This is a genomic window from Prosthecobacter sp., assembly GCF_044378005.1.
Classification (GTDB): domain Bacteria; phylum Verrucomicrobiota; class Verrucomicrobiia; order Verrucomicrobiales; family Verrucomicrobiaceae; genus Prosthecobacter.
The window spans coordinates 1-47,182 of record NZ_JBILYB010000036.1 but is presented as its reverse complement, the minus strand read 5'-3'; the positions used below and the strand labels follow the sequence as shown (position 1 = coordinate 47,182).

The window sequence follows — 47,182 nt, the reverse complement described above, 5'->3', positions numbered from 1 at the left end:
ATGCCCCACGTCTGGCGGAACCCTGAAAGGGTTCCGCACCGGCTTCGCGCGCTGGACGACCTTCATCACAAGCAGGTGCGGAACCGCGTTGCGGTTCCCCTCTGACAACGCACTGCTGCCGCCCTTTTCCAGGGTAGCGGCTTCGCCGCAACCCTTCGCTATGATACGGAAGGCCCTTGGCCTTCTCAGGAAGCCTGAGGCCGCGCCAGCGCTCTCCCTCGCCTCGGCACAGCGTGACGAAACATCGACGGCTCCAATCCGGGGAGAGGGGATCACCGGCATCTTCTGTCCGGCGGCCACGATGCTTCTTCTCGCCCTGCTGATGAGTTTGGGCTCTGCCCAGGCGCAGGTGCCCTCCGAGGAGATGCTGAAGCAACTCCGCGAGCGTGTGCTGGAAGCTCGACCTCTCAAAGCTCAGCGCGCTGAGATCCCACAAGTGCGACTGAAGCTGGCCGGGCATCGACTCGAAATGAAAGTGGAGATCCATGCCAGTGAACTCGTGGCCGTGCCGTTGCCCGGCAAGCTGCCCGCTTGGAGCCCGGTGAGTGTCGGCGATGCCGTAACGATGCGTCATGAAGGTTATCTCTGGGTGCTCGCCACGCCCGGTGTGCAGACGGTGAAGGTCGCCGGTATCATCCCACCCGGCGCGGAGTGGCAGTGGAGCTTCCTTTTGAAACCACGACAGGTGCAGATCGACGCCGCAGGCTGGACAGTCACGGGCATGAAGCCGAATGGCGTGCCCGAGGATCAGGTCTTTTTTGTGGAGCAGAACCGCACCGCCAGTGCCGAGGCGGCTTATGATCAGAAGGACTTTTTCCCCGTCGTGCGCATCGAGCGTGAACTGGAGCTCGGCCTCATCTGGCAGGCCCGCACACGCGTGAAGCGACTCTCGCCCACGGGCAAAGCCATCTCACTCAGCGTGCCGCTGCTGGCAGGCGAGCGGGTGATGAGTGCAGGCATGAATGCCGACAAAGGTCGCATCGAGGTGCGCTTCGGTGCTGGAGAGGAAGAGGTGGGCTGGGAGAGCGAACTCGCGCCTGTGCCCGAACTAAGTTTGCTGGCCGAAGCAAGCGAGAGTTGGGTGGAGCACTGGACGCTCACCGCCTCGCCAGTCTGGAATGTTCATCACGATGGGCTGGCCCCAGTCTATGAAGCGCGGCAGACGCAGCTCGTGCCGACTTGGACCCCATGGCCCGGTGAAACGGTAAAGCTCACCGTCTCGCGTCCCGAAGCCGTGCAGGGAGCCACCACCACCGTGCATCGAGCCCGCCAAAACACCCGCCTCGGAGATCGCCAGCACAGCACAGAACTCACGCTCCAGGTGCAGGCCAGTTTGGGCGAGGACTTCCGCATCGACCTACCCGCCGATGCTGCCATCACCACCCTGCGCGTGCGCGGTCAGGAGCTGCCCGTGCGTCGTGAAGGCAGCGCGGTGATCATTCCCGTGCGGCCTGGAGATCAACAGATCGACTTGGAGTGGAAGACACCCAGCGCGCTTGCTTTCAAAATGCCCACCGATGCCATCACGCTGCCCGTCATGGCCTCCAACATCACCACCACCGTCGATATGCCCGCCTCCCGCTGGCTGCTGATGGCCAGCGGACCGATGCGTGGCCCGGCGGTCAGGTTCTGGGGCCTCGCGCTCTCCGCCGCTCTGCTTGGTTGGCTACTGGCAAAGGTGAAGATCTCCCCGCTGCGGGGTCATGAGTGGGCGCTTCTGCTGCTCGGCTTTATGCAGTTGCCACTCTTCATCGGCGCGGCGGTGGTGCTGTGGTTCTTTGCCCTCGCTTGGCGTGGCTCCGCAGGCTCAGCGATCAAAGTGCCCGCGCTTTTCAACGTCCTTCAAATCCTCCTCGCCTTCGCCTCCGTGATCGCGCTGCTGTGCATGTTGGCCGTGGTGCATGAGGGACTGCTCGGAAAGCCCGAGATGTTCGTCACCGGCTACGGCTCCACCACAAGTCACCTGCAATGGTTCCAAGATCGCACCGCCGATGGCCTGCTGCCACGTCCAGTCGTGATCTCCGTTTCGATCTGGGTTTACCGCGCCCTGATGCTCGGCTGGGCACTCTGGCTGGCCGCCCGCGTTCTCCGCTGGCTGCCTTGGGGTGCGAAGCAGCTCAGTGCGGGAGGTTTGTGGAAAATGGGCGAGCCGAAGAAACCCGCAGCGCCTCCGCCTCTGCCGAAGAGTCCCGCCTGAGGCATCTACCTCACGTTACTAGCTTGGGTGCATTCGAACCCGAAGGGTTCACAGCCTGTAGCCGGTCAGTCGATCTCGTGTCAGCGAGATCGACCACCGGACCGCAGTGCGAATGATTCACCCGTGTGAAGGCATCCCGGCAGGGATGCAAGCCACGTCGCCGCATTCAAGAGCCCTCGATCATCACTGCTGCGCGACTCGTTCCACCTCACGCAAACAAATGCGTCAGCGGCTGCCCCTTATCGGCGACGGTAAATGGTCGCTTGCTCGGCGAGTAGATCACCTGATCCAACGGCAGGCCGAGGGCATAGCCGATGGTGGCATTGATGTCGGGCGGGGAGACCTTGCCATCCACGGGAGCGGCCCCGGCTTTGTCGGTGGAGCCCCATTTCATACCGCCTTTGATGCCGCCGCCAATGAGCACGGAACTAAAGACGGGGTAATGATCGCGACCCTGGTTCTGATTGATCTTCGGCGTGCGGCCGAACTCGGACGAGACGACGATCATGGTGCTGGCGAGCAGGCCACGGGCTTCGAGATCCTGCACGAACGCACTGACGGCGGTATCGAAGGTCTCGCAAAGGCGCGGTGTGTTGATGAAGTTCGCTGTGTGCGTGTCCCAGCTTCCGAAGGCGACTTCGACGAAGCGCACGCCGTGCTCGACAAGGCGACGAGCGAGCAGGCAGCCCTGACCGAAGGTTTCCTTGCCATAGCTCTGGCGCACGGCTTCGGACTCCTTCGTGAGGTCAAAGGCCACAAGGTCATCGCTCTTCATGAGCTTCACGGCGTCGTCATACATGTCGCTGTAGGCCTTCACATTGCGCGTGTCCCACTCGGCCGTGAATTCGGCATCCAGCACGCCCGCGAGATCGCGACGCGTGGCGAAGCGCTCCTCGGTCACGCCTTTCGGGATGCGCACATTTTGCAGACCAGCCTCAGGATTGTTCACCATGAGCGGACCATGCTTCTTGGCAAAGAAGCCCGCGCCCGGATGGCGGCTGTCATTGCCGATATACACATAGGGCGGCAGCGCGGGATTGCCCGCGCCTTGATAAAAGCTCAGCCAAGCTCCCATGCCCGGATGCTTGATCGTGCTGCGCAGGCCGAAGCTCGTGTGCATGAAGTAGTTCGCCTGCTCATGCGCCGCGGTGTTCGTGGCCACGGCATTGAGCACGCAGGCGTGATGCATCTGTTTCGCCATCCGCGGCAGGTATTCGCTGACCTGCACGCCATCGGCGCTCGTCTTGATCGCCTTCGTCGGCCCAGAGACTTCTTTGTTTTCCGGCTTCGGATCCCAGGTGTCGAGATGGCTCTGACCACCGGTCATGTAGAGAAAGATCACATTGCGCGCCGTCGGAACCTGCTTGGCCGTAGCCGCCCCTTCACCCGCCGCAAAGGCCTTGCCGGAGAAGAGATGCTCACCCGCAGGCATCAGGCCGACACCAAGCATGGTCTTTGCCGTATTCGCCATGAAACGGCGACGATCGAGTTCGCAGCGGAGGAAGGGGGATGGATTGGTATTCATGGGAATGGGGGCGGTTGAATGGATAGCCGTTGACCCAGGGTCTTCAGCCTTGGCTCGCCGACAACCAACGCGTCCTCCGCAAGCCACATGTCGCACTGCCCCGCCTTTGCCAAACCGCACCCAACCAACGACAAGATCGGCACAAGTATCCAGATCGGCGTGAGAATGCGCGGAATGGATGCCAACCGTTGAGGATTCAGCCCTTCGTGATCGTTTCGTCCAAGTTCAGCAGGGCGGAGGTCACGGCCATCCATGCTTTTTCCTCACCGCCTGGCTTGACCTGCTGATCATATAGCGCACGCAGCACAGCGATCTCCCCGGCACGCGGCGGACGTGAGAGCGCGAGGCGCACGGCATGGGTGATCCGCGCCTCGACATCACTCGACGGGGCCTCTTTGACCAGCCGCTGGGCAAAGGCGCGCGCGGCTTCGACATAGACGGGGTCGTTCAGGAGGGTGAGTGCCTGGAGCGGTGTGTTGGAGCGGGAGCGCCTCACCACACAGGCGGTGCGGGCGCTGGCGTCGAAGTTCACGAAGCTGGGATACGGGGAGCCGCGCTTCAGCACGACGTAGAGGCCGCGGCGATACTGCTCGCTGCCGGGACTGACGACGTAGCTGTACTGCTGGCCGCCGACTTTGGCCCAGAGGCCATCGGGCTGCGGCGGGCGGATGGGGGCTCCGCCTTGCTTTAAATCAATCAGGCCCGCGATGGCGAGGGCGTTGTCGCGGATCATCTCGGCATCGAGGCGATGGCGTGGGCCACGCCAGAGGAGCTGGTTCTCGGGATCTTGTGCCGCACCTGCGCCGCCTGCGTTGCTGGTTTGGCGGTAGGTGCGGGAGGTGACGATGAGCTTCAAGACATGCTTCATGTCCCAGCCGCGCTCCATGAATTCCACGGCCAGCCAGTCGAGCAGCTCAGGATGCGTCGGTGGGATGCCTTTGATGCCGAAGTCCTCGACCGTGGCCACGATGCCGCGCCCGAAGATCTCCGCCCACCAGCGGTTCACGGTCACTCGTGCCGTCAGGGGATTGTCGCGACTCACCAGCCATTTTGCCAGGCCGAGGCGGTTCGGTGTGGCATCGGCTTTCGATTCGATGATCTCCGGCGTGCCGGGCTTCACGGGCTCGCCGTGATCAGTATAAACGCCGCGCTTGAAGATGGCCGTCATTCTGGGTTTGGGCAGCTCGCGCATGACCTCGGTGGTGGCGGGCTTCAGGTCGGCGAGCTGCTTTTTCAAGGAAGCGAGCTGGCGCTCCTGCTTGGTGAGCTTTGGGGAGGCAGCTTCAGGCTCATCAGTCTTGGGTAGAGAGGCAAGCACATCTCCCTGGAAAGCGGAGACGCGCAGCCGTCCGATCACTCGTCCGCCGCCATACTGCTGCACGAGTTTCAGCTTCAAACGTGAACCAGGTGAGCTGGCGAGAGGCTTTGCCAAAGTCAGCGCGGCCCAATGGCTCTGGCCAAAGCGTGGCATGATGGCCCAGCCGGTTTTTGGATCAGTGTCGGCGAGGCCAGCGACGGGGAAATTCGACTGCGAGAAGCTGGCATGAGCCGAACCAAAGGTGAGCTTCGTCTCTGATGCCTCTTTGGCAGAGGTCACCGAAGCTTCGAGATGCTGGAGCACGATGTTCGGCCTGCCTGCGACGCCACGACCTGGTCCTTTGCCGGGGAGGGAATCATCGCTCAATGCCTCGACCAGCAAGCCCGTGATGCTGCCGGCGGGCAGATCATACTCGATCTCATAGACATCTTTGTCGGGACCTTCGCCGATGAAGAGCAGGCTCTGATCTGGCTGAAGCTCCGTCTCCGCTCCGCTCTCGATGTCCACCGCCACGGGCTTCAGCGCGATGGAACCGGTCTCGGGCTTCTGCGCCAACGGGGCGGTCGCGCGACTCTTTTCCAGCGCGGCGATCTGCTGCTGCAACTGCTGCCTTTTCTCGGCCAGCGTCGCATCCGGTAGAGGCGCGGGGACGCCGTCAAACTTGATGCTGCCCGGTGTCTTCGGGTTCGCACGCTCGGCTTCCTTCACCGTGTTGTTAAAGTAGGCCAGCAGGCGGTAGTAGTCCTTCTGGGAGAAGGGATCGTATTTGTGGTTATGGCATTGGGCGCACTCCAGCGTGCTGCCGAGCCAGACAGCTCCGGTGGTGTTCACGCGGTCGATCACTTGATTGATGCGGCTTTCCTCGGGCTCGGTGCCCGCCTCCACATTTGTCGGCGTGCAGCGGTGGAAGCCGGTGGCGACGATCTGCTCCGGCGTGGCATTCGGCAGCAGATCACCGGCGACTTGCTCGATGGTGAATTGATCGAACTTCATGTTCGCATTTAGCGCATTGACCACCCAGTCGCGGAAGCCCCAGATCTCTCGCAGGTCATCGCGCTGAAAGCCGTGCGAGTCGGCGTAGCGCGCCACGTCCAGCCAGGGCCTGGCCCAGCGCACGCCGAACTCCTTCGAGGCGAGCAGTCGATCCGTCGCTGCCGACACGGCTTTGTCGGCATCTTGCGCGTGAGCTTTCACAAAGGTTTCCACCTCGGCGATAGCGGGCGGCAGTCCGGTGAGATCCAGCGAGAGCCGACGATACAGCACGGCAGGATCGGCCTCGGGCGAGTGCGGGATGTCCGCCTTCTCCAGTCGCGCGGCGATGAAGCGATCCACCGGATGCTTGGCCCACGCGGCCTCTTTGACCTCTGGCAAAGCTGGCCGCTGCGGTGGGATGTAGCTCCAGTGCCTGCCAGCCTGGATCGAGTCCGGCCACACGGCACCGCTCTCCATCCAGGTCTTCAAAGTGCGCACTTCCACCGCGCTCAGCGGTGTGCCGCGTTTGGGCATGGCTTCCTTGTCGGAGCGCGGGAGTGCGACACGGCGGAGGATCTCCGCGTGATCTGCTTTTTCAAAAGCGGCCCGCTCGTGCAGACGCATCTCGCCTTTGGCCACCTCGGCTCCGTGACACTCGAAGCAGGCACGCTGGAGCACGGGATAGACCTCTTTGGCGAAGTCCACCGGCGCTCCCATGAGCATGGGCGCGGAGAGAGACAGGCTGATGATGACGAAACGCATGGCCCGTGAACGCCCCGCCAGAGCGCCACCTTTCCTGAGGCATCACTTCCCTTCGACGACGATGGGCGTGGGCACGATCTCCGCCGCGATGCCGCGCAGGTGGAGATCGAAGAACTGCTTCACGCGCTCGTCGAGGATCGGGCTTCTGAAGCCGTGGCCACCGTTCGTCATCTCCTGGAGCAGGGAGGGGACACCCGCCTTCTGAAGCGCGGCATGGATCTCCTGCGCCTGCGCAAAGGGGACGAGCGGGTCCTTGGTGCCATGGGCGGTAAAAAAGGCCGCATCACCCTTCGAGACATGCGTCACGGGCGAGGCTTCTTTGGCGGCCGCCTCCTTCTCCGGCACGGGTCCGCCGAGCAGCAATGCTTCAGGGTAATCCCCGCCCTTTGTGCGATCCACCGTGCTCGGCTGCCGGACCATGGAGAGGAAGTTCTCGGGGCCGAAGAAGTTCATCACGCAGGTGACGCTGCTGTTCTGATCGAGGTGCTTGCCCAGCGTGCCTTCGAGCTCCTTCACATCGCCACTGGTGCCCAGGAAGGACACGAGATGCCCGCCAGCGGAGGTGCCCCAGACGCCGATCTTGCTGGCATCGAGATTGTATTCCTTCGCATGGGCTTTGATCCAGCGGATGGCGGCCTTGCAGTCGTGGATCTGCGCGGGCCACTGCGCTTCGTCCGTCAGGCGGTAGCCGATGCTGGCTCCAGCGTATTCGCCACTCTCGACAAAACGGCCCACATTGCCGATGCCGCCGTTCTTGTCCCCCCCCGCCAGCCGCCGCCGTGGATGAAGACGATCACCGGCAGTGGTTGGTCACCCTTGCGCGACTTCGGCAGGAAGAGGTCGAGCTTCTGGCGTGGATTGTCCGTCTCGGCGTAGGGCAGATCGCGCAGGGCCTCGACACCGGGAGGCAGCGGGCGGGTTTGAGCACCTTTCTTCGCCTGCTGCTGGCTGCGATTCACCACCGCCAGATGTTCTTCCTTGGAGATGCTGCCGTCATTGTTCGTATCAGCGCGGGCGAAGCCTTCGCGGAAGCGCTCGGGCAACTCCGTGCGGCTGAGTTTGCCATCCTTGTCCACGTCCATCACCTCGAACTGACGCAGGCTACGATTGACGGCAGGAGGCGCTGTTTGCTGCGCTGGGGCAGAGGCGAAAGGCAGACCGAGGGCGAGAAGGAGGAGGCGTTTGTTCATGGTGCGCGCCCTGAAACCTGACATGGCAGGGGAAAGTTGCATCTCCTGATGATGCAGCGAGCTGGCATCCCGCCGTCCCCGTGTCTCTGTGTCGCCCCTGCCCCGCCGGGCGACTCCTGGAGATGGAGCCTCGGCGAAGGTCCCCTCCATGGGCAGATCACCCCATGGTGGATTTCAGCATACCCGCTCCAGTGAGCGGTGATGAATATCCCCCGCTCCAACCCAGACTGTGTCGCCCTCAGTCTGCCCCTGATGAATAGAGCTCCGCTTTTCCAACGAGCTTCCCTCCTGCTCCTGGCTGCCGCCACGCTGCTCCTGCCCCTGAATGCCCGGGCGGTCCCCATCGACACGATCAAACCCACCCTGGTCAACACGACCCCCAGTGCCGCGACGACCTCGATTCAAGGCAGCCCGGGAGGCACGTACCAAGTGACCGGCAAGGCCAAGGACAACATCGGCGTGGCCCGTGTGGATGTCTCTCTCAACGGTGGCGCTCCCGCGTCCGCCACTCTGACCACTCCCGGAGCGCTCAGCACGACCTTTGCCTTCGCCCTGCACCCACTCGGAGGCTACAACACCCTCCGCGTGCAGTCCTTTGATGCGGCGGGCAATGCCTCCCTCCTCATCACGCGCAACTTCACCTATGTGGTGAAGGTGGCTTTGACCGTGAACATCTCCGGTCCCGGCACCGTCACTGGCAAGCTGGCTGGCGCGGCTTATCAGGTCGGCAAGAGCTACGTCCTCACCGGCGTGCCCACCGGCCCCGGCGCGACGAATATCTTCAACGGCTGGACGGGCACGGGCCTCAGCACCCCTGCCACCGCCCTGCCGAGGCTCGCCTTCCTGTTCACCGACGCATGGCCCTGAATCCCGTCTTCAATGTGTCATTCATGGTAAATCCATTCACACCCGCCGTGGTCGGCAACTTCAACGGTCTCATCAAGGCCAGTGCCCAGCCCGCGAGCAATGAGAACACCGGCTTCATCCACCTGCTGGTGGCCACCACCGGCGGCTTCACCGGCACCTTCAAAATCGACCGCCTGACCCTCCCGCTCGCGGGGAGGTTTGACAACAGCGGCCATGCCGTCTTTGGCACCTCGCTCGCCAGCACCGTCACCGTCGCCCGGGCCGGGAAGTCTAGCCTGATCCTCAGTGCCGTGACGCTCGATCTCGCCCCCAACGGCACGCATCAGATCACCGGATCGCTCGGTGCCCAGGGGCGCGATGCCGCGCTTCCCTGGTCCACCTTCGCAGCGGACCGCGCCGCCTTCAGCACCCTGCACCCCGTGCCGACCTCTTACACGGCGAACAAAGGATACTACACCGTGGTGATCCCCGCCAAGGCCCAGGACAACGGACTCATCGCCGCCAATTACCCGCAGGGCGATGGCATCGGTGCGATCTCCGTGACGCCCGCTGGCCTGGTGACCTTCACCGGCAAGCTGGCTGACAACACCGCCGTCACCGCGAGCGCGCCCCTGAGTGCCGCACTCACCAGCCCTCTGTTCGCCCAGATTTACCTCTCGAAAGCCGGCTCCTTCGGCGGCCTCATCGCCCTTGATGACACCCAGCCTAGCCATGACCTCATCGGCACGGGCTTCCTCTGGTTCAAGCCCTACATGAGCGGCCAATACTACCCCTACGGCTGGCCTGAGGGCGTGAGCACGAGCCCGGTCGGTGCCAAGTACCGCGCCGTGCCCGGCACTGCTGTGCTGCCCGGACTGTCTGTCGTCGAACGCACCATCCACAATGCTTTGCTGACCTTTCGGCTCGGCGGGCTCACCTCCGAGGTGAAGAAGCCGCTGCATATCTCCCCGCTGAACGCGGTGACCCGCTTCGGCATTCCGGCGGATGCCAGCTACTCGATGACCCTCACCGCCGCCACGGGCAAGTTTGCCGGCACCTTCACCCACACGGACGGCAGCAAGCCCGCCTACAGTGGCGTGATTTTGCAGAAAGGCACCCTCTCCGGCGGCTACGGCTACTTCCTCGCACCGACCCTGAAGGTGATCGGCGGAGGCCTCTCCGGCCACGTCAGCCTGAAGCCCTCCGTAGGTCCAGCCCCGGTGAATCTCCGCTCGGCGGGCAGCTTTGTCATCCTAACGAAAACAGGTGTCACCAATGTGCCCACCTCCGCCATCACGGGTGACGTCGGCGCCAGCCCCATCACCGGAGCCGCGATCGGCCTGGAGTGCGCGGAGGTCACCGGAACCATCTACACCGTGGATGCCGCCGGTCCTGCCTGCCGTATCGAAGATCCTGTGAAGCTGACCACCGCCATCGGCGACATGCAGCTCGCCTACAACGACGCCTCTGAGCGCACGCTGCCAGACTACACCGAACTCGGAGCGGGCGACATCAGCGGCATGACGCTGACCCCGGGCCTCTATAAATGGAGCAGCTCCGTGGGCATCACCACGGGAGTGACCCTCACCGGCGGCTCGGAGGACGTGTGGATCTTCCAGGTCGCCGCCGATCTCAACGTGGAGAGCGGTGCCATCATGACGCTGGCCGGTGGAGCGCAGGCGAAGAATATCTTCTGGCAGGTGGCAGGCCAGGCCACACTGAAGACGTCGGCCCAGTTCAAAGGCATCATCCTTTGCCAGACCCTGATCGCCATGCAGACGGGCGCGAAGCTCAATGGCCGGGCCATGGCCCAGACCGCCGTGACCCTGGAGCAGAACACCGTCACCCAGCCGTAAGCGAAGTTAGTCAGCCTGGAAGCAGGAACAGCGCATCAAGGGACCTCCCCTTGATGCGCTTTTTTATAGCTGGGGCTGATACCCGCCAGCACGCCTCTTCACCTGCCAGCCTGTTGGTAGGGTTTGACCCTATTGGTAGCGGGCAGTGGGAAGCCGGAGTGTACAAGCGTCAATCTCAATCCCACCTCATCACCTATCTAACAGCATGAACACACCCGACCCACGAATTGCAGTCACCTTTGGAATACGATACTCATTATGGCGGGCGGGCAGTTGGGGACTGGGACTCATAGTTGGGGGCATGCTACTGGCAGCGCCAGTGCAGGCCCAGACACTGGGGGCGGCAGGGACGTTCTCGGTACTGGGGGGCTCCACGGTGACCAACACGGGGGCGACGATCCTCATCGGTGACCTGGGAGTGAATCCGGGATCAGCGATCGTCGGCTTCCCACCAGGGAGTGTGACCGGGACATCTACACGGGAGCAGATGCGCCAGGGATCGCGGCTCATGCGGCCACGGTGACAGCCTACAATGTCATCGCGGGACTGCCGGTGGGTACGAACCTGACGGGCCAGGACCTGGGCGGCATGACGCTAACGCCGGGGGTGTACACCTTCAACTCCTCCGCCCAACTGACGGGCAACCTGTTCCTCGACCCGCAGGGGAATCCCAACGCGGCCTTCCATTTCCAGATCGGCAGCACGCTGACCACGTCGGATTTCTCGGCGCTCACTGTCATCGGGGGGCTGCAACTGCCGAATGTCTTCTGGCAGGTGGGCAGCTCGGCCACGCTGGGGATCGGCTCGGCCTTTGGCGGCAACATTCTGGCGCAGACCAGCATCACCATGACCACTGGCTCCGGCCTCTCGAACGGTAGGGCGCTGGCGATTGATGGCGCTGTGACCTTGGACACCAGCAACATCAACAATGGCGGGCTGGCTATCCCACCCGTCGGAGGCCCCACCGGCACCTACTGGAAGGGCGGCATCGACAACAAGTGGTCGCTGATGAACTGGTCCCCGGACATCACCGGCGCGGTGAACCAGAACATCCCGGTGGCGGGGGCGAATGTGATCTTCTCCGTGACAGGCGTGGCTCCGGCCAATCAGAACACGCTGCTGGACCAGAACCAGAGCATCGACAGCCTGACGATCAATGACAGCGCGGCCGTGAGCATCTCCGGGCCGAACACCCTGACGATTTCTGGTTCGGGACTGGTGACGGGCATCCGGGTCAACAATGGCGCGGGATTGGTCACCATCGGCAGCAGCCTGGTCCTGGGTGGCACCTCCCAGACGATCAGCGTGAGCAACAGCGCAGGCATGGTGATCAGCGGCGTGGTCGGCGGCACCATCGGCCTGACGAAGGACGGGCTGAAACAGCTCACCCTGACGGGAGAGAACCTTTACACCGGCCCAACGAACATCAATGCAGGCACTCTGCAGGTGGGCAATGGCCTCACGGGTTCCATTCAGCCCAGCTCACTGATCACGGTGGCCCCAGGAGCCAATTTGCTCATCAGTCTGGTGAACGGCGGCGTGTGGAGTAATGCGGTGGTGAACAACGGCCAGGTCAGTTGGATCGCCCCAGGGAGCAACACCCAGGCACCAGGGAGCGTGATCAGTGGCGCAGGCAGCATGGTGATCACCAGCCCCGGCACCACTCTGCTGCGCGGCATGAACACCTTCAGTGGCGGGACCACGATCGACACGCCCGGCACGGTCCTCGTGGGCAATCCCTCCGGCAGTAACTCCACCGCCTTTGGCACCGGCACGCTGGACATCCAGCAGGGCATCGTGGACACGCAGGCAGCGCAGATCCTGAGGATCATGACCGGCGGTTATGTGCAGAGCGGGGGGGAGATCCGCATGCACTTGCAGGGCTCCACTCCGGGCACCTACACGCAGTTCGATGTCACGGGGACCACCACCCTGACGGGCGGCACGGTGTTCGTGTATGATGACAGTGGCGTCTATGTGCCCAGCGGGATAGCGATTGGCAATCCAACCGGTGACATGCAGACGATCATCCAGGCCACGGGCCTCAGGACCGGCCAGTTCCCCTCCAATGCCCCCTTCTCCAGGTTCTTCAATGCACGGTTCAACCAAAACTTTCTCTATCACCAGGGCGACACGCTGCTTTACCCGACCATCACCTACGACACCACCAACACCTACATCACCTGGGTCCAGGACTCCTATGCTTCGGTGCCCGGCCTGACGCCCAACCAAATCGCCACCGCTGGCGGCCTGGATGGCTTCCAATTCCTGAATCAAGGCAATGACGCCATCACTTACCTCAACGGCCAGCCAATCGCCCGGCTGCCAGGCCTCTATGACCTGATCGCACCGGATGAGCTGACCGCCATCTTCCAGATGGGCTTCCATGCGGCTGAGATCCAGGCGACCAGTCTCCAACAGCACCTCCAGCAGGTGCGTGACAGCGCCCGCCGCAACAGCAGTGACAGATCGGAGCCCGCGACCTCGGGCCCGACAAGCTGCAGTGGCAAGGGCGTGGTGGAGACCGCTCCCGCCCCCACCGAGACCTATGAGAGACGCTGGAACTTCTTCATGGAAGGCCTGGGCGGCGGCGCCAATGTGAGCACCACCTACAATGCGAGTGGCTATGACTTCAACACCATCGGTGCCATGATGGGCGCAGACTACCTGGTGAACGACCACTTCGCCTTTGGCGTCATGGGTGGTTATACCAGCACGAACGCCGGCCTCATCAATGGAGGCAGCATTGAGGCCGACAGCTTCCGTGGCGCGCTTTTTGCCACCGTGTTTGGCGGCGGCTTCTACCTCGATGGGCAGACCGGCCTGGCCTACAACTCCTACGACACCGATCGCGCCGCCCTGCTGGGCCGCGCCACCGGCAGCACGGATGGCCTGGAGTTCAGCTCCCTGATCAACGGCGGCTACGACCACCACATCGGCGACCTCACCCTGGGGATCTTCTCTTCCCTCGCCTACACACGCGTGAACTTTGACGGCTTTACGGAAACGGGATCACTCACGCCCCTGCGCTACCCCGATCAGAGTCAGGAGTCTCTGCGGTCGAACCTCGGTGTCAGGATCAGTTACTCGCAGCCCATCGGCCGCATGAGACTCACCCCACAAGCGCGCATTTCCTGGCAGCATGAGTTCCTCGACAGCACGCAGGGTATCGACTCCAGCTTCGCCGCTGGTCCCGGCCCGGTCTTCACCGTCCATGGACCTGAGATGGGTCGCGACAGTCTCCGCCTGCACGCCGGTCTGCACCTCCAGATCACGCCCGCTGTCGGTGCCTACATTTTCTATGGCAACCAGTTCGGACGCACGAACTACAACTCACACAACCTGACGTTAGGTGTAAACATCAGCTTCTAGCCTGCCTATTGCCGAAAACGAGATGGCGGCGTGTGCGGCGAGGAGTGACTGACCTCGCAGAACACACCCCGCCATCGTCCTGTCTGAGCGGTCCCTAAACCAGCGGGCTACTCCTTGAGCTTCGAGATCAGATACTCGTTCGTGGTCTTGGCCTTCACGTCAGTCACGCCGGGATAGAATAGCTCCGCGGTGACGCCATTGGCCTTGCAATGCTCCTGAAGCTTCACGCCGAAATTGGCGGTGTGGGTGGGGTCCTTTTGCTCCTGGCCGAGGGCCGGGGGCGCGCTGAAGTAAAGATAGACCGGCGGGTCATCCGAGGAAACGAGGGCGTAGGGCGAGTACTCGGCGATCCATGGCAGGATCTTTTCCCGCGCGGCCAGGAAGGCCTCGAAGGTGGGGCGCTCCTTGCCGGGAAGGAAGGCATGGCCACCGTACTTGCTGTTCGGCGTCCATTCTTTCATCTGCTGGGGATCAAGCGTGGTCTGTGCGCCATTCACGGCGGCGCAGTAGAGGCGGGTGGACTCGCGGGCGATGGGGTTTTCACTCTTCGGGTCGGCCATGTCAGGATGGAAGGCCAGCCAGAGGCTGCTGCAAGCCCCGGCGGAACCACCACTGGCTCCGATGCGTGTCTTGTCGATGTTCCACTCCGCCGCTCTGCTGCGCACGGTCTGCAAGGCGAGCGCGGCATCATGCAGCGGGGCCTTCACCGGCGGCAGCACTTCCTGCGCCTGGGAGATGTAGCGGTAATTGATGGAGACGACGGAGATGCCCTCCTTCAGGAACGGCTCGACAGCGATGCCCTTCTTGTCGCCACCCATCCAGCCGCCGCCATGGATGTAGAAGAGAAGCGGAGTTGGTTTGTCCGACTTTGCCTGCCAGAAGTCGAAGACGTTTCGCTCAGCGGGGCCGTAGCGCACATCGGCTGCGGTAGGTGTGGGGTTCTTTGGATAGATAGTGATCTTCTTTGGAGCCGCGGCTTTTTTGGCCGGGGCCTCCGCCTTCTTCGTTGGGGCATCTGCTGCAAAGGCCAGGCCCGTGAGCAGGAGGAGGGAAAGGGTGAGTTTCATGGGCCCATGTGTACGCAGGGCGAGCCCTCCATCTGGCTCGAATGCTGACAGAAATCCGCCCCTCAGGTGCAGCACGGGCAGGGCTGCACCCAGTGACCGGGGGAGACTTCCTTCAGCGTGAGGTCCATGCCCACGCTCTGCTCCCACTGCGGATGCCTCATGCGATGCCCGAAGGCACAGCCCGCAGGCGGGTTAATCGGCGAAGGCACATCGCCTTGCAGGAGCTGGCGTTTGCGACGCTTCGCTGGATCAGGCACGGGAATGGCATCGAGCAAGGCCTTGGTGTAGGCGTGGCGGGGGTGGTGATAAAGCTCCTCCGCTGGGGCGAGCTCGACGATCTTGCCGAGATACATCACGGCGACGCGGTCGCTCATGTGCTTCACGACACTGAGTCCGTGCGCGATGAAGAGGTAGCTCAGGCCCATCTCGCGCTGGAGATCGAGCAGGAGATTCAGCACCTGGCTTTGCACGGAGACATCGAGCGCGGAGACGGGCTCGTCACAGATGATGAGCTTCGGCTTCAAAGCGATGGCTCGCGCGATGCCGATGCGCTGCCGCTGGCCGCCGCTGAACTCGAAAGGGAACCGATCTGTCGCACTCGCGGACAGGCCGACCTTGTCGAGCAGGTCGAGCACCCACTTCCGGCGCTCTTCCTTGGTGCCCATCTTTTGCACGATGAAGGGCTCCTCCAAGATATCCCTCACCGTGTGGCGCGGGTTGAGCGACTCGGCGGGATCTTGGAAGATCATCTGCACATGTCGCCGCATGGGCCGCAGCGCGCCGATGCCCGCGTGAGTGATGTCCTGACCATCGAACTCGATCCTGCCGCTGGTGGGCTTCAGCAGACGCACGATGGCCTTGCCAAGTGTGGTCTTCCCACAGCCGGACTCGCCCACGAGGCCGAGGGTTTCACCTTCCCCAAGCGTGAAGCTCACACCATCGACCGCTTTGCACGAAGCAACAGAGCGCCGAAGCACACCGCCCCGAACGGGGAAGTGCTGCTGGAGGTTTTGGACGGTAAGGAGGCTCATGCGACGCAGATGGGGCAGTGCTCGACGAAATGGTTCGGTGCGATCTCGATGAAGGGCTGGCGGTTGGTCAGATGCGCTTGGCTGTGCTCACGCCCCGAGCGCTCGGCGAAGCGGCAGCCGGGCTTGAAGTCAGCGATGCCGGGGACATTGCCGGGGATGGCTTTCAGCAGCGTCTTAGGCTTGCTGTCGAGGCGCGGGATGCTTTCCAAAAGCCCCTGGGTGTAGGCATGGCGCGGCTTGGCGAAGAGATCGAAGACACTGGCCTGCTCAACGATGCGTCCAGCATACATGACGGCGACTTCATCGCACACTTCGGCGATGACGCCGAGGTCGTGGGTTATGAGGATGACGCTCATGCCCATCTCCTTTTGCAGGTCGGCGATGAGCTCCAGGATCTGCGCCTGCACGGTGACATCGAGCGCGGTAGTCGGCTCGTCGGCGATGAGGAGCTTAGGTTTGTTGATGAGCGCCATGGCGATCATCATTCGCTGTCTCATGCCGCCGCTGAGCTGATGCGGATACTCGTTGAGGCGCTGCTCCGGTGCAGGAATGCGCACCTTCTTCATCATGTCGATGCTGCGAGCGAGCACCTCGGCCTTGCTGCATTCGGTATGGAGCAGGATGGCCTCCGCGAGTTGTCTGCCGACAGTCTGCACGGGGTTCAGCGCGGTCATGGGCTCCTGGAAGATCATGGAGATGTCGTTGCCGCGAATCTTCTGCATCTCATCGAGCGGCAGCGTCACCAGATCACGTCCCTCAAAGCGGATGCTGCCGCCGAGGATTTTCCCGTGAGGCTGAGGCAGCAATCGTGTGATGGAGAAAGCCGTGACGCTCTTGCCGCAACCAGACTCACCGACAATGCCGAGCGTCTTGCCGCTAGGCACATCGAAGCTGATGCCATCAACGGCGGTCATGCGCCCCGCGTCCGTATCGAACGCCGTGACGAGATTTTCGACCTGGAGGATGGGGCTGCTCATTGCTTGGCTTTGTAGGCGTCGAAGACACGCAGGGTTTCACCAAAGTCACGCCCGGTGCGGATGGCTTCCTTCGTCTCACGTTTCACATCCTCGTCGATCCAGAACATGTGAGCATCCATCGGCTCGCGGCTTTTGCGCGCATTGCCCTTCTCAGGCCACTGCACCCAGCGCCAGGTCATGTAGCGGTAAAATGGCGACTCCCAGGCCGGGATGGTGCAGGCGCGGTCTTCGATCAGCTTGGCGAGCTGCCAGGAGAGACGCTGCACTTCTTCCTCGGTCTTCGCTTTGCGATGCTGATCAATGAGCGGATCGAGCGCGGGATCGGCGGTCTGCGTCATGTTGTTGGTGTCGGTGACGATCTCGCGCTTGCCGTCCTTGCCGATCTTGAAGGCGTTGGCGCTGTGGTAGTCGTCCCAGAAGCGCGGGTAAGGCGGCTGCGCGCCGAATCCGGCAAAGCCCATCTCGTGGTTCTTCTGGTCGAGCTTCTTGTACATCTGCGTGGAGTCGAGCCCTTCGACATTGATCTCCAATCCCGCCTTTTTGGCCTCTTCCTTCAAGCGCAGCATGATCGGCGTGATGGTGCCGGAGTTGAAGGTGGTGAGCGTGAAGGAAAGCTTTTTGCCCTCCGCATTTTGCAGGATGCCGTTCGGTCCGGCCTTGGTAAAGCCAGCCTTCGCGAAGTACTCGCGAGCTTTCACTGGATCGTAGGGCCGTGCGCGGAGATCGGGATTGGTGAACTTGCCGAAGCCTGACACCGTGCTGTTCATGCGGGTCTTGTCGCCACGGAAGTCCACATCAATCACCTTCTGAAAGTTCATCGCGTAGCTGATGCCGAGGCGCACGTCGAGGTTGTCGAGCAGCGGCTTGCTTTCGTTGATGCGGATGCCCCAGGTGACCTGTGGGTACTCATTGTAAAACATGTGCCGCTCGATGTAACCCTTGTAGATCTCGGGGACTTCCGCCTTGTCATACCAATAGCGCGGCAGGCCAGCGAGATAGTAGTCAAACTGGCCCTGACGGAACATCTCGAAGGCCTTGTCCTGACTGGCGATGATCTTGTATTCCAGGAAGTCGCAATTGAAGATGTAGCGGTAGTGCTTCAGATCACGCGCCCACCAGTCCTTCACTCGGCTAAGCGTGATGGAGCGTCCGCGCTTCATCAAAGCGGGGTCGATGACATAAGCCCCGGTCACCGGGCAGATGCGCCACTGATAGCGTGCTGGGAAATCCGGTCCGAGTTCACGGTAGAAGTGTCGCGGGCTGGGCGGAATCATCGCATACCAGACGGGGTCTGGCTTTGGCTCCGGAATCGTGATCGAGAAGGTGCGGTCATCGAACTTGGTGATCCCCGCATACTCCTTCGTGTACCAGTCATTGTACCAAGGATCCTTCAGGTGCGTGCTGGTCATGACGAAGAAGGTCATGAAGAAGTCCTCCACCTCGACAGGCTGTCCGTCAGAGTAGGTCAGCTTGTCCTGGAGGCGGAAATAGACGGTCTTACGATCTTCGGAGACGGCCCACTCCTTCGCCAAGCCGGGAATCCACACATCCTCATCGGGATGCCGCGTGATGAGGCTGATCTCGATGTTGTCATGATGCTCGCCTCGGAAGGTGTTGCTGGCATCAGGACCGACTTTGCGGAATGTCGGCGGGAAAGTGGGATGCCAGTCGTGGAAGGTACCGCCTTTCTTCGCACGCGGATCGCCGAACTCTGGCACATCGGCGGCGTTCTCCCATTTCAGACTCGCTGGAAGGTCGGCTGGCGTCTTCCACTGGAAGAAGTCCGGCTTCGACTTCCAGTAAGCCGTCACCTCCTCGGTGTTGTCGTACGGCGGGAAGCGGGTGTCGTCTGAGTCGGAACAAGAAACAAGCAGGACGGCACAGCTGATGAGAGCAGCTTTGCGAGCGAATGAAATCATGTGCCCAGTGCTCATCGGTAGGTCGTGAATTTCTTTGGATCAAAGGCTTCGCGTATGGCTTCACCCACGAAGGTGACGAGCACGAGCACGGTGGTCATCGCGACAAAGGCGCTGCTGACGATCCAGGGGTAATTGAAGTCTTCGGTGCCCTCGTGCAGCAGGCGGCCCCAGCTGGGTTCTTCCGGCGGCAGACCGAACCCGAGGTAATCCAACGCGGCCAGTGAGGTGATGATCGCCGAGACCTCAAAGGGCGCGAGCGTCACCAAGATGGCGATGCTGTTTGGCAGGATGTGTTTGAAGATGATGCGACCCGTGCTGGCACCGAGAAGCCGCGCGGAGGCGACATAATCACGCGCTTTTTCCTTCATGGCCGCCGTACGGATGTAGATCGTCGTGCCCATCCAACTGAACAGCGAGATGATGACCACCAGCAGGAACAGGTTCGGACTGACGATCGAGCTGACGATCATGACGATGAACAGAAACGGCAGCACCGACCAAATCTCGATCAACCTCATGCCAACGAGATCCAGCACGCCACCGAAGTAGCCGAGCAAACCACCCGCCGCGACACCGACGACGAAAACGAAAGTCACAAACAGGATCGAAGCGATGATCGCCTGCTGCCAGCCGCCGTAGAGGATGGCGAGCACATCTCCACCCATCGAAGTCGTGCCGAGGAAATGCCGATGCGCCCACGATGGCGGTGATGGCGGGTAAACCACCGTCAGCATAGTTTCAGAGGCTTGAGACTCCAGCGCCGCGGCTTTGCCTTCGGTGAAGTCTTTATAGGCGGTGCGGCTGCCTTTGTCGAAGGTGGCTTTCTCCACCTGCTCGTTGTTCGCATCCCAGCCGAGCATCTCGCCCTGCTTCAAACCATGACGGAAGACCCACTCCTGGCGTTTCTGCTGCGGCTTGTCGCGAAACAGCGTGTAAGCGCGGCCATCGAAAGGTTTGGTTTCACTCGCCCGATAAGCCACGCCATCACGCAGCACGACCTCCTCGATGGTCTCCGGCGTGTCGAGCTTCGGATCATACGGCACGATGGGCATGAGCACCCAGTTCGCAGACTTGGACTCGCGAAACTGACGCTGCAGCTCGCGGTAATCCGTCTCCGACTCGTCTTTGAGTCCGAAGGTGGTCGCAGGCTTCACGTCGGTCACGAACGGGAAGTAGAACTTGCCCTCATAGCGAACGACGAGTGCGCGTTTGCCCACGATCAGAGTGTCGAGTGATCCCACGCCCACCAGTGCTAGCAAAACCAGGAAGGAGGCATGCCCGCGCTTGATCTCACGGAAGCGGCGGAACTGTTTCAAAGTCAACGGACTCCAATGCCACTGCGTTTGCCCACGCCAGAGCAACCAACCACCCGTGATCGCAAAGCCTGCGAGCAAAATCCATCCCAGCCAAGCACCACCAAGAAACGAGACCTTGAACACCGGCACGGACAACGACAGCCCGCGAAACAGCGCGCTGAGCGCTGCATAGACGAGGAGGGTGATGCCAGTGGTGCGGGGGGACATGGGTTATTCGAAGCGAATGCGTGGGTCGGTCAGAGCGACGAAGAAGTCAGACAAGATGTTGCCCACCATGAGCAGGACGACCTGGATGACGAGAATGCCCATCACGAGCGGGTAATCGCGATCCAGCACGCTGTAGTAGCCGAGCAGACCGAAGCCGTTAATCTCGAAGATCAGCTCTATGAGCGTCGAGCCAGCCACGAAGATCGAGACGATGTGCCCCAGCGTGGTCGCCAGCGGGATGAGAGAGTTCCGCAGCGCATGGACGAGCACCGCGCGCTTGAAGCCCGCGCCCTTCGCCACTGCCGTGCGGACGTAGTCGGCGGCAAGGTTGTCCATGAGGTTGTTTTTCACCAACATCGTCATGAAGGCGAAGCTGCCGACCATGTAGCAGATCAGCGGCAGCACGGCGTGATGCACCACGTCCCAGGCTTTGCCACCAACGGTGAGCGAGGCGAAGTTTTCACTCACGAAACCGCCAGTGGGGAACCAGTTCAGTCGCGCCGCGAGATACACCACCAGCACGCTCGCCAGCACGAAACCGGGGATGGAGTAGCCCACGAAGATGAGGATCGAGCTGGCATTGTCGATCACCGTGCGGTGCTTGATGGCCTTTAAAATGCCTAGTGGGATGCAGACGAGGTAGCTGATGATGAAGGTGACCAGGCCGTAGAAGATCGAGACCGGCATGCGCTCGCGGATCATGTCCCAGACATATTCGTTGTAGCGTGTCGAGATGCCGAGATTGCCTTGCAGCAAGCCGTCGAACTTCGGGCGGAAGACCTGCACGCGCTCTTTTTCCTTCTCCTCGCGAGTTTGCCACTCTTTCAGGCCGCTGGCATCATCGGCGGACAGCTTGCCATCGCGAGTCACTTTGGCCTGGGTGATTCGGTAGGCGTTGTTGGGCTTCCATTGATCGCGCGGCAGCAGCTCTTGCAGCGTCACAGGCATCGCTTGCTTGTCCTTCGCGAACTTGACGAACTGCTTGTCACCTTCCTTTGGCAGGATGCCCAGCCAGGCGAGGTAGGCCGGGAAGAAGGGCCGGTCGAAACCATAGTAGGCGGCCATCTCCTCCTTCTGCTCCTCACTGAGCGAGGCACCCGCGTCCTTCATGCCTCGGTCCCCTTGCTGAGCCGCAGCCTGTCGTAGCGCGGCCTCCAGAGGCCCTCCTGGCGTCACCCGAGTGATGAAAAACACCACCATCGTCGCCCCGATCAGTGTCGGAAGAATGAGCAGGAAGCGTCGGATGAAGTAGTCGCGCATGAGGCGGTGGCAGGGAGAACGGGACTCTCAGACATACGCAGCAAAGACACAAGGATTTGTGAGTATTTTTGCCATGACTGGTTTCAGTTTGTGATTGACCCGCGCTCTTGGTCTGGCTAACACTTGAACGATAAGTTTAACACCACACGTAATGGAAAACCGTGCTGACGAATATTTTTCGTTCATTAATTTGGATTGGGATTCGCCATTGTATCCCATCATCGCAATCCTCGTGCTTATCAGCCTTGTTTGGTGGGTGATAACTCAAGTGGCAAAAGGCGAGCGTGAGAGAATCGCGAAACTTCCTCCAAGCGAACGATTCTCAGTCGCTCAATTTCATGTTTTAGGTTGTGGAGTCATCTACTATGGAAAAAGAGATTTCAGATTTGAGCGTGACACTGGACGCAACAGTTTCATCACGACGGCCTGGGTCATCCTTTTCAAAATTCCCCTGATACCGCTCAACAGTGTTCGAATGGAAGTAGAATCACACCCACAAGGTTATCCATTCGTAAAAGAGCGACTGAAGATATACGACAAAACCAAGCCAAACTCGAAGCAAGTTATCGGAACTTACATGATTATTGTTTTGGAAGCGTTGCTAATCTGCACTGCCTGGATAATTCTTGCTAACGACATCGAAGCTTTCGGTCGGCCGATCTCAAAAGAAGTAACTTTTTACGCCTGTTTGTTTATCTTCGCTCTCCCAGCTTTAATCGTCTGGGCACTCAGGTATTTGGCAGAATCCAAAGTGGATCATGCTGTACATAATCGCCGATGATCATCTTTCTCATCCGGGCTGAGCACTATCGCAGCCGGCTCGGCAAGGGATTCGGACGACGCCCCGCATCAGGATTGATGGGATAGCGACAGCACGTCTTTTACCTCCAATCCACTCCATAAACGCCGCCGCTTTCTTCAGCAGGGAGCCTGGGCTTGGATCGATCAGGGCGATCTTCAGCAAACCAGTGGTTGTTGGCGAAGCTGAAGGTCTCGGGTGCGGTGTTGGCTCCGATGTTGATCTCGATCTGCACCTGGGCGCGGCGGAAGAGGATCTTGTTGTCGGTGATCCTGACGTTGCGGCAGGGTGAAAAGCGCTCGCTAGTGGTTTCCTGGAGGATTCGGAAGATCCACTTCTCAGGGTAAAGGATGGTGTTGCGCGTGAAGAGGGCTCCATCGACTCCGACAAAGGCGGCAGCGCATGAGCTACCTTCGATGATGCAGTCCTGGACGGTGAGGTCTTTGCCTTCATACGCGGCAGTCGGCGGGCGGAAGAAGTCGAGCCCGGTGGAGCCGCCGACATTCACGGGACGCTCGCCGGCGTTTTTGAAGTGGCATTTTTCCACTTTGACCTCGCTGGTGCCACCTTTGAGCTGAATGGCGGCGCTGGCGGTGAAGCCGGGTTTGCCGGTGAAGTTGGAACCGATGATCTTTGACTTGTGACAGCCGACAAAGTCGATCCCCTGCCCTCCCCAGCCGGTGATGGTGCAGTCGCGGATGGTGAGTTCATCGAGACCAGAACACTTGATGGCGTCGTGATTGCCGGTGGGGCCGATGTCGCTGATGTCGAGATGATCGAGGGTGACGCCTTTCACCGAACTCGTTCGTTGTCCGCCGTCGTCGATGTTCAGGCCGTTTGTGCTTTGGCCGCTGATTTTCAGATGGCGGAGCGTGAGTCGCTGGCAGCGGGAGAATTGGAGGGCGCTGGCACCGCCTTTGAAATGCGGCGGCTGCTTGGGATCGAGGGCTTCGAGAGTGAGGTCGTCGATGCCGATGATATGGTGCCCGCCGGGATAGTCGCCGGGGGCGAGTTTTAAGACAGTGCCGGGCTTGAGATCTCGAAACGCGGACTTGAGTGCCGCGGCGTCTTTGATCTCAATGCTCGCTGCCTGGGCACTGATGATAAGACTGAGACTGAGGATGAGTTGGCGCATGATGCCTGTAAACGTCTCCCGGGGCTTCAGTTCACGAGTGAAAGCGATCTTTCCACTCGGGTCGAGGGATCAGACAGGCATCTTTTTTGCCGAAGAAGCGGTAGCGATTCGCAGCGACGAAGGTGTAGGCGAGGTCGCGCAGAGGACGGGGGATAAATTTAAAAATGGCAAGCCAAGAGAGGCGTCCCCCCATGAGCGCGGCGAGCTGGAGAGCCGCATCGCTTTTGGCAAAGCTGCCCTCGGGTGTGATGAGGATCATGCTGTGCGGCTCGGCAGGATCGAAGCCTCGCTCGCGATAGAGCTTTGACCCGAGCTCAGACTGGATGGAGCAGAAGTGGACGATGCCACGCAGATCATGAGCGAGGACCCATTGGACGCTGTTGTCGCAGAGATTGCAGACGCCGTCGAAGAGGAGGAGATGGGTCCAGGCGGATTCAGTCGGCATTGTCACTGGAGGTCGTAGAGGTGGTGGAAAACATCCAGAATAGATACGCCACGAGAAGCAGTCCTCCGAAGCCTAATGTCACTCCCCAAGTTTGGCCGTGAGCGAGCGGGTCGGCAAAGCGCTCCCAGATGTCGCCCAATAGAGAGCCGGGGTTGCTGACGATGTCCCAACTGTTCCAGCGCAGGAAGCGTCCGAGATAAATGCCAAAGCCGGACAGCATGAGGCAGATGCCGACGAAGCTCCAGGCCATGAGGAGGGAGGACTTCCGCGCAATCCAGACCTGCACGAGCTGGAGAGACTGGAAGCCCATCCAGAGAGAGACAAGAGCAAAAGAAAGGAGCATCAGCAGGTCATACCATACAGGAATGCCTGAACGCGGGTGGAGATGCAGAAGGTCGGTGAGGACGTAGGGTGCATTCGGAAAGAAGAGCAGCCAGCCTGAGATGAAAGGGGTCGCGAGACGCCAGCGCTCAATTTTTGACAGCAGGACCGCAAAACCTAGAGGGATGGCGGCGAGGAAGAGATTCCAGGCAAGGAAAACGAACTTCGTATGGCCAGCCCAATGGATTCGATAGCCGAGGAGCGCGGCGCACCAGACGCAAGCGACTGCGGCAATGGAAAGGAGGCGGATGACAGGCATAGGCGACGGTCAGACTGTCAGAGCGGCAGGAGGTTCGATCAATGATGAGCTAAGACAAAAACGGCAGCACCCGAAGTGGGTGCTGCCGTTTGGGAGATCGAGTCTGACAGGACTCAGTCGTTGTCGAAATCGACCTTACCAGAGAGGATTGGGGCAGTTTTGGCCGGAGTCGCTCCGGTCGCTGGCGGGATCTGGGGCAGCATAAACAAGCCGACTCCACGATGATCTCCAGTCTCAGGGACGATGAGTCCGAAGAATTTCACGCTGCGTTTAATCTCATCGGGTTTGGGATTGGTAGTGCTGGTATCGTCGTCTGCGAGGGCGAAGCTGCCGCTGAAAAGTCCGGTTTTGACTGCGGCGGTGATCTTCGTAGCAGCCGCCGAAGCGGTGAGCACCTTCACTGCGCTGGCATTGATGGCGAGAGAGGAAAGATCAGGCTCATCCGTGCCTGGAAGGTCGATACCGGCCTCGGTGAAGGTCAGGTTGGCTTTGTCCGCAGTGGTGGAACCAGTGATGATCTGGAGGAGGTTGGGGGGCGCGGCATAGATGCCGCCGAAGGCATCCAGCTCAAGCGGAGTGGTGGTTGAAGGTGTGTCTCCAAGACCGAATCCGGCGCGATAAGTGCGGGTATTGGTGGCTGTTCCCACAGCGGCTGTGGCAGGGGGACGAGTGCAGTCAAAGGGAGCGATGCTGGCGAGCGTGTTATCCGTGGGGGAGTCGGTATCCCCTTCTGTATCAATCGTGAGTTGACCGCAGATGGAGCCCTTTCTAGCTGTGGCGTAGAGGCTCTGATAAAGGAGGACTTCACCATTCGGACCGACATGGGTGGCGCAGGTGATCTTTTCACCATCGATGGTCATGCCTGCGATACTTAGCGTGCCTTTGGTGCTGACGGTGAAGGAGCCGTAGCCGTCGCCATGCGGAACATCGGGATTCGCAAGTTCGCCGCCCGTGGGTGAAAGTTGAATGCCGAAGTTATAGAGGCCGAGATAGCGACCGGTGTTGGTAGTGACTTTCCAGCCGGTGACATCTGCCTGGACCGGGCCAGTGACATTGACCGAGGTGATCTGACCGGTGCTGAGGGTGCTTTTGGAAGTTTCATCAATGGTGAAACTGAGGGCCAGCGGTGCGGCAATGCCTTTGCGAGGGATGCTGACGCTACCAGTGAAGGGAGCGATGGCTTCGGCATCGTTCGTCATCGGATTGTTGTCCGGATCAGAATCGATTCCGAAGCTGAGGTTGCCTTTGAAGCTGTAGCTCTCGGCAGCGAGGCTGAGTTTGCCTGAATAGGAGCCCGCTTTGGTCACAGTGAGTTCGATGCGGCCACCGGCCATGCCGTTGATCTCCGCGTCGCGCTCGACGAGACCTTGGAAGACACCTTCGAGACCAGCGGGAAGATTGACGATGGTGAGATCTGCCTCAACGGGGAGAGGAATCGGTGTAATGCCGTTGGTGGCACCAAGAAGCACCCTGCGAGTGCCGATTCCTGCCGCAGTAGGGACGCCGGTAATGAGCCCGGTTTTAGTATCGAGCTTCAAGCCTGGAGCCAGGTTTTTGGCGGTGTAGGACAGCGGCACTCTGTTAGCGTCGCTGGCGACCTGGATCTGATATTCAAAATAAGACCCGACGATGCCCACAGGCAGGACCTGCGAGGAAGTGATGATGGGCGGATCTTGGAAGACTTTCACATGTGTGGTGCAGCCAACGGCCATGCCCCCGGGGCCGGTGACTTCACAGAAGTAATACTGACTGTCGGACGCTTGCGTGAGGGGAAGGGTGAGAGTCTTGGTGTTAAAACCGACAAAACTCAGTGTCTCAGGACTGCTCAGATTCTGATTGGGAGAGCGCTTCCATGCGTAGGTGAGGCTGTTGCCCGCTGCATTGACGGTGAGTTTGACACTGGCACCGACTTTCACGGGCTGCACGCGTGCTGGATTGTAGTCCTCTACGACTCCCAGTTGAGCGATGTCGCTGGTGCCCAGACCAGCAGGCGTGCTGCTGCTTTTAAACTGTGCGGAATAGGCTCCAGCATCGGCGAGCTTGGCAGCCCAGAGGTAGAGTGGATTAGTGGTGGCACCAGCGAGGGCTGCATTGTTTTTGCGCCATTGCAGGGTGATGGGTGCGGTGCCTGAGGCGGTGGTCGAACTCAAGGTCACGGGTGACCCAACTTTGACCATCTGCGAAACGGGCTGCTCGTCGATGGTCGGATCTTTGGTGCAGAGCCCTGTGAGGGTGATGGTGAATTGTGGGGTATCTGAATCTGTGCTGAAAATAGTGAAGGTGGAAGTTCGCTGGCCTCCTTCCTTCGGTTTAAACAGCACGGTCAATTCGGTGGAAGAATCCTTCGGTATGACCGCAAGAGGCTTTTTCGTGACGGTGAAATCAGCCGCGTGAGAACCGCTGAAGGACGTTGTGACATTCCGCAGGCTGTTGGTGCCGGAGTTGCTGAGTTTGAAATTTAGGGCCTTGCTGCCGCCGAAATTGATCGTGGGAGGAGTGAAATTCACGGTGGAAACGCCGCTTACCAAAGCGGGAGGAGCCGGGTCTTGGATGACTTCGACGATTAGATTCGAGTCAAGGTAGGCAAACCTGGGTTCATCTCCGATGGTAGCATCCAAGGCTGCAAAAATAAGCGTGGTGCTAATGCCTGCGAGACTGTGTGGGACAGACGATGTCGCGCCCGGAAGAAGATCTTCGACGATCTGAGTTCCTGCCGCAGTGCCATCAGACACCCAGACCTCACGCCCGTTGACACCATCGTCAGCGGTAAAGCAGAGCACATCGCCAACCACCGTCATTTCCTGGATTCCGGCATTTCCTATGCCCGCCACGATATCCTTGACCCTGACGGTCCCTCCGGTTGTTCCATCACTGACCCAGAGTTCACGTCCACTGACACCGTCATCCGCGAGGAAGAAGAGCTTGCCGTTCACATTGCGCAGCTCAGTGGGATCTGAGGCGTCTGTCCCAGTGAAAGGGCCAGCTTGGGTATTGATGTCCTTGACCAGCGCAGTGCCACTAGTGGTTCCATCACTCTTCCACAGTTCCCGGCCTTTGACGCCATCATCTGCGACAAAGTAGAGTTTGTTTCCGACCACAGTCAGATAAGAAGGCTGGCTGTTGGCAATGGAACTGCCGATCCCGGCAATGATGTCTTTGACGACTGTCGTCCCACCGGACGTGCCATCACTCCTCCAAAGCTCACGACCGGTATTCTGACTGCCGCCGCTGCCGGTGGCGATGAAGTAGAGTTTGCTGGAAGTGCCCGTAGCTGGCATGGCCACCAGTTCTTCGGGATCAGAACTCGGCGTCCCTATGGCGATGTCTTTAACCTGCACTGTCCCCAGAGCCGTGCCGTTCGTTTTCCAGAGTTCCGTAAAAGACGTCGATGTGGAGGCGGCAAAATAGAGCGTGTCCCCCACGGCGGCGAAGTGAGCTGGCGAAGATGCCTGCCCTCCATTGATAGCCACCAGCAGTTGAGTCCCCACCTCGGTTCCGTCAGACACCCACAAATCATCGTTGAATCCGTCGCTGCGGGCGGAGAAGTAGAGTTTTCCCTGATGCCAGAAGAGTTGCTGGGGATTGCTGCCTTCGAGAGTATTGATTTCTTTGACCAAGACGGCAGTCAGACCATCGCTGACGTAAAGTTCGCGGTTGTCGGTGGAGCCTAAGGCCGTGAAGAAGACACGCCCGTCGTCCGTAGGCGTGAAGTCCTGCGGATCGGATCCAGCAGTGCCTGCGTGCAGTTCGGCGAGTTGAGTCGTATTCCCCGCCAGATCAGTGATCCAGGGTTCACGACCCGAAGCTTCGGTGACGGCACTGAAGATCACCTTTCCGTCGCTCAATGGAGTAAATCCTTCGGCAAACGAATCTCCGGTGGTCGTCCTGAAGCGGTGCAACCGCACCGTACCTGCATCACTATGGCCATCCGTGCGCCATAGTTCATCATCTCCGAGCATGAAATAAAGATTTGTCCCAAGCAGGGCTGGTGCCCTGAAATTGGTGAAAGAAAGGCTTTCATCCGAGAATGCTTCGATCTGAAAGGTTCCGCTTTGTGTGCCATCAGTGCGCCAGAGAGTGATGGTGTCATCCAGTGCCTGAACCGTGAAGACAATCAAGCCAGGGGAGATTCGCACGAAGTTTCCGAGATTAGTCCCCACCTCACCCGGTGTGATGTCCTGCAGGAGCACCGTGCCGTTGAAAGTACCGTCACTGATGTAGAGTTCGTTGCCCAGATTGTTGTTGGCGTCCGCAGAGAAAATCACCCGGTTGGGCTGTGTCGGATTTCCGATCGTGGCGACGATCGGGGTCAGGTTGGCGATCTGTGAATTTTCGACATTGTTATTGAGGTTTCTCACCAGGGTGGGATTTCCCAACCCAGTCGTCGTGTTGATCACATACAATTCCCTGCCGAAGTCATCAGTGGCAGCTGTGAAGAAAAGCTGACCTCCCGAAGCCACATCGGCAGGACCAGAAACCACCAGACTTTGGGGGTCCGAGCCGCCCAAATCCTCTATATTTGCCACCAAGCTCACGGTGTTCAGATCAGTCCTGTATAATTCACGTCCGATAGGATCGAACCCATCCGTACCATTGGCTGAAAAGAAATGGAATCCATTAAACGTGGCGAAGTTGCGAGGAAGAGAGTCCGACGATCCTGGAAAAATATCCGCCAGCAAAGAAGTATTGGCCCCCGTGCCGCTACTTTTCCACAATTCAAGACCGCGGCTAGGAGTCGCCTCATTGTTGTCTGGATCCTGCCCGTCATAAGCAGCGAAGAGCAGTGTGCCGTTGGCATTATAGAAGTTGTCGAGTTCGGAGGTCTCCACGCCATTTCTGATGTCCAGCACCTCCTCCACTGTCACCGTCGCCCCGCTCACTGTAGCCTTCCAAAGTTCGGCTCCAGTGTCAGATGCGTAGCCCTGGAAAAAGAGGGTGCCATTGACGTTCAGAAGCTTGTCAGGGCCAAAGGGGTCAGCGATGAAATTAGTGTTCCCCACACGCTTTGTCCCAGCGAGTGTGCCGTCACTGATCCACAGATCGCGATCCCCATTGGCATCCTCTGCGGAGAAGAAGAGATTGCTCCCCATTGCAGTCAGATGCTTGGGTTCGGAGCTGACGGGGCCGGGGAAAATATCGCGAACGAGTTCAGGTACCGCACTCGTCGAAGCCGAGAGCGCAGCGCCATCAATCCCACCACTGATTCCAGTCTGGCCCGCATACAAGGTGGTCACTCCAGGCGTGCTGACGCGACGAAGCGTCTGGTTGCTCTTGTCCGCCACATAGAGCTGGCTGCTTAGCAAGGCCAGTCCAGTGAGCCCATTAAAACTCGCCGCCACCCCGGTGCCATCCGCAGCACCAGGCAATCCCGAACCCGCCAGTGTCGTGACCACACCTAAAGATGTCACCTTGCGCAGCAGGTGGTTACCCGTATCTCCGACATAAATATTCGCTCCAGACGTGTCGCATGCCACCCCCTGTGGGCTGGAAAACTGGGCTGCTGTTCCTGTGCCATTCGCACTGCCAGCGGTCCCCGCCGCTCCAGCCAGGGTTGTGACCACACCATTGATGATTTTACGCACCGTATGATTGCCTGTGTCTGCCACATAAAGCCGCTCCAAGCTGTCCAGCGTGATGGCACTCGGGTCTCTGAAGCGTGCCCCATTTCCGGTGCCATCCAGGCTCCCAGGTGTAAGCGAAAGACCGGCCACCAATGTCACATTTACCGTGATGGTTGTCGTTCCGGTGATGCTTAGGCTTCGGATCGTGTGATTGCCTGTGTCTGCCACATAAAGCGTCGTTCCCGTCGGGTTGACCGCCACTCCCTTTGGATTGCGAAAGCGGGCACTTCCCCCGGCACCGTCGATACTGCCCGGAGAGCCTCCATCTCCCGCAGGTGTCGTCACCACCCCATCGGGAGTGATGCGTCGGATCGTATGATTGCCCGTGTCCGCCACATAAACCACCCCTTTGCTTGCCCCCGAAGTGACCACTGTGATCCCCTGCGGCGAATTAAACGTTGCTGAAATACCCGCAGCATCCAGCTCCCCAGACACCCCGATTTTACCTGCCAGCGTGGACACTGCTCCCGTCGGGGAGATTTTACGGATGATGTGATTGGCCGTGTCCGCCACATACAAAGTCCCATCTGTATCTGCCGCCACAGCGTTGGGGTTCTGGAAGGCGGCCCTGACGTCAAACTTCCACAACTCGGAACCACTGACGGCATCATCTGTGGAAATATAGAGAGTATTGCCAGCCAAAACCAATTCATCCGCGACCGTACTGGCGGACAGAGGTGCGGAATTAATGTCTGAAAGCACCTGCACCGTTTGACCGGAGGCTGTCAGCGCCATCAGCAGGCCCAGGCAAACAGGCCGTAAAATTGGGGGGTGAATTTTCATAGGGTGTAAAGACAGCGTATTGACATGCCCAAAAGAAGGCAATCCTAAAAATCGCGTGGTTTTCATGTCCTTTGGGACCCATCCACCCTCACTACCGCTCAATCACCTCACTTCCCTTCCCTCGACTCCGCCCTTGCCGTCGCCCGTTTCCCCTCCATAAACCGCCCCTCTCATGTCCCGCTCCTACAAACTCGCAGTCCTCCCTGGTGACGGCATCGGCCCCGAAGTCATGGCCGAGGCCCTCCGCGTCCTCGACACCGTCGCAGCCCGTTCCAGCATCTCCTTTGAATACAATCACCAGCTCGTCGGCGGTGCCGCTATCGACGCCGTGGGCAAGGCCCTCCCGTCCGAAACCGTCGCCGCCTGTGAGGCCAGCGATGCCATCCTCTTCGGCTCCGTCGGTGGCCCGAAATGGGAAAAACTCCCCCCCAATGAGCAGCCCGAGCGCGGTGCCCTCCTGCCCCTGCGCAAGCATTTCGGCCTCTTCGCCAACCTGCGCCCCGGCATCTGCTACCCTGCCCTGACCTCCTCGTCCCCCATCCGCCCCGACCTCGTCGAGGGCGGTTTTGATGTCCTCTGCGTCCGCGAACTCACCGGCGGCATGTACTTCGGCCAGCCAAAAAGCCGAACAGTACTCCCTGATGGCGACATCGAGGTCATCGACACCATGGTTTACAAAAAGAGCGAGATCGTCCGCATCGCCCACGTCGCTTTCAAAGCCGCCCAGCTCCGCCGCAAGCACGTCACCAGCGTGGACAAAGCCAACGTCCTCACCAACTCCGTCCTCTGGCGTGAAACGATGGTCGAGGTCGCCAAGGAATACCCGGATGTGACCCTCGCCCACCTTTACGTCGATAACGCCGCCATGCAGCTCATCAAAGCCCCCCGCAGCTTTGACGTGCTCGTCACGGAAAACCTCTTCGGCGACATCCTCAGCGACGAGATGGCCATGATCTGCGGCTCACTCGGCATGTTGGCCAGCGCCAGCCTCGGCAAACCGAAGGGCGACGGCCTTTACTTCGGCCTCTTCGAGCCTTCCGGCGGCACCGCCCCCGACATCGCCGGCATGGGCATCGCCAATCCCATCGCTCAAATTCTCTCCGTCGCTCTTCTCCTGCGCTTCTCCCTCGGCCTCGAAGCCGAAGCCGTGCAGATCGAGTCCGCCGTCAAAAAGGTCATCGACAGCGGCCAGCGCACTGGCGACATCTTCAGTGGTGCCGCTGGCACGAAGAAGGTGAACACCCGCGAAATGGGGGATGCCATCATCGCCGCCCTCTAATCGAAAAATTCAGATTCCCACGATCACCGCCCACTCAGCTTCATCGCTGCATCTGGGCGGTGATTTGGTTTCAGGAAGTTATTCGAGCCGAATCTCCGGGCTCGATACCGTGAGCGTGCTGCCATTTTCCTGATGCGCATGAACTGTGATGAAGTTCAGCGTCTTCACCTCGCCTTCCACCATCGTTTCGCCGCTGAAAGTAGCCGCGCCGATCTTCTTCATCGGAACCGAAGTCCATGCATCAAACTCCATCTGGATGCTGTAGTCGGGATGACGGTTCACTGACCACCAGAGCGAGTCTTCCTGCGGCTCGCTGCCATCTGGGAAGACCACCGTCACTGCGAGACGCTTCGTCGCCTTGTCCCACTGCGACGTGACCTTCGGCGGAGCCACCATGCGACGTGTGCCAAAAAAGTGATGCGTGGCGAAGGCGTAGAGGTTCTCATCCACCTCGGGCAAACCGTTCACCGCTTTCACAAAGCCTGCCTCCTTCGCTCCGCCATGCTGGCCGCCCGGCACGATGTAAACCGGCAGTTGGGGGAAGCGGCGACCGAGTTCGACAAGCCCAGGGCTCACATTGTCATTCGAGCCTTGGTTGTAGAAAATCTCCGTTCCACGCTGCTTCAACACGTCGAGGTAGTTCGTCGTTCGGCAGGCCTCCCACGCGGCGTTGCAGGCGACTTTCATCTCCGCATCGCTCCAACCAGCATCACGCGCCATCTTCACCGTGATGCGTTCATCCGAGCGAGCTTTTTGGCGAACGAGCAGCTTCTCTTTGCCAACTGGATCGGCCATCGCGGCGATGAATTCGTCATTCATCTTTGTGATCTCTGGCGGTATCATGCCTTCGACATACGGCCCGCCGGGACTCTCGATCACCGGTGCAACCACTGGCATGATCGCGGTGAAGCGATCATCCGCGATACCCGCCGCCGCTGTGGCGACACCGCGCTTCGAGCCGCCGGTCGCGAGCACTTTCTTCGGCTGAAAAACGTCCTTCTCGGCCATCGCTGCGGTGAGCGCTCGCATATCGCTGATGCCCCAGATCCAGGCGGGCGTGTAGCGCGTGCTCTTGGTCTGGATGAAATGCTCCTCCATCATCAGATGCAGTTTACCAACTGGCTCCATCGTATCGATCGGAATACAGCCAATGAAGACGAGGCCCACGCCATGCTCCTTGAGCAAACGGAGCTTTGCGCCGGAGGCAGCAGTCACCTTCAACTGTGCGCTGGTGTTCTCGATGAGCACGTTCGTGCAAATCCCTGACGCAGGAGCGAGCAGCGTCACCGGCATGCGCACCTTTTGGCCCGGCCACCACTCGCAAACCGTGATCTCCACGAGCTTCTGGCGGATGGATGAATCTTTGGGATTCGGATGCCAGTCCTCGATCACCTTTGTTTCCAGCGTGGAGACATCGCGGATCTCCTTCAGGTCAAACTTGCCGATGGTGATGTCCGCCCGAGTAACCAAGGCTGACAGGAGAACGAAGAAGATGCTGAAGGTCAGTTTCATCTGCTATCAACGGAGCCGCCGGACGATTTGAGCCAAAAAAGACCGGCCTCGCGGACCTAAGTCTCACGAGGCCGGTGCAAATACCGTCTTCAGCGGCGCTTTATTTGGCGAGAGCGCCAGCGACGTTGCCGACGAGGTCCTTGCCAGGAGTCAGCGTCTTCACGCCGGGCTTCCAGTTGGCTGGGCAGGCTTCGCTTGGGTTCGCGAGCAGATGCACATTGGCTTCCATCTTGCGGACGAGTTCGCTGGCATTGCGACCCACGTTGTAGAAATTCACCTCGGAGGTCACGAGCTTGCCTTCGGGATTGATGATGAATGTGCCGCGCAGGGCGAGACCGCTACCATTGTCATACACGCCGAAGAGGCGGCTCACGGTGCCAGTAGGATCGGCGGCCAGAGTGTATTTCACGTTCTTCATCAGACCTTCCGTGTTGCGCCAGACCATGTGGGCAAACTTCGTGTCCGTGGAGACAGCGATGACGTGAGCGCCAAGAGCGGCGAGCTGGTCCTGCTGGTCAGCGAGGTCAGCCAGTTCAGTCGGGCAGACGAAAGTGAAGTCGGCAGGATAGAAGACGAGGATGGTCCACTTGCCAGCCTTCTTGATGTCGGCGAGCGACACCTTGCCGAAGTCGCCTTGAGTTGGCTCATAGGTTTCCATCGTGAAGTCGGGGACGATACCGCCGACGGAGACGGTGAGATTAGCTGATTCCATGTAAGTGCGTTTGTTTTGGGGGTTGAACAGGCGCTTTCAAGAACGCCGCGAACGCGACTTTTGACGCCCAATAGTTCCTCGGTCAAACGCAAAGGCGACGAGCTCACTTGCTCCTGAAAACTTCGCTCTGAACCACGGCATGAATGAGATCACGAAGCCCGTGGCCTTTGGCCTTCGATTGAGCCACCAGCTTTTCGATCTCGCTGCGATCAGAGAAGCCCATCGGGCGGCCCATGGCAAAGATGAGCAGCTTTTCCGCCATGCAGTGGGCCACACGATCCTGGCCGGCGAGAAGCAGCTTTTGAAACTCGGACATGTTGGCAAACTTGCTGCCAGTGGTGAGCTCACCAGCGGCATCCACGGGAGGTCCGAGGCGGTAGCGCACTTTCCGACCTTCCACGGCGAGCTTGACCGGCTCGCCTTTGTCGATGCTGCGGAAGCGCTCACGCCAGCCGCCGATGACGTCGTAGCTTTCCAGCGCAAAACCCGGCGGGTCGATGACACGGTGGCAGCCGTTGCAGCTCTCCAGGTTGCGATGTTTGTCCAGCAGCTCACGGAGCGTGTTGGCACCTCGGATGTCCGGCTCGACTCCGGGGACACCAGGCGGCGGGGGTGGCGGTTCCATGCCCAGAATGCGATCCATGACAAAGACCCCACGCACGACGGGCGAGGTGTTCGTGCCGTTCGCGCTCACTTTCAAAACACTCGCCTGGGTCAAAACACCACCGCGATGGCTGTCGGCTGGCAGGTTCACTTTCTGCATGGCCAGTCCACTGACATCCGGGATGCCGTAGTGCTTGGCGAGGCGCGCATTCAGCATCGCAAAATCACTCTGCACGATGTTGGCGACACCGAGGTTGCTGCGGATGAGTTCGGTGATGAAGCTGCGTGTCTCGCGCAGCATGGAGTCGAGCAGGAGCTCGTCGTATTCGGGGTAGAGCTGCTTGTCCGGCGTGGTGAATTCGATCTCGCGCAGGTTTAGCCAGCCATCGGTAAAATCAGCGACGAAGCGTTCCATCGTCGCCGACTTCAGCAGTCGCTCGGTTTGCGCACGCAGCACCTCGGGAAGAGTGAGCTTAGCGGCGAGCAGTTCGGCATCCGGCGTGCTGCGCGTGAGGAAGTAACTGAGACGTGTGGCGAGTTGAAGATCGTTGAGTTTGCCAGCAGGCTCTTTGAGAAAGAGAAACTCAGGAGAGCACAGCACCGCGATGGCGGCGGTGCGCATGGCAGCGAGGAAATCACTGCTCTCGGCGAACTCGGCATCGAAGAGCTTCAAGTAAGGCTCGATGTCCGAGGCGGTGGCTGGACGGCGGAATGCAGTGGAGATGAAGGCGGGCAGCAGCTTGCGCGAATCACCCGCCGGATCGGCGCTGTCGGCCGTGTACTTGTGTTTGAAGTCCGGGCTTCTGGCTCTCCACGCCTGCGAGTTCGGCAGTCCGTGCGGGAGCTGGCGCAGCTTTGCCCCGCCGAGAAGCATCGTCTGCCCGCGCGGCGGCCAGTCAGAAACGATGGGGCCTTCAAGCGTCACCTCCTGAAATGCCATGCCTTCGCCAGGATAGTTCGCTGGGCCGTCTTTGATCGGCGAGTGACCATCCGCTCCGTTCAGTCCCTGCGGGCTGATCCAGATGCCTTTGTTTGCATCAAGATGCAGCGTGACTTCGACCGTGCCGGATTTGCCGATGGGCAGCTCGTGGAAGCTGTGCGTCACGTTGTCCGCGTTGCGGAAATTGAAGCTGCCCGTGATGAGGGCAAAGACGACGGGCTCCTCAATCTGGTAGCCGTAGCCGGTGACGCGCAACTTGTAGGTGCCTGCTTGTTTGGCCCGCAGATTCGGGATCACGGTGCTGGGGAAGCCACCATTGTTGAAGACCACGATCGAACCATCCTCACGCTTCAGCCAGTGCTTGCCGAGGTTGTCCTTGTTGCGGTCACTTTCCAAAGTTGCGCGTTGGAGTGTTGTTTCCGGGCGCATTTCCTCAAACAACGCCGCATTGAGCGCCAGTTCAGCGGCCTCCATGTAGCGCAGCATCTGGATGCCGGAGATGGAAAGCGCCTCGCCGATGTTGTCGAATCCGTGCGCTCGTCCGTCTTCGGGCAGCGAGTCGATTACGTTCACCTTCACGCCGAGCAGGTCATTGATCGTGTTTTGATACTCGCGGCGGTTGAGCCGACGCAGCACCGTGCCCTTCTGCGCGTTCGATTTCGTCACCAGATCACCGCCCAGCGCCGCCATAAAATCCTGCACGGCATCCTGCGCGGGCTGCTTTTTCTTCGCAGGAGGCATCTCCCCTGAGGCGACACGGTCAAAAACACGTACCCATTTCTTCAGCGCCGCCGCGTCCGCGCCATCGGTGGAGAGCGCCGCCAGATCGAGCCCGCCCTTCTTCATCTCCGCGTCATGGCAGTCCATGCAGTTCTGATCCAGGAAAGGCTGGATCGCAGGCAACACGGCAAAAACCGATGGAGAGATGAGGAGAAGGAACCAGAGAGGCTTCATGGGCAGCGCTGTAACGCTGGTGCAGAGGAAAATCTGACCCAGGAATCCAACGAGGCACACTTTCCTCCGGCAGATGATCTCAGCGCAGCGGCTCTTTCAGCAGGGCGAGTGCTTCGAGAGCCGAAGCTTCCTCATGCACGATGGCGGCAAGACTGCGGGCGATAGCCGCCGGGTTCTTATGCTGCCAAACATTACGACCGATGGCGATGCCGGCCGCGCCTGCATCCATGGCGTCTTCCACCATCTTCAGCAGGCTGGCGTCGTCATTCATAGCTGCTCCGCCGAGCACGATCACGGGGGTGAAGCAGGACTCGGTGATGGCTTTTAAGTCGCCGGGCTTCGCATCGATCGGATAAGGCACCTTGACCACATCAGCACCCATTTCAGCGGCGAGACGGGCGGCGAACTTCACCTTTTCCAAAGTGTAGTGGGCGCTCTGGCCGAGGCCGACAGGGAGGGCCTCGATGATCGTCGGAATATCGAGATCGAAGCTCGTGCGGATGAGATCTGCCACTTCCTGAAAATTGATGCGCTCATTGGCACAGCCGGGGTAGAGCATGTTCATCACCGCATTCGCGCCGACCATTTCCGCTTCCTCCACGCCATAGACATTGATGGAGCCCGCGCCTTCGCCTTCGATGCGCGTATTGTAGGTGTCCGTGCGCAGGCAGATCCCCTTGCCCGCCATGGAGTCGGCGGCCCGCATGGCGACGCCGAGATTGATCACGTAGCCGTCCACGTAGGGGCTGACGCGGTCGATCATTTCAAAGGGGTTTTCCAGCCCAGGAACGGGAATGGCACAGGCGTGATCGAGGGGGAGGATAACGGTGCGTCCGTTGCGGAAGAAGGATTCGAGATTTTCTTGGCGAGTCATAAAGCGGCGCCATGAATGGCGGGGGATAGGGGCCGGTCAAGCCTTGGTCCGAGAATGACTCACCCAAGGTCTTTTTCGTAACCTCCATTCCCCCATCCATAGCCTCCGTTTTCCCCAACCTGAGCGAGCAGTTGATAACGCACAAAGGAAGCAACCTCCGATTCTTTTACGGGTGTCCGATGGAATCGTTATTGCCATCCTCGGCAGAGCACTCTATTTCGTACCTTATCGCTTCCGGGCGACGTCATGGACGAACGCTTCCCCCTTCCCTACCAAATCGCCTGCATCGTGCTTACCGCACTTTTTGTGTGGTCATTCAGCGTGGCGCGTGAACCCCGTCAGTGGCGGAGGCTGTTTCAGTCCATGTTCTCCAAGGGGAATGAATTCTCGGTGAACAAGAACAAGGTCATCGACGAGAGCCTCAAGAAATACGGCATCACCATCGCCATGATCATCCTCGTCATCGATGTGGCCTGCTTTGTCGCCATGGTGACCTACCAGGAGCGGATGCGCGCCAAGCAATTGTCCACGGAGGATTGGAATCGTCTCCAGGAGCAAAGCAAGATCCAGGGCGCGACTCCCGCGAACAGCCGCGCGGGCATCCAGTGACCTACGGCACAGGCTGAGCCGCCACCCACCCGCTGACTTCACTCCTCTATGAATCACGGGCTCGGTCTCCTCGGCATCCTGGTCTTTATCGGACTGGCTTGGGCGATGTCTGAGAATCGCCGCCACTTTCCGTGGCGGACGGCCTTTTCCGGACTCCTTCTCCAGTTCATCCTGGGCTGGATGATCCTGCGGACTCAGGCCGGGGGCTGGTTCTTTGGGAAGATGGACGATGCCTTCCGCAGGCTGTTGAGCTTCTCCAATGAAGGCGTCGGCATGGTCTTCGGCCCGCTGGCAAACGAGAAGCTGATGACGGAGAAATGGGGGCCGGACAATGCCTTCCTCTTCGCTGTCACCATCACCGGCACCATCGTGCTCGTCTCCGCCCTATCATCCCTGCTTTACCACTACGGCATCCTTCAGGCCGTCGTGCGCGTCTTTGCCTGGATGATGCGGCGGGTCATGGGCACCAGCGGCAGTGAAAGTCTGGCCGCAGCCGCGAATATCTTCATGGGGCAGACCGAGGCTCCGCTCGTCATCAAGCCTTACCTCGCCACCATGACCCGCAGCGAACTGCTGGCGCTCATGATCGGTGGCATGGCCACCATCGCCGGCGGCGTACTCGCAGCCTATGTCTCCTTCGGCATCTCCCCCGGTCACCTGCTCACGGCCTCCGTGATGTGCGCCCCTGCCTCGCTGATGTTTGCCAAGATCCTCCTCCCTGAAACCGAGGTGAGTGACACCGCCGACGGCACTGGCCGCGAGATCGAGCGCGAGACCGTCAACGGCCTCGATGCCGTCTGCCATGGGGCCAGCGATGGCATGAAGCTCGCCCTCAATGTCATGGCCATGCTCATCGCCTTCGTCGCCCTCGTGGCCATGGCCAACTATCTCTTCTCTTTCAGCCTCGCCCGCATCGGCATCGCCGACCCAAAGCCCCTGCAAACCCTCCTCGGCTGGGTCAACGCCCCCTTCGCCTGGCTCATGGGCATCCAGTGGAAGGACTGCCAGACCATCGGCAGCATCCTCGGTGAGCGCATCGTGCTCAATGAATTCATCGGCTACCTCAGCCTGAGCAAAGCCCAGGACCTCCATCCCGACAGCATCACCATCACCACCTACGCCCTGTGTGGCTTTGCCAACTTCGCCAGCATCGCCATCCAGATCGGCGGTATCGGCGCCCTGGCAGAGTCACGCCGGGCCGACCTCGCCCGCCTTGGCTTCAAAGCCATGATCGGCGGCCTCCTCGCCTGCTACTGCACCGCCTGCATCGCCGGGCTCATGGTGAGGTGATGAGGCCAGGAAAGGAACGACGACAAGCGACTATCCAAGGCCAACGATCCACGCTGAGGCGTGATGTGCGGGCCGGGACGATGGAAGGTTGACACCCCACTCATGGGCGGCATTCATGGGCGTCCACCTCCGAAGGTGACTCGTTTGTCATTCGCCCTTCGGGTTTCGTCTTTTTCCCCTCCCCACCATGCATTCCTCCCTCGAACTCAAGCGCGAAGTCGAAGCCGTCCAGATCCCCAGCGGGGAAAGCATCAAGCTGCCCCTCGGTCTGAAGGTGATCATCACCCAGTCGCTCGGCGGCACTTACACGGTGGCGACGGATTTCGGCCTTGCACGTATCAGTGCTCAGGATGCGGACGCGCTGGGCATCGATCTGGAGGCGGACAAGAAGGAGCAGGACAGCAGCTCCTCCAACATCCCAACGGATGTCGGTGATCTGGAAGGGCAGGTCTGGAATCAACTCAAGAACGTCTATGATCCTGAGATCCCGGTGAACATTGTGGATCTCGGCTTGGTGTATGACTGCAAGGTGGAGCAGGACGCCGAAGGCAAAAACAAGGCCGTGGTGAAGATGACGCTGACAGCCCCCGGCTGCGGCATGGGACCGACCATCGCCGCAGATGCGCAGAGCCGCATCATGACCATCGAAGAGATGGACGATGCAGCCGTGGAACTCGTGTGGGAGCCTGCTTGGAATCAGGGCATGATCTCCATCGAGGGGAAGATGAAGCTGGGCATGATCTAAACTTGCCGCTGTCATGGCTCGCTTCAAACCACCCGGCCAGTGCCCGAACTGTGGGGAGTGGGTGCCGCGTGGAGCGGTGGCCTGCGATGACTGCGGCTCCTGTGCGAAGTCGGGCTGGAAACAGAACGCGGAGACTTATGATGGTGTGGATCTGCCGGATGAAGACTTTGATTATGATGACTTCATCCAGCGTGAGTTTGGCACGAATCGAAAAGGCAGGCCGTCTTTGAGCAAGGAGACGCTGTGGAAGATCGTGGCGGCCATCCTGCTCGCGGTGATGGTGCTGGGGTATCTGCTGTCGGCGAGGTAGCGCGACGACTTGAAGAGGCTTTAACCCTATAAGACGGGGATGAAAAGGCGGGCGAAGCCGTTGCGCAGACGCTCGAAGTTTGAGGCTGTGTCGAGGGCGGCCTCGGTGATCTCGGTGCTCAGCGCTTTCTTTTGATCAAAAATGGTGGTGAGACGCTGGGCGAGACCGAGGTCATGGCAGGCGACATTGAACTCGAAGTTCAGGCGCAGGCTGCGTGGGTCCCAGTTCGTGGAGCCGACAATCGACCAGGCGTCATCAATGAGCAGAATCTTGGAGTGATCAAAAGGTGGCGGGGATTCGAAGATGCGGCAGCCGGCGTGCAGTAATTCGGGATACAGTGTGCGCGCAGCCCAGGAGACGCAGGGAATGTTATTCTGCGCGGGGGTGAGGATGGAGACCTCCACGCCTCGCGTGGCGCAGAGCTTCAGCGCGGCGATGAGTGTGGCGGGCGGCAGGAAGTAGGGAGTCATGATGCAGACACGATGACGCGCAGCATTGAGCGCGGCGAAGAGGGCGATGGGCATGACCTCGAAGTCTTCGTCGGGTCCATCAATGATTCCCAGCGCATGAGTCTCGCCAGTCATGGAAAGCTCGGGAAACCACAGAGACTCGTCGAGCGGCTCCCCAGCGCAGAAGTGCCAGTCCTCGGCGAAGACACGCTGAAGTTGCGCCACCACGGGGCCGGTGATTTTGAAATGAAGGTCCTGCACCGGATGCGCTGGGTTCCGCGTGAGCATGTTTCCCTCACGGATGTTCATGCCACCGGTGAAGGCGATGCGACCATCCGCGATGAGGAGCTTCTTGTGATTGCGCAGGTTCATCGTGATAAGGCGCAGGATGAAGCGGCTCGGCATGAAGCGCCGAACGGGCACGCCCTGAGCTGCCAGCACACGCGTGACGGGAGGCCAGGAATAGCGCGTGCCCGCATCGTCCACGATCACCCGCACCTGCACGCCGCGGCGATGCGCAGCGGCGAGTTCGCTGACAAATTCTGCCCCGATGCCGGTGGCCTCAAAGATGTAACTGGAAAGCGCGACGGTGGACGTCGCTTCACGAATGGCGGTGAGCATGGCGGGCATGGCTTCCTCGCCATTGATGAGCGGCTCAACCCTGTTTCCCGAGCTGAAGTTGAAGCGCGATATGCGGTCCAGCGTCGTGGCGAGCGAGCAATCCTGCGCAGCAATCACCGGATCTTCCTGATAAAAAAGCGGGCAGGTCGGTGGAGGATCGCGATAGGCGGGCCCCACGCCGCCTCGATAGTGACGCCCGCGTCTGCGGATGAAATTGATGCCAAGCAGCGCGTAGAGGCAGGCTCCAGCAATGGGGGAAAGCACGATGAGCGCCGCCCAAAAGGAAGCCGTGCGATGGTCGCGCTGGTGAGTCAGCAAGTGACCCAGCGCCACACCACCAAGCACGACGGCAAGAACCGACAAGACGGTGATGGAACTGAAGGCAAAGAAAGGACCAGCGGGCATGGAGAAGGATTGGCGGACGCAGCACGCACCCGCAAAGAAAAAGAAAACGCCGTCGGGAGGTCATCCCGACGGCGTCGTTGAGTGTTAGCTCAGGGCATCCGCCCACGGATTATTTGCCAGGAGCGCCTGGAAGGGCTGGCAAACCACCAGCGGCAGGAGCGCCGGGGAGGGCTGGCATCGCTCCGGGAGCACCAGGCAGACCTGGAAGGGCACCACCAGGGGCGCCTGGCAGGCCGGGAAGACCACCAGCAGCACCAGGATTGGTGAAGCTAGGATCGCCGGGCATACCGCCTTGCTGCATGCCTCCACCGAGGATGTTCAGCACCTGCTGGGGCATGTTCTGGCTGGCCATCGTGAAGATGTCATAGCCGCCGGTCATTGCCTTTGGACCCACGGAAGGGCCTTTTTTGGTAGCGAGCGACTCGACGTTCACGGAGTTGTCATTACGACCGATGATGATCTTGCCACCGCGCCAGGCACGGCCTGGTTTTGGCTGACCAGCTGCGTCGCAGTTCCACTGCGGCGGCCAGCTCGGGGCCAGGGGGTTTTCAAACACCAACGGCATGATGCCGTTGCTGGAGGTCGTCTGACCCTGGGTGAGTGCCCAATGGTTTTCATTGGCCTGCAGCGCCTGGTCAAAGGACGGAGCAGTGCCGATGTTGTTGTCAGGCTGGAACATCGAGGCCTTGGCACCGAAGATGCGCTCGTCCTGAATGATTTCTTCCTGAATCAACACGCGGAAGGCGTCGTTGGCCGTGAGGGCCTGACCACCAGTCTGCGGGTTGTTGTAGGTGTCCGGGTAGATCGAGTTGTTGTCATTGGCGAAGATTTTCATCGCCATGATGATCTGCCGGCAATTGTTTGCGGCGGAGGTTTGGTTCGCCATGTCCTGAATGACGTTGAAAGTAGGGACCGCCAGGCTCGCGAGGATCGCGATAATGGTGATCACCACCAGGAGTTCAATGAGGGTGAAACCTCGTTGGAGTGCTCTTTTCATAGTAGTGCGTTGTTTGGTTTGGTTATGATGTATGAATGAGTGCCGGGAGAATATCCCCGCACCCGCTGTGATTAGACAAACATGGCGCAGAATTGGCGAGAAAAAATTTGGCCGCTGGCAAAGAAAGCTCCGGCCTCTCCCCCTGACGAATTGACAAAGCACGCCCAGCCGAGTCCCATCCTGCCCGCATGACACTCTCCCCCGACCGCGATCTCCTCCGCCTTGCCGCGCTTTCCGCCTTCGCCGCTGTGGCCCTCGGGGCCATGGGGGCTCATGGCTCCGTGCATGAGGTGCTCCTGGCTGCGGGCAAACTGGAGTCCTGGGAGACGGGCGTGCGGTATCACCTGCCCCACTCGATGTTTCTTTACCTGCTAGCCCTTTTCTTGGGGGCTGCCGACAAGAGCGTGGTGCGTGGCTGGCACCTGCTGTTTTATGGAGTGCTGCTTTTCAGCGGCTCGATCTACCTGCTCGCCTATTTTGGCTGGACCTGGCTGGGACCGGTGACGCCACTCGGCGGCCTGTTGCTGATGGGCGGCTGGCTCATGCTGGCACTGGCACGCTGGCCGAAGTCGGCTGCGTGAGATCTTAGGACAGTCCGAGCAGCTTTTTCAAAGCGGAGACATCGGCTTTCGTGGCGAGCAGGAAACTCTGCGTGCCATCACTCCAAGCAGCGAGATTCCAGTCAGCGCTCTTCGCGAACTGAGGCTGATGGTCGGGCGGCGCGTCTGGCAATCCGGCACGCTCGACCACGATCAGATGGGCCTCTTTGCCTCCGCCAAGATCGAAGCAGATGATCGCGGCAGGTCGGCCTGCCACCTGGATGCGTTTGCAGCCAAAGGTTCGCATGTTCACCAGCGCATCAGGCATGCAATCGGGGCAAGGCAGACTCGATGCGGTGAGGTAGCGCTTCAGGACTTCGACATCCGTTGACCGCTGATCCAGCCGGGTCATGCCGATTTCGAGCTTCGCCAGTGTCGGCATGGCCTCTGCCTGCCAAGCGGACAACCCTTTGAACTCCGGCACCATGATCTGCCAGCCGAGAGCGATGCATGCCGCCGCTGCCACGAGGGAAGGAATGAGCCAATCCCGCATTCGGCGTGATGCCACCTGGGGTGCTTTGGCGGAGGCCAGGAGACGCTCACGCAAGTCCCCTGGGGTTGACATTTCATCCCGCAGGATACCTGACACATGCTCATCAAAGGCGGCCCGCTGATTCACCCATGCGGCAAGCGTTGGATCATTCTCGACATGAGCCCGCGCCTCAGGCACGGCATCGTGGGGACGCAGTGTGGTGGCATCGAGTTCGAGTCTGGCTTGGTCGCGGTTCACAGGTTGGATTGGGGCTGAAAATCTGGGGTGAGGATATTGGAGGCAGCGCTGTCTTCGCTCCGCCGCAGAATGCTGCGGAGCATGTCTTTCGCGCGGGAAAGGCGAGACATCACGGTGCCGATGGGCACACCGAGCGTCTCGGCGATCTCTTTGTAGGAAAGTTCTTTGAGATAAAACAGGACGAGTGGCGCACGGTAGCTGGCAGGGAGTTCATCAAGAGCACGCTGAAGAGTGGCGCTATCGACTCGCGGAGGCTCAGCGGGCTCCTCCTGAGTGGAACCGTGAAGATCAGGCTCGAACTCGATCTCTTCGTGCCTCCTTTCCCGGCGGGCCTGGCTCAGCCAGTCGCGGTAGAGAGTGGTGAAGAGCCACGTCTTCACTTTCGCGGCATCGCGCAGAGTATGGCCCTTGCGCGCCCATTGAAGGAAAGTCTGCTGCACCAGATCCTGGGCCGTGGCATCCTGACGGCACATGCTGAGAGCAAAGCGGTAGAGCCCCTGATAATGGGCGTCCACGATCTGCTCAAAACTGGGCGTAGCCGGAGTCACGCGCGCAGCTATGGGACGTGCGGCGGGGAGGTCAATCGGGAAGTGGAGAGCCATCTGCATGGGCAGGAGGATGAAGGTTCGACATCCCCTGAGAGACTGGCCGAATGGTCTTATTCCCACGAGCCTGGGCTTTTCTCATCCTGCCTCACGACCGACTCAACCACTCAGCCAGACGCCTCGGCGTGGAGAAGCGCTCCCTCGTGATCTCAGCCACCGGAATGGTGACCTGACAATCACGCTCGATATGCAGAAGCAGTTGCATCATCGCCAGCGAATCGAGCCCGAGGGCAAAGAGATCGCTGTCTGCATTCACCGGTTCACTCGCCTCCAAAAGCTCATGCTCCGCTAAAAGAGAGATGATGGAATCAGCAGATAAGGGGGCACTGGGCATGAGGAAAAGCGGCACCGGAGGAAAAACCGTGGCTTCACGGGCCGTCAAGGAGTTGTGTGATTCCTTGCAAGCACGCCTCCACTGCCTACCATCGCCGCCGCATGTCCCCCCGTTCTCTTTCCGCCTTCGCCCTGCTCGCTCTTGTGTTTGCCTGGATGACCTCCGGAGCTTTGGCCCAGGCACCCGCGGCTCCTGCTGCCGCAGTTCCTCAAACTGAAGCTGCTGCCCCCACCGAGAATCCTTATGCCGCAGCGCTTACCTTGGATGGCTTCGTGCAGCGCACCGGCATCATGGCCTACCCGCTGATCATCCTCTCCATGATCACTGCTTTCTTCATCGTGCTCTTCACCTTCACCGTCCGCCAGGGCACCGTGGTGAGTGATGCGTTCATGAACAGCGCCGATGCCCTCATCCGCAAACAAGACTACCTCGGCCTGCTCGCCGTCTGCAACCGCCGCAATGAATGCATCGCCCGTGTCACTGCAAAGACACTCGACTTTGCCACGCGCAACCCGACCGCCAGCTTTGAAGAAGTGAAGGAAGTCACCGAAGCCGAGGGCAACCGCCAGTCCAGCCTTCTGCTCGCCCGCATCGCCTATCTTGGTGACGTCGGTGCTGTGGCACCCATGCTCGGACTGCTCGGCACCACGCTGGGGATGATCACCACCTTCCACGAAATCTCGAACACTCAATACGGCGGCAGCAATCAGCTCGGCCTTGCACAGGGCGTCTCTGAAGCGCTCTTCTGCACGGCCTCCGGCCTCGCCATCGGCATCCCGGCCCTCATCTTTTACTCCATCTTCCGTGGCAAGGTGAACCGCCTCATCTCCGAGATGGAAGCCGCCACCACGCACATCATGGCCCTACTCGCCGTTCAGTACAAACGCGCCGCCCGCGCCGCCGCTGGACGCCCGGACTGAGACCATCACCAGCCTGACGCGCCATGAACTTTCGCAAACAACACTCCATCGAGCCCACGCCGATGCAGCTCGCGCCGCTCGTGGACGTGCTCTTCCTGCTGGTCATCTTCTTCGCCGTGACCTCGCACTACGCGAAGAACGAGCAGGTCATGGACATCAGCGTCCCCGCTGCCGATCAGGGAAAAGAAAACGAATCCCGCAATGTCGGGGAGATCATCATCAACATTAAAAGCGAGGGTGAGATCATCGTGAACGGCCAGCAGCTCACCGTTGAGGAACTGCTCGCCAAGCTGAAGAACATCGTGACCGTCTTCAAGGATCAGGCCGTGATTCTTCGAGGCGATGAAGTCGTGGACTACAAGCACGTCATCCGCGTTTTAAACACCTGCCAGGAAGCCGGCATCTGGAACATCGCCTTCGCCACTCGCAAGCCCGACGCAGAAGCCCCGAAAAAAC

At 60.1% G+C, this 47,182-nt stretch carries 36 protein-coding genes; 13 read left to right on the top strand and 23 right to left on the bottom strand.

Annotation, left to right across the window (positions count from 1 at the left end; genetic code table 11):
* Positions 1 to 160 precede the first annotated feature (160 nt).
* Positions 161 to 2,197 (top strand): hypothetical protein, encoded by a 2,037-nt coding sequence (locus AC6FTP_RS09850; RefSeq protein ID WP_497206738.1) that lies wholly within the window; start codon positions 161 to 163, stop codon positions 2,195 to 2,197.
* Between the two features lie 208 nt (positions 2,198 to 2,405).
* On the opposite strand, the gene AC6FTP_RS09845 is transcribed toward AC6FTP_RS09850, so the two are convergent.
* The 4 genes from AC6FTP_RS09845 to AC6FTP_RS09830 form a co-directional block, all read right to left on the bottom strand.
* Positions 2,406 to 3,722 carry a DUF1501 domain-containing protein gene (locus tag AC6FTP_RS09845; RefSeq protein WP_497206737.1) on the bottom strand — a complete coding sequence of 439 codons (1,317 nt, stop codon included), beginning with the start codon at positions 3,720 to 3,722 and terminating at the stop codon, positions 2,406 to 2,408.
* A gap of 196 nt (positions 3,723 to 3,918) precedes the next feature.
* Positions 3,919 to 6,774, bottom strand: coding sequence for a DUF1553 domain-containing protein (locus AC6FTP_RS09840; RefSeq protein ID WP_497206736.1), 2,856 nt, complete (start codon positions 6,772 to 6,774; stop codon positions 3,919 to 3,921).
* A gap of 42 nt (positions 6,775 to 6,816) precedes the next feature.
* The gene (locus tag AC6FTP_RS09835) at positions 6,817 to 7,509 is read right to left on the bottom strand and encodes a prolyl oligopeptidase family serine peptidase (protein WP_497206735.1); all 693 of its coding nucleotides are present in this window, start codon (positions 7,507 to 7,509) and stop codon (positions 6,817 to 6,819) included.
* On the bottom strand, positions 7,452 to 7,964 hold the full coding sequence (locus AC6FTP_RS09830) for a hypothetical protein (RefSeq protein ID WP_497206734.1): 513 nt from the start codon (positions 7,962 to 7,964) through the stop codon (positions 7,452 to 7,454). Before AC6FTP_RS09830 ends, AC6FTP_RS09835 begins: the two co-directional genes overlap by 58 nt.
* Before the next feature lie 252 nt (positions 7,965 to 8,216).
* Here AC6FTP_RS09830 and AC6FTP_RS09825 point away from each other — a divergent pair, with 252 nt between their 5' ends.
* The 3 genes from AC6FTP_RS09825 to AC6FTP_RS09815 all read left to right on the top strand — a co-directional run bounded on the left by AC6FTP_RS09825 (position 8,217) and on the right by AC6FTP_RS09815 (position 14,038).
* The gene (locus tag AC6FTP_RS09825) at positions 8,217 to 8,831 is read left to right on the top strand and encodes a hypothetical protein (RefSeq protein ID WP_497206733.1); all 615 of its coding nucleotides are present in this window, start codon (positions 8,217 to 8,219) and stop codon (positions 8,829 to 8,831) included.
* Positions 8,822 to 10,666: an ice-binding family protein gene (locus AC6FTP_RS09820; RefSeq protein ID WP_497206732.1), complete on the top strand. Its 1,845-nt coding sequence runs from the start codon at positions 8,822 to 8,824 to the stop codon at positions 10,664 to 10,666. The genes AC6FTP_RS09825 and AC6FTP_RS09820 overlap by 10 nt, the downstream gene beginning before the upstream one ends.
* A gap of 429 nt (positions 10,667 to 11,095) precedes the next feature.
* A complete protein-coding gene (locus AC6FTP_RS09815) occupies positions 11,096 to 14,038 on the top strand; it encodes an autotransporter domain-containing protein (RefSeq protein ID WP_497206739.1) in 2,943 nt (980 codons plus the stop codon).
* Positions 14,039 to 14,145: 107 nt separating this feature from the next.
* Here AC6FTP_RS09815 and AC6FTP_RS09810 read toward each other — a convergent pair whose 3' ends face one another.
* The 6 genes from AC6FTP_RS09810 to AC6FTP_RS09785 form a co-directional block, all read right to left on the bottom strand.
* The gene (locus tag AC6FTP_RS09810) at positions 14,146 to 15,105 is read right to left on the bottom strand and encodes a carboxylesterase family protein (protein WP_497206731.1); all 960 of its coding nucleotides are present in this window, start codon (positions 15,103 to 15,105) and stop codon (positions 14,146 to 14,148) included.
* Positions 15,106 to 15,167: 62 nt separating this feature from the next.
* Entirely contained in the window at positions 15,168 to 16,136 is a 969-nt protein-coding gene (locus AC6FTP_RS09805) for an ABC transporter ATP-binding protein (RefSeq protein ID WP_497206730.1), read from the bottom strand.
* Positions 16,133 to 17,113 (bottom strand): ABC transporter ATP-binding protein, encoded by a 981-nt coding sequence (locus tag AC6FTP_RS09800; protein ID WP_497206729.1) that lies wholly within the window; start codon positions 17,111 to 17,113, stop codon positions 16,133 to 16,135. The genes AC6FTP_RS09805 and AC6FTP_RS09800 overlap by 4 nt, the downstream gene beginning before the upstream one ends.
* A complete protein-coding gene (locus AC6FTP_RS09795) occupies positions 17,110 to 19,032 on the bottom strand; it encodes an extracellular solute-binding protein (protein ID WP_497206728.1) in 1,923 nt (640 codons plus the stop codon). Before AC6FTP_RS09795 ends, AC6FTP_RS09800 begins: the two co-directional genes overlap by 4 nt.
* Before the next feature lie 11 nt (positions 19,033 to 19,043).
* Positions 19,044 to 20,555, bottom strand: coding sequence for an ABC transporter permease subunit (locus tag AC6FTP_RS09790; RefSeq protein WP_497206727.1), 1,512 nt, complete (start codon positions 20,553 to 20,555; stop codon positions 19,044 to 19,046).
* A gap of 3 nt (positions 20,556 to 20,558) precedes the next feature.
* Positions 20,559 to 21,815, bottom strand: coding sequence for an ABC transporter permease (locus tag AC6FTP_RS09785; protein ID WP_497206726.1), 1,257 nt, complete (start codon positions 21,813 to 21,815; stop codon positions 20,559 to 20,561).
* Positions 21,816 to 21,966: 151 nt separating this feature from the next.
* On the opposite strand from AC6FTP_RS09785, the gene AC6FTP_RS09780 reads away from it, so the two are divergent.
* Positions 21,967 to 22,596, top strand: coding sequence for a hypothetical protein (locus tag AC6FTP_RS09780; RefSeq protein ID WP_497206725.1), 630 nt, complete (start codon positions 21,967 to 21,969; stop codon positions 22,594 to 22,596).
* 100 nt (positions 22,597 to 22,696) lie between these two features.
* On the opposite strand, the gene AC6FTP_RS09775 is transcribed toward AC6FTP_RS09780, so the two are convergent.
* From AC6FTP_RS09775 to AC6FTP_RS09760, 4 genes are all read right to left on the bottom strand, one after another.
* Positions 22,697 to 23,749 carry a right-handed parallel beta-helix repeat-containing protein gene (locus AC6FTP_RS09775; protein WP_497206724.1) on the bottom strand — a complete coding sequence of 351 codons (1,053 nt, stop codon included), beginning with the start codon at positions 23,747 to 23,749 and terminating at the stop codon, positions 22,697 to 22,699.
* A gap of 31 nt (positions 23,750 to 23,780) precedes the next feature.
* A complete protein-coding gene (locus AC6FTP_RS09770; RefSeq protein ID WP_497206723.1) occupies positions 23,781 to 24,194 on the bottom strand; it encodes a thiol-disulfide oxidoreductase DCC family protein in 414 nt (137 codons plus the stop codon).
* Positions 24,184 to 24,834: a DUF1361 domain-containing protein gene (locus AC6FTP_RS09765; RefSeq protein ID WP_497203223.1), complete on the bottom strand. Its 651-nt coding sequence runs from the start codon at positions 24,832 to 24,834 to the stop codon at positions 24,184 to 24,186. Before AC6FTP_RS09765 ends, AC6FTP_RS09770 begins: the two co-directional genes overlap by 11 nt.
* 113 nt (positions 24,835 to 24,947) lie before the next feature.
* Positions 24,948 to 31,238 carry an ELWxxDGT repeat protein gene (locus AC6FTP_RS09760; RefSeq protein WP_497206722.1) on the bottom strand — a complete coding sequence of 2,097 codons (6,291 nt, stop codon included), beginning with the start codon at positions 31,236 to 31,238 and terminating at the stop codon, positions 24,948 to 24,950.
* A 172-nt stretch (positions 31,239 to 31,410) separates the two neighbouring features.
* On the opposite strand from AC6FTP_RS09760, the gene leuB reads away from it, so the two are divergent.
* Entirely contained in the window at positions 31,411 to 32,517 is a 1,107-nt protein-coding gene (leuB, locus tag AC6FTP_RS09755) for a 3-isopropylmalate dehydrogenase (protein ID WP_497206721.1), read from the top strand.
* 78 nt (positions 32,518 to 32,595) lie between these two features.
* Here the strand turns inward: leuB and AC6FTP_RS09750 are convergent, their stop codons facing one another.
* From AC6FTP_RS09750 to AC6FTP_RS09735, 4 genes are all read right to left on the bottom strand, one after another.
* On the bottom strand, positions 32,596 to 34,029 hold the full coding sequence (locus AC6FTP_RS09750) for a PhoPQ-activated protein PqaA family protein (RefSeq protein ID WP_497206720.1): 1,434 nt from the start codon (positions 34,027 to 34,029) through the stop codon (positions 32,596 to 32,598).
* A 100-nt stretch (positions 34,030 to 34,129) separates the two neighbouring features.
* Entirely contained in the window at positions 34,130 to 34,741 is a 612-nt protein-coding gene (locus AC6FTP_RS09745; protein ID WP_497206719.1) for a peroxiredoxin, read from the bottom strand.
* 103 nt (positions 34,742 to 34,844) lie between these two features.
* Complete coding sequence (locus AC6FTP_RS09740; RefSeq protein WP_497206718.1) at positions 34,845 to 37,238, bottom strand: DUF1592 domain-containing protein; 2,394 nt, start codon at positions 37,236 to 37,238, stop codon at positions 34,845 to 34,847.
* A 79-nt stretch (positions 37,239 to 37,317) separates the two neighbouring features.
* Positions 37,318 to 38,112: a class I fructose-bisphosphate aldolase gene (locus AC6FTP_RS09735; protein WP_497206717.1), complete on the bottom strand. Its 795-nt coding sequence runs from the start codon at positions 38,110 to 38,112 to the stop codon at positions 37,318 to 37,320.
* Between the two features lie 246 nt (positions 38,113 to 38,358).
* On the opposite strand from AC6FTP_RS09735, the gene AC6FTP_RS09730 reads away from it, so the two are divergent.
* The 4 genes from AC6FTP_RS09730 to AC6FTP_RS09715 all read left to right on the top strand — a co-directional run bounded on the left by AC6FTP_RS09730 (position 38,359) and on the right by AC6FTP_RS09715 (position 41,066).
* Complete coding sequence (locus AC6FTP_RS09730; RefSeq protein WP_497206716.1) at positions 38,359 to 38,721, top strand: hypothetical protein; 363 nt, start codon at positions 38,359 to 38,361, stop codon at positions 38,719 to 38,721.
* A gap of 48 nt (positions 38,722 to 38,769) precedes the next feature.
* A complete protein-coding gene (locus tag AC6FTP_RS09725) occupies positions 38,770 to 40,011 on the top strand; it encodes a NupC/NupG family nucleoside CNT transporter (RefSeq protein ID WP_497206715.1) in 1,242 nt (413 codons plus the stop codon).
* Between the two features lie 187 nt (positions 40,012 to 40,198).
* Entirely contained in the window at positions 40,199 to 40,756 is a 558-nt protein-coding gene (gene sufT, locus AC6FTP_RS09720; protein WP_497206714.1) for a putative Fe-S cluster assembly protein SufT, read from the top strand.
* Positions 40,757 to 40,769: 13 nt separating this feature from the next.
* A complete protein-coding gene (locus AC6FTP_RS09715; protein WP_497206713.1) occupies positions 40,770 to 41,066 on the top strand; it encodes a hypothetical protein in 297 nt (98 codons plus the stop codon).
* A 26-nt stretch (positions 41,067 to 41,092) separates the two neighbouring features.
* Here AC6FTP_RS09715 and AC6FTP_RS09710 read toward each other — a convergent pair whose 3' ends face one another.
* Both AC6FTP_RS09710 and AC6FTP_RS09705 read right to left on the bottom strand, forming a co-directional pair.
* Positions 41,093 to 42,541, bottom strand: a complete 1,449-nt coding sequence (locus tag AC6FTP_RS09710) for a phospholipase D-like domain-containing protein (RefSeq protein WP_497206712.1) — start codon at positions 42,539 to 42,541, stop codon at positions 41,093 to 41,095.
* A gap of 109 nt (positions 42,542 to 42,650) precedes the next feature.
* On the bottom strand, positions 42,651 to 43,538 hold the full coding sequence (locus AC6FTP_RS09705; RefSeq protein ID WP_497206711.1) for a type II secretion system protein: 888 nt from the start codon (positions 43,536 to 43,538) through the stop codon (positions 42,651 to 42,653).
* A 188-nt stretch (positions 43,539 to 43,726) separates the two neighbouring features.
* Here AC6FTP_RS09705 and AC6FTP_RS09700 point away from each other — a divergent pair, with 188 nt between their 5' ends.
* Positions 43,727 to 44,119, top strand: a complete 393-nt coding sequence (locus AC6FTP_RS09700; RefSeq protein WP_497206710.1) for a DUF423 domain-containing protein — start codon at positions 43,727 to 43,729, stop codon at positions 44,117 to 44,119.
* Between the two features lie 4 nt (positions 44,120 to 44,123).
* Here the strand turns inward: AC6FTP_RS09700 and AC6FTP_RS09695 are convergent, their stop codons facing one another.
* From AC6FTP_RS09695 to AC6FTP_RS09685, 3 genes are all read right to left on the bottom strand, one after another.
* Positions 44,124 to 44,867: a hypothetical protein gene (locus AC6FTP_RS09695; protein ID WP_497206709.1), complete on the bottom strand. Its 744-nt coding sequence runs from the start codon at positions 44,865 to 44,867 to the stop codon at positions 44,124 to 44,126.
* A complete protein-coding gene (locus tag AC6FTP_RS09690; RefSeq protein WP_497206708.1) occupies positions 44,864 to 45,475 on the bottom strand; it encodes an RNA polymerase sigma factor in 612 nt (203 codons plus the stop codon). The genes AC6FTP_RS09695 and AC6FTP_RS09690 overlap by 4 nt, the downstream gene beginning before the upstream one ends.
* Before the next feature lie 85 nt (positions 45,476 to 45,560).
* Complete coding sequence (locus AC6FTP_RS09685) at positions 45,561 to 45,806, bottom strand: acyl carrier protein (RefSeq protein WP_497206707.1); 246 nt, start codon at positions 45,804 to 45,806, stop codon at positions 45,561 to 45,563.
* Positions 45,807 to 45,907: 101 nt separating this feature from the next.
* On the opposite strand from AC6FTP_RS09685, the gene AC6FTP_RS09680 reads away from it, so the two are divergent.
* Complete coding sequence (locus AC6FTP_RS09680; protein WP_497206706.1) at positions 45,908 to 46,726, top strand: MotA/TolQ/ExbB proton channel family protein; 819 nt, start codon at positions 45,908 to 45,910, stop codon at positions 46,724 to 46,726.
* A gap of 23 nt (positions 46,727 to 46,749) precedes the next feature.
* Positions 46,750 to 47,182: ExbD/TolR family protein (locus tag AC6FTP_RS09675; protein WP_497206705.1), on the top strand; the 433-nt coding region annotated here is incomplete at its 3' end.

Bases quoted from the DNA above. Each gene is read 5' to 3' on its own strand.
- AC6FTP_RS09850 (WP_497206738.1), top strand. From the start codon at position 161: ATGATACGGAAGGCCCTTGGCCTTCTCAGGAAGCCTGAGGCCGCGCCA.
- AC6FTP_RS09845 (WP_497206737.1), bottom strand. From the start codon at position 3,722: ATGAATACCAATCCATCCCCCTTCCTCCGCTGCGAACTCGATCGTCGC.
- AC6FTP_RS09840 (WP_497206736.1), bottom strand. From the start codon at position 6,774: ATGCGTTTCGTCATCATCAGCCTGTCTCTCTCCGCGCCCATGCTCATG.
- AC6FTP_RS09830 (WP_497206734.1), bottom strand. From the start codon at position 7,964: ATGAACAAACGCCTCCTCCTTCTCGCCCTCGGTCTGCCTTTCGCCTCT.
- AC6FTP_RS09825 (WP_497206733.1), top strand. From the start codon at position 8,217: ATGAATAGAGCTCCGCTTTTCCAACGAGCTTCCCTCCTGCTCCTGGCT.
- AC6FTP_RS09820 (WP_497206732.1), top strand. From the start codon at position 8,822: ATGGCCCTGAATCCCGTCTTCAATGTGTCATTCATGGTAAATCCATTC.
- AC6FTP_RS09810 (WP_497206731.1), bottom strand. From the start codon at position 15,105: ATGAAACTCACCCTTTCCCTCCTCCTGCTCACGGGCCTGGCCTTTGCA.
- AC6FTP_RS09805 (WP_497206730.1), bottom strand. From the start codon at position 16,136: ATGAGCCTCCTTACCGTCCAAAACCTCCAGCAGCACTTCCCCGTTCGG.
- AC6FTP_RS09800 (WP_497206729.1), bottom strand. From the start codon at position 17,113: ATGAGCAGCCCCATCCTCCAGGTCGAAAATCTCGTCACGGCGTTCGAT.
- AC6FTP_RS09795 (WP_497206728.1), bottom strand. From the start codon at position 19,032: ATGATTTCATTCGCTCGCAAAGCTGCTCTCATCAGCTGTGCCGTCCTG.
- AC6FTP_RS09790 (WP_497206727.1), bottom strand. From the start codon at position 20,555: ATGTCCCCCCGCACCACTGGCATCACCCTCCTCGTCTATGCAGCGCTC.
- AC6FTP_RS09785 (WP_497206726.1), bottom strand. From the start codon at position 21,815: ATGCGCGACTACTTCATCCGACGCTTCCTGCTCATTCTTCCGACACTG.
- AC6FTP_RS09780 (WP_497206725.1), top strand. From the start codon at position 21,967: ATGGAAAACCGTGCTGACGAATATTTTTCGTTCATTAATTTGGATTGG.
- AC6FTP_RS09775 (WP_497206724.1), bottom strand. From the start codon at position 23,749: ATGCGCCAACTCATCCTCAGTCTCAGTCTTATCATCAGTGCCCAGGCA.
- AC6FTP_RS09770 (WP_497206723.1), bottom strand. From the start codon at position 24,194: ATGCCGACTGAATCCGCCTGGACCCATCTCCTCCTCTTCGACGGCGTC.
- AC6FTP_RS09765 (WP_497203223.1), bottom strand. From the start codon at position 24,834: ATGCCTGTCATCCGCCTCCTTTCCATTGCCGCAGTCGCTTGCGTCTGG.
- AC6FTP_RS09760 (WP_497206722.1), bottom strand. From the start codon at position 31,238: ATGAAAATTCACCCCCCAATTTTACGGCCTGTTTGCCTGGGCCTGCTG.
- leuB (WP_497206721.1), top strand. From the start codon at position 31,411: ATGTCCCGCTCCTACAAACTCGCAGTCCTCCCTGGTGACGGCATCGGC.
- AC6FTP_RS09750 (WP_497206720.1), bottom strand. From the start codon at position 34,029: ATGAAACTGACCTTCAGCATCTTCTTCGTTCTCCTGTCAGCCTTGGTT.
- AC6FTP_RS09745 (WP_497206719.1), bottom strand. From the start codon at position 34,741: ATGGAATCAGCTAATCTCACCGTCTCCGTCGGCGGTATCGTCCCCGAC.
- AC6FTP_RS09740 (WP_497206718.1), bottom strand. From the start codon at position 37,238: ATGAAGCCTCTCTGGTTCCTTCTCCTCATCTCTCCATCGGTTTTTGCC.
- AC6FTP_RS09735 (WP_497206717.1), bottom strand. From the start codon at position 38,112: ATGACTCGCCAAGAAAATCTCGAATCCTTCTTCCGCAACGGACGCACC.
- AC6FTP_RS09730 (WP_497206716.1), top strand. From the start codon at position 38,359: ATGGACGAACGCTTCCCCCTTCCCTACCAAATCGCCTGCATCGTGCTT.
- AC6FTP_RS09725 (WP_497206715.1), top strand. From the start codon at position 38,770: ATGAATCACGGGCTCGGTCTCCTCGGCATCCTGGTCTTTATCGGACTG.
- sufT (WP_497206714.1), top strand. From the start codon at position 40,199: ATGCATTCCTCCCTCGAACTCAAGCGCGAAGTCGAAGCCGTCCAGATC.
- AC6FTP_RS09715 (WP_497206713.1), top strand. From the start codon at position 40,770: ATGGCTCGCTTCAAACCACCCGGCCAGTGCCCGAACTGTGGGGAGTGG.
- AC6FTP_RS09710 (WP_497206712.1), bottom strand. From the start codon at position 42,541: ATGCCCGCTGGTCCTTTCTTTGCCTTCAGTTCCATCACCGTCTTGTCG.
- AC6FTP_RS09705 (WP_497206711.1), bottom strand. From the start codon at position 43,538: ATGAAAAGAGCACTCCAACGAGGTTTCACCCTCATTGAACTCCTGGTG.
- AC6FTP_RS09700 (WP_497206710.1), top strand. From the start codon at position 43,727: ATGACACTCTCCCCCGACCGCGATCTCCTCCGCCTTGCCGCGCTTTCC.
- AC6FTP_RS09690 (WP_497206708.1), bottom strand. From the start codon at position 45,475: ATGCAGATGGCTCTCCACTTCCCGATTGACCTCCCCGCCGCACGTCCC.
- AC6FTP_RS09685 (WP_497206707.1), bottom strand. From the start codon at position 45,806: ATGCCCAGTGCCCCCTTATCTGCTGATTCCATCATCTCTCTTTTAGCG.
- AC6FTP_RS09680 (WP_497206706.1), top strand. From the start codon at position 45,908: ATGTCCCCCCGTTCTCTTTCCGCCTTCGCCCTGCTCGCTCTTGTGTTT.